We start from the raw sequence: 41,105 nt of genomic DNA, 5'->3' as shown, positions 1-41,105 counted from the left end.
ACCGGCGGGCGCGGACGCCCGGCGGGTCGCACGGCGACGCGGACGCGCGGCGGGCGCGGCCTCCTCCACGGCGGCCGGAGCCTCGGCGATCTCCGCCTCGGCGGCCACCTTCTCCTCGACCTCGTCGACGTCGGCGGCCGGTACGGCCGGCGCGGTGACCTCGGCCGGGGTGTCGGCCCCGGCGGGCGGACCCGCGGGGCGGGAAGCGGCACGGCGCCGACGGCGCGGCGGCAGGGTGTCGCTGGGGCTGTTGAGTTCGGAACCCTCGGTGGGTTCGGTCGGTTCGAGCATGCGGGCGTTTCTCCCGTCAGGCCCCCGGGCGCCGCGCCTGGTCCGGCGTCGATCTCGTCGACCGCCGTTGACGTCCGCGGCTCGCGCGGTGCGCGGTGCCGCCGTCCGCGGCACGGTCGCCGCACGGGAGCTCTCTGTGTCCTGTCTCGCCGGTTCCGTATGCCTTGTCGCGTACGGCCTGGCGAAAGTCTTCTGTGTCGGTGCGCTGCCCGACCCAGGTGGCTCCCGAGTACGAGGGCTGCGCTACGACGTCCGTCCCTACGCGGGACCTTCCGTCACCGGCGCTGTCGCGGCGGCAGCGGGAACGGCCGTTGTGAGGGCCTCCGCCGCCTCGCGGTCGGGCGCGAGCGGGTCGGTCACCGTGCCGGTCTCTTCATCGAGCAGCCCCTGCGCCAGCCTGGTCACCGCTGCGGGGACCGGCGGCGCCAGGTCGGCCACGGCGCGGAGACCGGACAGGACGTCGTCGGGTCGTACGGCAGGCGTCACGTGCCGAACAACCAGCCGCAGTATCGCACAGGGCTGGTCGCTCGGCCTATCGGCCTGCTGACTCTGTGTTGTCGCTCTCTCCAGGCTCTCCAGGTTCACGACCGCGGGTCGAGCGTCGAAGGTGCGGACGCCGTTCTTGGTCATGCGCTGGACCTCGACGGCACCGGCCCCGTTGAAGGCCGCCACCGCCCGCCCGGCTTCGGCCGGGTCGACGCCGTCCAGCCTGAGCTCCCACACGGAAGCCGTCAGCCGGTCGGCGAGTCCCGACGTCCGCGCCTCGACCGCGTCGACGATGTCGAGCCCGAGGGGCAGCGACTCGTCGAGGAGGACGCGCAGCGTCTTTGGATCGCGGTGCTCGACGAGAGCGATCTCCAGGTACTCCGCCTCACTGCCCGTGCCGGTGGGTGCGGCATTGGCGTACGACACCTTCGGGTGCGGCGTGAACCCGGCCGAGTACGCCATCGGCACCTCGGCACGGCGCAACGCACGCTCGAAGGCGCGCTGGAAGTCACGGTGGCTGGTGAACCGGAGGCGGCCGCGCTTGGTGTAGCGCAGTCGGATGCGCTGCACCGCGGGTGCGGGCGGCGGGCCTTCGGGCTGTCGCTTGCCCAGTGTCCTAGTCCTTCGTGAGAGCGGTGGTACTGCCACCAAGAGTACGTGCCGCGGGCGCCGTGGGTTCCCGCCGGTCCCCCGGCCCGGGTCGCCGGGGTTCACCGAAGAGCATCCGGCGGACGTCGGCACGCGCCTGCCGGACGGTCTCCCGGGCGGTGTCCAGCGTCTGCCGGACGGCCCGTCCCGCGGCCCGCGCGGCCTCGGCGGCGGGCCGCAGCAGCAGGTCCCGCACGACGTGCCCGACCGGAGTGAGGACGGTCCGGTACACCCGTCGCGCCGGTTCCACGAGGATCCACCGCAACAGCGTCCCCAGGCCCCGCCCGACGGCGCGCGAGACATGCCCCGCGACCCGCCAGGCGTGCCCGAGCGCGGCCCCGGCCTCCCGTCCGACGACGGCGAGGACCCGGCCGGCCGGCACGAGCACCCGGCGCCACAGGGCGAGCGCGGGCAGGACCAGCAGGACCCGGGCGGTCCAGTACAGGACGGTGCCGACACCGGCGGCGAGCAGGCCCAGCACCCGCACGACGGGCCTGAGCACCCACAGCACGGCGTGCCCGGCCGGCGTGAGCACGCGCGCGTACACCCACGCCAGGGCGTGTCCGAGAGGCGTGAGGAGGTACCGGTACAGCCGGCCCAGCGGGACCACGACCAGCGCGTACAGCAGCCGTCCGGCCGCCCTGCCGACCGGCGCCAGGCCGTACCGCCACAGGAACCGTCCGGCCGCCGCCAGCGCGTCCCAGGCCATCCGCACCGGTACGACGAGTACGAGCGCGACGATCCGCAGCGGGATCCGCACGGCGATCACGAGGCAGCCCTCGGCACGTTCGGGCGGGGGCTGCGGCGCGCGCGGGTCCGTGCCCGTGCCACCGGCCATCAGCCGACGACCTGGACGGCCGTTCCCGTCGTGGCGAAGTCCCACATCGCCTTGCCGTCCGTCGCACGCTCCCGGACGGCGCCGGTCCGCAGGCCGGGGGCGGGCGACGGCGAGGAGCCGTCCACGGCGTTGGAGAAGGCGTTGGCGGTGCCGAAGTACACGGCGTTCTCTATCCGCACGCCGTCGCTGCCGACCCCGGTCTCACGGCGGAACGTCACACGGAAGGCACCCTTGGCCGGCGCCACCGTCCCCGGCCAGACGCCGAACGTCCGCTGGACCTTCCCGTCGGCCCCGACCAGCCACACCCGCTGCTGCCCCAGCGAGTACACCACGCGGCGTCCCGTTCCGGAGTCGGCGGGCACCTTGTACTGCGGGGGCTTGGGCGCGGCGGAGCGGGACGCCTTCACACTCGGCTCCGGAGAGGCGCCGCCGGCCAGTCCCCCGTCCGGAATCCCGTTCCGCGCTTGCTGGGACAGCGCGAACACCACGGCGAGCGCCGTGACCAACAGCCCGGTTATCCAGGCACCCGCGGGCACCTTACGCCTCGACACTGGACCAGTCTCCCCACACGCCCCATACGGACCTCCCCGACGTCGGCCCTCCGTGTCGGTAGATTATCCGCGCGATTGGGGTGGGAGACGAACCGCCGGCCGCCGTCGACGTCGTACGTGCTACATCGCCCGCCTTGCCCCCGCCGGGCGGGCAGCGTGGCGCGCGGTTTCCTCCCCCGATCGTCACGCCCTGGGCGGTTCGCCGCTTCTCCCGGCCGCCGACGGCCTCACCCGTGCCGGGTGAGGCGCCCCCGTGCTTGACGTGCGCAAGCTGATCCGAGCAGCGGTGACAAGGAGAGAGACCATGGCCGCGACACACCACGCACGCCCGATATCGGCCAAGCAGCACTGGGCAGCCGGTCTGATGATGTTCGGCGCCGTCATGCTGGCGATCGTCGGGGTGCTCGACATCTTCCGGGGCATCATGGGCATCGCCCAGGACAGAGTCTTCATCACGACGTCCGGATACGTCTTCCAGTACAACCTCACCGGCTGGGGCTGGGTCCACCTCGTTCTCGGGGTGGTGGCCTTCGTGGTCAGCCTGGGCCTGTTCCAGGCGGCGACCTGGGCGCGGATCGCCGGCGTGGTGATCGCCGGGTTCCTCATCATCGCCAACTTCCTCTCCCTGCCCTACTACCCGGTGTGGTCCACCCTGGCGATCGCCATCTCGGGACTCGTCATCTGGGCGCTGTGCGTAGTGCGGCCCGAGAAGCCCCAGGCCGCGTGACAGGAGCCGGCTCGAGGGTCACGGGCCGTCCGTCGGCAGCAGGTCCTGCTCGGACTTGCTTGCAACGCCGGGACGCTCACCTCCGCAACAGCGCGGGATCCGCTCGTGGCACGAACCGCTCCGGGCCGCGCGGCCGCCGCGCCCGGCGGGCTCTCGAAACCGTCGGCGCCGTCGCACCGGCCGGTCAGGCCCGGGAGGCCGGATCGCGCGGCGCGCGAAGGGCGAGCACCGCCATGTCGTCGTGCCCGTCACTGGGGTGCTCGTCGATCAGCGCGTCGACGAGGTCGGCCAGCGGCAGGTCCGCGCGGGCCGCGGCGATGGCGGCCAGGCGCCGCAGGCCCTCTTCCAGCGAGTGGTCGCGGTGTTCGACGAGCCCGTCGGTGAACAGGACCAGCGTGGCCTTCTCCGGCAGGGGATGGGTGTGGTTGTGACGCCGGGGGGTGCTGTCGACGCCGAGGGGAAGGTCGGGTGCGGCGGGCAGGAAGCGGGCCCGGTGGTCGGGGGTGATCACCAGAGGCGGGGGGTGGCCCGCGGTGCTCCAGCGCAGCATCCAGCCGGCCGACGGCGCGGGTTCGATGCGGGCGAGGCACGCGGTGGTCACGGGGTACTCCGTGATGGCCTGAAGGGTCCGGTCGAGGTGCGTGAGGACGGCGCCGGGAGAGGTACGGCGGTCGTACAGCAGGGCGCGCAGCATGTTGCGGGTCTCGGCCATGGCGGCGGCCGCGTGGAGGTCGTGTCCCACGACATCGCCGATGACGGCGGCACAGGCCCGGTCGGGAACCAGCAGGGCGTCGTACCAGTCCCCGCCGACATGATCGGGCGTGACGGCGGCCCGGTAGCCCGCCGCGGCGCCGAAGGGCTCCAGGTGGGAGGGCAGGCGCGGCAGCAGGAGCCGCTGGAAGCGCTCCGCGTCCCGCCGGAGCTGCTCGAACAGGCGAGCGTCGTCGATGGCCAGGGCCGCCGCACCGGCCAGTGCGACGAGCAGGCTCTCGTCGCGGGCGTCGAAGGGGCGCCCGTCACGCCGCTCGGAAAGGTACAGGTCCCCGTAGATCCTCCCCCGGATGATGATCGGGGCGCCCAGCAGGGTGCGCATGGGCGGATGACCGGGCGGGAGGCCCGCCGAGTCCGGGTGGTCGGCGATGCCGTCGACGCGCAGCGGCGCCGGATGGGTGATCAGATGCCCGAGCAGACCGCGGCCGCGGGGAAGCTCCACCCCGGCCAGGTCGGCCCTCTCCCGCTCCGACAGGCCCGCGGGGAGGAACAGATCGAGGTTCCGCCCCGTCTCGTCCAGTACGCCGAGCGCGCCGTAACGGGCACCGACCAGTTCCATGGCGGTGGAAGTGATCAGCTCCAGCAGGTCGGACAGCCCCACCTCGCGGCTCAGGACGGCCTCGTACAGGTCGTGCAACTCGTCCTGGGCCCGGGCCAGCGCCCTGAGCTGCTCGGCGATCCGTTCCAGCTCGACACCCAGGCGGAGCCGAGGCGCGGACGGCGGCTCGGGTTCTCGACTGTGCTCGCTCATGGTGGCCGCCCGATGCTAGGCCGTGCGCCTCAGACGCCCATTCTCCTCCACCGCCCCGCCGAGCGCCTCACCCGCCTCCGTGCGCGTGACCGCTCGAAGCGGGTGCCGGCGCGGCGTTCTTCACCGTCAGGGGCAGCAGCTTCTTGCCGGTGGGGCCGATTTGTATGGTTGTGTCCATGGCAGGGCACACCCCGCAGTCGAAGCAAGGCGTCCAGCGGCAGTCCTCGACCTCCGTCTCGTCGAGGGCGTCCTGCCAGTCCTCCCAGAGCCAGTCCTTGTCGAGGCCGGAGTCGAGGTGGTCCCAGGGGAGGACCTCCTCGTAGGCGCGCTCGCGGGTGGTGTACCAGTCGACGTCGACGCCGTGCGGGGCGAGGGCCTTGTCGGCGCAGGCCATCCAGCGGTCGTAGGAGAAGTGCTCGCGCCAGCCGTCGAAGCGGCCGCCGTCCTCGTAGACGGCGCGGATGACGCCGCCGATGCGGCGGTCGCCGCGGGACAGGAGGCCCTCGACGATGCCGGGCTTGCCGTCGTGGTAGCGGAAGCCGATCGAGCGGCCGTACTTCTTGTCGCCGCGGATCTTGTCGCGGAGCTTCTCCAGGCGGGCGTCCGTCTCCTCCGCGGAGAGCTGCGGGGCCCACTGGAACGGCGTGTGGGGCTTGGGGACGAAGCCGCCGATCGAGACCGTGCAGCGGATGTCGTTGGAGCGGGAGACCTCGCGGCCCTTGGCGATCACGTTCATCGCCATGTCGGCGATCTGCAGGACGTCCTCGTCGGTCTCCGTGGGCAGGCCGCACATGAAGTACAGCTTCACCTGGCGCCAGCCGTTGCCGTAGGCGGTGGCGACGGTCCGGATCAGGTCCTCTTCCGAGACCATCTTGTTGATGACCTTGCGCATGCGCTCCGAGCCGCCCTCGGGGGCGAAGGTGAGGCCCGAGCGGCGGCCGTTGCGCGTCAGCTCGTTCGCCAGGTCCACGTTGAAGGCGTCCACGCGGGTGGAAGGGAGCGAGAGGCCGATCTTGTCCTCCTCGTAGCGGTCCGCCAGGCCCCTGGCGATGTCGCCGATCTCCGAGTGGTCCGCGGAGGAGAGGGAGAGGAGGCCGACCTCTTCGAAGCCGGTCGCCTTCAGGCCCTTGTCGACCATGTCGCCGATGCCGGTGATCGAGCGCTCGCGGACCGGGCGGGTGATCATGCCCGCCTGGCAGAAGCGGCAGCCGCGCGTGCAGCCGCGGAAGATCTCCACCGACATGCGCTCGTGGACGGTCTCCGCGAGGGGGACCAGCGGCTGCTTGGGGTAGGGCCACTCGTCCAGGTCCATGACCGTGTGCTTGGACACACGCCACGGCACGCCCGACGTGTTGGGGACGACGCGGGCGATGCGGCCGTCGGGGAGGTACTCGACGTCGTAGAAGGCCGGGATGTACACCCCGCCGGTCTTCGCCAGGCGGAAGAGGACCTCCTCGCGGCCGCCGGGGCGGCCCTCCGCCTTCCACTCCTTGATGATCCGCGTCATGTCGAGCACGGCCTGCTCGCCGTCGCCGATGACCGCCGCGTCGATGAAGTCGGCGATCGGCTCCGGGTTGAAGGCCGCGTGGCCGCCGGCCAGGACGATCGGGTCGTCGACCGTGCGGTACTTGGACTCCAGCGGGATGCCGGCGAGGTCGAGGGCCGTGAGCATGTTCGTGTAGCCCAGCTCGGTGGAGAAGCTGAGGCCGAAGACGTCGAAGGCCTTCACCGGGCGGTGGCTGTCCACCGTGAACTGGGGGACGCCGTGCTCCCGCATCAGCGCCTCCAGGTCCGGCCACACGCTGTACGTGCGCTCGGCGAGGACGCCCTCCTGCTCGTTGAGGACCTCGTAGAGGATCATGACGCCCTGGTTGGGCAGGCCGACCTCGTACGCGTCCGGGTACATGAGCGCCCAGCGGACGTCACAGCTGTCCCAGGGCTTGACGGTCGAGTTGAGCTCACCGCCTACGTACTGGATCGGCTTCTGCACATGCGGGAGCAGGGCCTCGAGCTGTGGGAAGACCGACTCGACAGACATCGCGGGGGTTACCTTCGTGAGCTGACTGGGGGCACCCCCGGCCCGGAGGCTGGGGTGACCATCTAGCCTAACGCGGCCGGAGACCTCCCCCGTACGCCCGGAGAGACGGCCGGAGAGACAGCCGGGAAGACGGCCAGGGAAGCCGCCGGACGAAGCGGTCGGCGCGGCTCAGACGGACGCCCGCGACCGCGCCTTCTTCCAGACCTGCGGCAGCTCCTCCTCCACCGCCGCCGCACGGCGCTCCTCGTGCCCGTAGAGCAGTCCGTAGGTGAACGTGTTCTCCCCCGCCGCGTGCGCCACGGCGGACAGCTCGCGCAGGGCCAGGCGGGCCATGACGCTGTCCTGGTGGTCGCCGAGCAGCTGGGTCAGGGACTTCATGGACGTGGCCAGGGCGGCGGCCGGGTGGCCGAGGGCCGGGGTGGCCGCCTCCGCCGCGTAGCGGGTGCGCTTGGCCTTCTTGCGGGCCTCGTGCAGGGCGACGTCGCGGTCGTGGCCGGGCGGCGTGTCGATCGCCTGCTCGACGAGGCCGGAGACGCGGCGGTATTCCTCGCGGACGGCCTTGGCGAGCGCCTTGGACGGCTTCCTCCCGGCCGCCTTCCGCAGCGGCGGGTCGGTGAACAGGGCGTCCAGGGCGTCGAGCAGGCCGAGGTAGCGCAGGGAGTCCAGGACACCGGTCAGATGCGGGCGGGATCCGCCGCGCCGTCCCTCCGCCCGTGCGTGCAGCCGGCCGGCGACGGGGCCGTCGACCAGCGTGTCCGGCAGCGCGTCGAGGTCCGCCGTCAGGCGCTCGGCCAGCACCTCCCGGTCGCGGTCCACGCCCAGCTCGCCCGCCAGCCATTTCAGCTCCGCGCCGATCGGCTCGGTGACGGCCCGGTCGAACAGGGCGCGGTAGGCGCGCAGCGCGCTGCGGGCCCGGCGGGTGGCGACCCGCATCTGGTGGACGGAGTCCTCGACGCCCCTGCGTACGGCCGGGTCGAGTGCGACGATCGTGTCGCGCTGGGTGCGGACGTAGGCGAGGACGTGGTCGCCCGCGGTGACGGGCTGGGCGCCCTCCCGCCGGCCATCGCCTCTACGGCCCTTCTTTCCCTTCGGGGCGGTCTCCGTCAGCGCCCGGGCCAGTTTCGACGGCGACGCGGACGGTCGTACGCCGGCCTTGCGCAGCCGCTTGTCCACCAGGTCGAGGAAGGCCGGGTCCCCGCCGTCGGCGAGCTCCACCTCGATCTCGGTCCACTGGGCCAGGCCGCCCTTGCCGGTGAGCCGCTCGGCGGTCACGGCGTCCACGCTGGCCTCGGCGAGCAGCCGGCCGTCGGCGTCGAGGAGGTGGCGTACGTCGCGTACGGAACGCAGCCGGACCACGGGGCGCAGCTCGGCGTCGCGGACGCGGGAGCGGAGCAGGGCGGTGAGGTCGTCCGGGGCCGTGTCGGACAGGGGTGCCCGGATCTCGTCGCGCACTCCCGGGGCCACCGGGAGCTTGAGGTGCCAGCCCGCGTCGGATCCGCCGGTGCGGCGGCGCAGGGTGACACCAGTGGCGGCGAGGCGTTCGTCGGGTGTGTCGTAGTAGGTGGCGTCCAGTTCCACGACGCCCTTGTCGAGGACGGCCGTCACCGCGCCGACGCCGGTCAGGTCGGGCAGCCCACTGTCGTCGGACTCGTACTTGCGTTCTATCTCCCGCTTCGTATCCGCCATGGACCGAATCTAGCCCCGATACGCCCGGGTACGCCCTCCTGCCGGGACATCCGTCGTGCGGGCATCGGTCGTACGGGCACCGGTCACGCGGGCACCGGTCACGCGGACATCGGTCGTACGGGCACCGGTCACGCGGACATCGGCCGTTGCACCCGGATCGACTGCAGGAGCCCCACCGCCAGCCACACCGCGAACATCGACGTTCCGCCGTAGGAGACGAACGGCAGCGGCAGGCCGGTGACCGGCATGATGCCCAGGGTCATGCCGATGTTCTCGAAGGCCTGGAAGGCGAACCAGGCCACGATCCCGGCGGCCACGATCGTGCCGTACAGCTCGGTCGAGTCCCGGGCGATGCGGCAGGCACGCCAGAGGACGACGCCCAGCAGCAGGATGATCAGGCCCGCGCCGAGGAAGCCGAGTTCCTCGCCCGCGACGGTGAAGACGAAGTCGGTCTGCTGCTCGGGCACGAACTGGCCGGTGGTCTGCGAGCCGTGGAAGAGGCCCGCGCCGGTCAGGCCGCCGGAGCCGATCGCGATGCGGGCCTGGTTGGTGTTGTAGCCGACCCCGGCCGGGTCGAGGTCGGGGTTGGCGAAGGCGGCGAAGCGGTTGATCTGGTACTCGTCCAGGATGTGCAGCTGCCAGACCGCGATGGCGCCCAGCGCGCCCGCGCCGAGCAGGCCGAACACCCATCGGTTGGAGGCGCCGGAGGCGAGCAGCACACCCAGGACGATCACTACCATGACCATGACGGATCCGAGGTCGGGCATGAGCAGCACGATCAGGATCGGTACGGCGGCCAGGCCGAGGGACTGCACGACCGTGCGGTGGTCGGGGTACTTCTTGTCGCCGGCGTCGACGCGGGCCGCGAGCAGCATCGCCATGCCGAGGATGATCGTGATCTTCACGAACTCCGAGGGCTGGAGCGAGAAGCCGCCGCCGAACACGATCCAGGAGTGGGCGCCGTTGACGGTCGAGCCGAGCGGGGTGAGCACCAGCAGGATGCCGAGGAGGGAGAGGCCGTAGAGGATCGGCACGACGTTGCGCAGGGTGCGGTGACCGAGCCAGATCGTGGCGATCATCAGGGCGAGCCCGATGCCGGTGTTCATCAGGTGCCGGATCAGGAAGTAGTAGGGGTCGCCCTGGTTGATCTCGGTGCGGTTGCGGGTCGCGGAGTAGACCAGCAGCGAGCCGATCATCGACAGGGCGAGGCCCGCGAGCAGTATCGGCCAGTCGAGCCGCCGGGTCATCGAGTCACGGGCGAGGAGCCGGGTCCAGCCGGCCCGTCGGGGGCCGTACCCGGAGACGGAGAAGCTGTTGGCGCCGGTCATGCGGGCATCCTCCGGCTTCCCCGCTTGCGCGGTCGCCTGCGTGTGTTGCGGTTGCCGGTCCCGGGCGAGGCGGTGGTCGCCGCGGGCTGGGACTCGTCGGGGGCGGGCGAGCCGGACGGGGTGGCCTGGACGTCCTTGGCGGGGTCACCGGAGATCTTCGGGGCGGCGATCGTGCCGTCCGTGCGGACCTTCGGCAGGCTCTTCTGCGGGGTGGGCAGCAGCGCCTTGTTCTTGTCGACCGAGCCGTCGGCCTGGACGCCGTAGAGCGCGCTGTAGATGTTGCGCACGGCCTCACCGGAGGCGCCGGAACCCGTACCGGCCTGGGCGATGGTCATGATGACCGTGTAGTCCTTGGAGTACGTGGCCAGCCAGGACGTGGTCTGCTTGCCGTAGACCTCGGCGGTACCGGTCTTCGCGTGCAGGGCGATCTTGTCCTGGGGCCAGCCGCCGAACTTCCAGGCGGCGGTACCGCGGGTGATGACGCCCGCGAAGGCCTCGTTCATGCCCTTGAGGGTGGCCTGGCTGACCGGCAGCTTGCCGGTCTTCCTGGGCTTGATCTCCTGGACGCTCTTGCCGTCGGGGCTGATGACCGCCTTGCCGATGGTCGGCTGGTACATGGTGCCACCGTTGGCCACGGCGCCGTAGATGACGGCCTCCTGGATCGGGGTGACGAGTGTGTCGCCCTGGCCGATGGAGTAGTTGATCTCGTCACCCTCGCGCATCTTGTTGCCCTCGAGGCAGTTCTCGTACGCGATCTTCTCCACGTACGAGCCGTCCTTCTTGCCGGTCTTGCACCAGGCGTCCTTGTTGGCCTTCCAGTAGTCCTGCTTCCACTGGCGGTCGGGGACACGGCCGGTGACCTCGTTGGGCAGGTCGATGCCGGTCTCCTTACCGAGGCCGAACTGGTGGGCGGTCTTGAAGAAGTAGTCCTTGGGCTGGCCCTTCTTGGGGTTGATGCCGCCGTCCTTCTTCCACTCCCGGTCGGCGAGGCCGTAGAAGACGGTGTCGCAGGAGACCTCGAGGGCGCGGCCGAGCGAGATGTCGCCGAAGTTCTCGCCCTCGAAGTTCTTGAAGACCTGGCCGCCCACCGAGTACGAGCTGGTGCACGGGTAGCCGCCGTCCCACGGGTAGCCGGCCTGGACCGCGGCGGCCGTGGAGACCACCTTGAAGGTCGAGCCGGGTGCGGCCTGACCCTGTATGGCCCTGTTGAGCAGCGGGTAGTCGGAGTTCTTGCCGGTGAGGGCCTTGTAGTCCTTGGCGGAGATGCCGCCGACCCAGACGTTGGGGTCGTAGGTCGGGGCGGACGCCATGGCGACGATCCGGCCGGTCTTGGCCTCCATCACGACGACGGCGCCGGAGTCGGCCTTGTAGTTCTCGCCGGTGATCTTGTCGAACTGCTGGCGGGCGACCTTCATGGCCGTGTCCAGCTCGTACTCGGCGACCCGCTGGACCCGGGAGTCGATGCTGGTGACGAGGTTGGCGCCGGGCTCGGCGGCGTCGGACTCGGCCTTGCCGATGACGCGGCCGAGGTTGTCGACCTCGTAGCGGGTGACGCCGGCCTTGCCGCGCAGCTCCTTGTCGTACTGGCGTTCCAGGCCGCTGCGGCCGACCATGTCCGAGCGGAGGAAGGGCGAGTCGGTGTCCTTGGCCTGCTGGATCTCGTCGTCGGTGACCGGCGAGAGGTAGCCGAGGACCTGCGCGGTGTTGGCCTTGCCGGGGGCGGCGTAGCGGCGCACGGCCTCGGGCTCGGCGGTGATGCCGGGGAAGTCCTCGGCGCGCTCGCGGATCTGCAGGGCCTGTTTGGCGGTGGCCTCGTCGGTGATCGGGATCGGCTGGTACGGGGAGCCGTTCCAGCAGGGCTGCGGGGTCTTGGCGTCGCACAGCCGAACCTTCTGCATGACCTCCTCGGGGTCGATGCCGAGGACCCCGGCCAGCTTGGTGAGGACCGCCTTGCCGTCGTCCTTCTGCTTCAGCAGGTCGGTGCGGGAGGCGGAGACCACGAGCCGGGTCTCGTTGTCGGCCAGCGCCACGCCCCGCGCGTCCAGGATCGAGCCGCGCACGGCGGGCTGGACGACCTGCTGGACGTGGTTGCCGGAAGCTTCCTTCTGGTACTCGGCGCCCTCCCGGATCTGGAGGTACCACAGGCGGCCGCCGAGGGTGCCGAGCAGGGAGAGGACGAGGATCTGGATGACGACGAGCCGGATCTGGACCCGTGGGGTCCGTCCGGTCTCGGGAATATTGGTCACTGCGGCTGCCTCCCCCTCTCAGTGTGTGGATGTGTCATATACGACGAAGCTGTGCGCGTCCGGGCGTGGTGCCCGGGTCCGGACGGCCGTCAGCTGTGCCGCGGTCACCTGTGCCGCGGTCACCTGTTGTGTCATCACAGCCGCTTGACCCCCTTGATGCGGCTCACGCGCGCGGCGCGGGTGCGGGTCCTGGCCTTCAGGCCGCCGAGACCGCCGCGCTGGCCGCCGATGCGCAGTCCGGTGCCGGAGGAGAGCCAGCCGGAGGAGATGTCGGTGGCCCTGGCCGCGGAACCGGCCTCCGCGAGCGGGTCGTTGTCGGCGCGGCGGGCCAGGGCGATGATGCCGGGGACCACGAACGGCGCGAGGAGCAGGTCGTACACGGCGGCGGTGGTCAGCAGGCCGGCGAGGCCGACGTGACGGGCGGCGGTGTCGCCGACGAGGGCGCCGACCCCGGCGTACAGCAGCGTCGAGCCGATCGCGGCGGCGACCACGACGACCATCGGGCCGGTGGCCGACTTCAGGCGGCCGTTCTCGGGCTTGATGAGCCCGGCGAAGTAGCCGATGACGCACAGCACCAGCGCGTAGCGGCCGGCGGCGTGGTCGGCGGGCGGGGCGAGGTCGGCGAGGAGTCCCGCGCCGAAGCCGACGAGGGCGCCGCCGACGTGGCCGTAGACGATCGCCAGGCCCAGCACGGTGAGCAGCAGCAGGTCGGGCACCGCGCCCGGGAGGTGGAGGCGGGCGAGGACACTGACCTGGACGACCAGGGCGACGACGACCAGCGCGGTGGAGAGCAGGATCCGGTTGAGGCGCATGGGACTTCGAGCTCCTACTGCTGCTGCTGGTCGTTGGCGGTCGCGTCGGAGGACGGGGTGACCGTCACGGTCACCGTCGGTGTCGGGGTCGGCTTGGGCTTGGGCGGCAGCACCTCGTCACGCGGGTCCTTCTTCGGGGCCTCGACGACGACACCCACGATGTCCAGCTTGCTGAAGCCGACGAACGGGGTGACGGAGAGGGTGCGGGTCAGGCCGCCGCCGGAGGGGTCGACGCGGGAGACGATGCCCACCGGGACACCGGGCACGAACGGCTTGTCCGCCTGGGAGCCGAAGGTGACGAGCCGGTCGCCCTTCTTCACCTCCGCCTTGCCGTTGAGGAGTTCGACGCGCAGCGGGCGGTCGCCCTGCCCGGAGGCGAAGCCGAGTTCGTCGCTGCCCTCCATCCGGGTGCCGACGGTGAAGTCGGGGTCGTTGGCGAGCAGCACGGTGGAGGTGTTCGGGCCGACGGTGGTGACGCGGCCGACCAGGCCGTCCCCGTTGAGCACGGTCATGTCCCGCTTGATGCCGTCGTCGGCGCCGACGTCGATGGTGACGGTCCAGGAGAAGCCCTGGGCCGAGCCTATGGCGATGACCTCGGCACCCTTGATGCCGTACTGCCCCTCGCCGGCGATCTTCAGCATCTTGTCGAGCTGCCCCAGGCGGCTGCGGTTGCGGTCGCTGCTGCCGAGCTTCGCCTTGAGGGCCGCGTTCTCCTTCTCCAGCCGGGCGAGGCGGTCGTGCCGTTCACCGGAGTCACGGACGGCGGTGACGGCGTTGCCGACCGGGTCCACCACCGACGACACCCCGTTCTCGATCGGGCCGAAGGCCGCGGCCGCGGCCTGCCGGGCGCCGTCGACCGGGGAGTTCTGGCCGCCGCGGATGTCCACCGTGATCAGTGCGAACGCGATGGCGATCAGCAGCACCAGGAGCAGCCGGCTCTCTTTCGTGTCCCTCACGTGCGGCGGCCGTGCCCTTCGTCGTAGGAATGTCTGGGAGCTTGGGAGTACATGCCTCTATATCAACGATCCGCCGCACGAGAGGAGATCATCTCGTACGGCGGAATCGAAGAGTTGCGTCATCTGCGCGGCTGGGCGTCCAGCACCTGCTGGAGCGCCTCGAACTCCTCGACGCACTTGCCCGAGCCGAGCGCCACGCTGTCCAGCGGGTCCTCCGCGATGTGGATGGGCATGCCGGTCTCGCGGCGCAGCCGCTCGTCGAGGCCGCGCAGCAGGGCGCCGCCGCCGGTGAGCACGATCCCCCGGTCCATGATGTCGCCGGACAGCTCCGGCGGGCACTTGTCCAGGGTCGTCTTCACGGCGTCGACGATCGCGTTGACGGGCTCCTCGATCGCCTTGCGCACTTCGGCGGCGGAGATGACGACGGTCTTGGGCAGCCCGGAGACGAGGTCCCGGCCGCGGATCTCGGTGTGCTCGTCGGTGTCGAGTTCGTACGCCGAACCGATCGTGATCTTGATCTGCTCGGCCGTCCGCTCACCCAGCAGGAGGCTGTACTCCTTCTTGATGTGCTGGATGATCGCGTTGTCCAGTTCGTCGCCCGCGACGCGGATGGACTGGGCGGTGACGATGCCGCCGAGCGAGATGACCGCGACCTCGGTGGTGCCGCCGCCGATGTCCACCACCATGTTGCCGGTCGCCTCGTGCACCGGCAGGCCGGAGCCGATGGCAGCCGCCATGGGCTCCTCGATGATGTGCACCTGGCGGGCGCCCGCCTGGGACGACGCCTCGATGACGGCGCGGCGCTCGACCCCGGTGATGCCGGACGGCACGCAGACGACCACGCGCGGCCTCGCGAGGTACCTCCGCTTGTGGATCTTCAGGATGAAGTAGCGGAGCATGCGCTCGGTGATCTCGAAGTCGGCGATGACGCCGTCCTTCAGCGGACGCACGGCGACGATGTTGCCCGGGGTCCGACCGATCATCTTCTTCGCTTCGGCCCCGACCGCGAGGATGCCGCCGGTGTTCGTGTTGATCGCGACGACGGACGGCTCGTTGAGTACGATCCCGCGACCCCTGACGTACACCAGCGTGTTGGCGGTCCCGAGGTCGACAGCCATGTCACGGCCGATGAACGACATTGAGTTCCCCATCAGGATTCGTCTGGCCTTCCCACGAGCTTTTGAGGGCTTTTCAGGACGGCGAGGTGGGTGCTGTGACGTGAAGGCTTCCATCGTAAACGCGCCTGCACGAACACTGCGCGAGGGTCTTCGCCATTGTCAGCAGATGGGCGAGCGCCTCGCTTGTGGAGACGGCCCAACGGGGGCACGCGTTCCCCCGATCGGCACGCATATGCCGAGCGACGGCAGAAAAGGTACTGGCGTCGCAGCTCAGCGGGCGGATCGAGATGACGAACCCTCAGAAAAATCCTTGGAAACTTCGCTTCGGGGAGGACGGCTCACCGACGAGCCACCCCTGCGCAACCGGACGGCACCCGACATCACCCGAATGCCTCAACCGACAACGCGACGGCTCTGCGGGACCCGGCCGAACCGGGCGCGCACGGTGAGAGTCACGCCGCACGAGCGGGCCTGCCGGGACAGGACGCGGGTTGGGTCCGCCCCCGTTGGCCACCGCGCCCCGCGGAACCCCCGTCAAGGCCCAGGCAGGGATCAGGCAGGGATCAGGTCGGCTTCGGGACCGAAATTCCCGGACGCGGAGCACACCGGGAGCGGGGGCCCGGCCCAGGCACTGCGCCCCGGAACGGGCCGGAACGGGTCGGCGATGGGCGAGGCACGGCCCGGGCAGTCCGAGCCCGGCCCCGACCGAACGCCGGGCCCGGCCGGCCCCCGGCGGGATTCAGGCAGGCGCCGGGCGACCTCGGGCTTCCCGGACGCGGAGCGGCCCGGACGCCGGGACGCGAGGGGCCGGGCCAGGCGTTCCACCCCGGCCCCGGCGAACACCGCACCCCGCCCGGCCCCCGGCAGGGGTCACGCGTGGGCCGGGAAGAAGATCTTCATCTCGCGGTTCGCCGACTCCTCGGAGTCGGAGGCGTGGATCAGGTTCTCGCGCACGATGACGCCGTAGTCACCGCGGATCGAGCCGGGCGCCGCGGCGATCGGGTCGGTGGGGCCGGCCAGGGCGCGCACGCCCTCGATGACCCGCTCACCCTCGACGATCATGGCCACGACCGGGCCGGAGGCCATGAACTCCACCAGCGGCTCGTAGAAGGGCTTGCCCTGGTGCTCGCCGTAGTGCTGCTCCAGGGTGTCCTGGTCCAGCGTGCGCAGCTCCAGCGCGGTGATCTGCCAGCCGGCCTTGCGCTCGATACGGCTGATGATCTCGCCGGTCAGGCCGCGACGGACGGCGTCGGGCTTGAGCAGGACGAGGGTGCGCTGGGTCACGGGAGGGCTCCTTCTGACTGACGTGTGCGGTGGGACGAGGTTACAAGGTCGCGCCCTGCGGTCGTTACGCAGCGTCAGCTGTGGTCGGGCTCTCCGCCTGCCCCGCGAATCTCGCCTTCGCCTCGTCCACCTTCCGCCCGAAATGCACCGACGCCCACCACAGCGCCGCGAACACCACACCCAGGACGAACATCATCGGGACGAAGAACCCGGAGGCGACCAGCGCGATCTGCAGGGCCCAGCCGAGGACCACGCCCCCGGGCCGGTTCACCGTGCCGCACAGCGCCACGCTCAGCACCATGGCGAGGCCGCACACGATCCACACGGTCGACGTGGACAGGCTCTGGTCCTTCATCGCCACCAGCCCCGCGAAGCCGATGATGAAGAACTCCCCGATCAAGGTCGAAGAACAGAGCGTACGCATGGGAGCCCTCAGCCCCTTCCCAGCAGCAGCCGGGCCTCGCCGACCGTGATGACGGAACCCGTGACGAGCACACCGCCGCCGGCGAACTCGCCCTCCTCCTCGGCCAGCGTGATCGCCGCCTCCAGCGCGTCCGGCAGCCGCGGCTCGACCTGCACCCGCTCGTCGCCGAAGACCTCGACGGCGATCGCGGCCAGCTCGTCGGCGTCCATCGCCCGGTGGCTGGAGTTCCGCGTGACGACGATCTCCGCGAAGACCGGCTCGAACGCCTCGAGCAGACCGCGCACGTTCTTGTCCGCGCTCGCCCCGACCACGCCGATCAGCCGGCTGAAGTCGAACGCCTCCCCGACCGCCTCCGCGGTCGCCCGCGCGCCCGCCGGGTTGTGCGCCGCGTCCAGGACGACGGTGGGCGACCGCCGGACGACCTCCAGCCGGCCAGGCGAGGAGACCGCCGCGAAGGCCTTGCGGACGGTGTCGATGTCGAGCGGGTCCGACCGCTGCGCGCCGACCCCGAAGAACGCCTCGACGGCGGCCAGCGCGACGGCCGCGTTGTGCGCCTGGTGGGCGCCGTACAGCGGGAGGTAGACCTCCTGGTACTCGCCGCCGAGCCCGCGCAGCGTCAGCAGCTGCCCGCCGACCGCGACCTGCCGCGCCACCACGCCGAACTCCAGCCCTTCCCGGGCCACGGTCGCGTCGACCTCCACCGCCTTCTTCAGCAGCACCTGTGCCGCGTCCACCGGCTGCTGGGCCAGGATCACGGTCGCGTCCTGCTTGATGATCCCGGCCTTCTCGCCGGCGATCTCGGCGTGCGTCTCCCCCAGCCGGTCGGTGTGGTCGAGGTCGATGGGGGTGACCACGGCGACGTCACCGTCGATGACGTTGGTGGCGTCCCAGGAGCCGCCCATGCCCACCTCGACGACGGCCACATCCACGGGCGCGTCCGCGAAGGCCGCGTACGCCATGCCGGTGAGCACCTCGAAGAAGGAGAGCCGGAACTCCTGCCGCGCGTCGACCATGTCCACGTACGGCTTGATGTCCTGGTATGTCTCGATGAACCGCTCGGCGCCGATCGGGGCGCCGTCCAGGCTGATCCGCTCGGTGATCGACTGCACGTGCGGTGAGGTGTAGCGGCCGGTGCGCAACTCGAAGGCGCCGAGCAGCGCCTCGATCATGCGGGCCGTGGAGGTCTTGCCGTTGGTCCCCGTGATGTGGATCGAGGGGTACGAGCGCTGGGGCTCGCCCAGGACGTCCATCAGCGCGGAGATCCGGGCGACGGAGGGCTCCAGCTTGGTCTCGCCCCAGCGGGTCGCCAGCTCCGTCTCGACCTCGCGCAGCGCCTTGTCAACCTCGGGGTCCTCGGGCCGCGCCGGGACGTCCGCCTGCTGCGGTCCGCCCTGCGTGCGCAGGGTACGGCTGCCGGCCTCGATCACCGCGAGGTCGGGGTCGCGGTCTGTCTCGGCGGCGACGATCTCGTCGAAGGAGTCGAGGGGATCGGGCCGGCCGCTGTCGTCGTGCGGGGGGAGGTCGCTCACGGGGCCAGTCTACGTAAGCCCCGGTGGCCAAGACGGGCGAAGGCCCCCGGAACCTGACAGTCCCGGGGGCCTCCGTCGGCGTATCGCGGTCACGCCTGCGGCAGCCGCTCCAGCTGCGCGGTGATCCGCGTGATGTCCTCGTCGGCCTTCGCCAGCCGCGTGCGGATCTTCTCCACCACGTTCTCCGGGGCCTTCGCCAGGAACGCCTCGTTGCCGAGCTTCGCCGTGGCCTGGGCCTTCTCCTTCTCCGCGGCCGCCAGGTCCTTGGCCAGGCGCTTGCGCTCCGCCACCACGTCGATCGTGCCGGAGAGGTCGAGGGCCACCTCGGCCCCCGCCACCGGCAGGGTCGCCGTCGCGGTGAAGGAGTCACCCTCCGGCTGGAGGCGCAGCAGCTGGCGGATGGCCGCCTCGTGCGGCGCCAGGGCGGTCCCGTCGAGGGTCAGGCGGGCGGGGACCCGCTGGCCCGGCTGGAGGCCCTGGTCGGCACGGAAGCGGCGGACCTCGGTGATGACGGACTGGAGGGTCTCGATCTCCTTCTCCGCCGCCGCGTCCCGGAAGCCACTGTCGGTGGGCCACTCGGCGACGACGACCGACTCACCGCCGGTGAGGGTGGTCCACAGGGTCTCCGTGACGAACGGGACCACCGGGTGCAGCAGCTTCAGCGTGACGTCGAGGACCTCGCCCAGGACCCGCTTGCTGACCTCGGCCGCCTCGCCGCCCGCCTGGAAGGTGGTCTTGGACAGCTCGACGTACCAGTCGAAGACCTCGTCCCAGGCGAAGTGGAAGAGGGCGTCGGAGAGCTTGGCGAACTGGAAGTCGTCGTAGTGGGCGTCGACTTCGGCGACGACGGAGTTGAGCCTGGACAGGATCCAGCGGTCCGTCGCCGACATCGCGGACGGGTCCGGCAGGGGCCCGTCCACCGTCGCGCCGTTCATCAGCGCGAAGCGGGTGGCGTTCCAGATCTTGTTGGCGAAGTTGCGCGAGCCCTGGACCCAGTCCTCGCCGATCGGCACGTCGACGCCGGGGTTGGCGCCACGGGCGAGGGTGAAGCGCAGGGCGTCGGAGCCGTACTTGTCCATCCAGTCCAGCGGGTTGACCGCGTTGCCGAAGGACTTCGACATCTTCTTGCCGAACTGGTCGCGGACCATGCCGTGCAGGGCGATGGTGTGGAACGGCGGGGTGCCGTCCATCGCGTACAGGCCGAACATCATCATCCGGGCGACCCAGAAGAAGAGGATGTCGTAGCCGGTGACCAGGACGGAGTTCGGGTAGAACTTCGCGAGCGACTCGGTCTGTTCGGGCCAGCCGAGGGTGGAGAACGGCCACAGGCCGGAGGAGAACCAGGTGTCGAGGACATCGGTGTCCTGCTTCCAGCCCTCCGCCTCGGTGCCGGGCGGCTCCTCGTCCGGGCCGACACAGACGACCTCGCCGTCCGGGCCGTACCAGACGGGGATCCGGTGACCCCACCACAACTGGCGCGAGATGCACCAGTCGTGGAGGTTGTCGACCCAGTCGAAGTACCGCTTCTCCATCTCCTGCGGATGGATCTTGACCTTGCCCTCGCGGACGGCGTCACCGGCCGCCTCGGCCAGCGGGCCGACCTTGACCCACCACTGCATGGACAGCCGCGGCTCGATGGTGGTCTTGCAGCGCGAGCAGTGGCCGACGCTGTGGACGTACGGCCGCTTCTCGGCGACGATCCGGCCCTCGGCGCGCAGCGCGGCGACGATCGCCGAGCGGGCCTCGAGCCGGTCCAGGCCCTGGAACGGGCCGTGGGCGGTGATGACGGCGTGCTCGTCCATGATCGTGATGGACGGCAGGTCGTGGCGCTGGCCGATCTCGAAGTCGTTCGGGTCGTGGGCCGGGGTGACCTTGACCGCGCCGGTGCCGAACTCGGGGTCGACGTGCTCGTCCGCGACGACCGGGATGGAGCGGTCGGTCAGCGGCAGCCTGATGAGCTTGCCGACCAGGTGCCTGTACCGCTCGTCCGCGGGGTGGACGGCGACGGCGGTGTCACCGAGCATGGTCTCGGCACGGGTGGTGGCGACGACGATGGAGTCGTCCCCGTCGCCGTAGTTCATCGAGACGAGCTCGCCGTCGTCGTCCTGGTACTCGACCTCGATGTCCGAGATGGCCGTCAGGCACCGGGGGCACCAGTTGATGATGCGCTCGGCGCGGTAGATCAGCTCGTCGTCGTAGAGCCGCTTGAAGATGGTCTGGACGGCCTGGGACAGCCCCTCGTCCATGGTGAAGCGCTCACGGGACCAGGCGACGCCGTCGCCGAGGCGCCGCATCTGCCCGCTGATCTGCCCGCCGGACTCGGCCTTCCACTGCCAGACCCGCTCGACGAAGGCTTCCCGGCCCAGGTCGTGACGGGACTTGCCCTCCTTGCCGAGCTCCCGCTCCACGACGTTCTGCGTGGCGATGCCGGCGTGGTCCATGCCCGGCTGCCAGAGCGTCTCGTAGCCCTGCATCCGCTTGCGGCGGGTCAGGGCGTCGATGAGCGTGTGCTCGAAGGCGTGCCCGAGGTGCAGGCTGCCGGTGACGTTCGGCGGCGGGATGACGATCGTGTACGGGGGCTTGTCGCTCTTCGCGTCGGCCTCGAAGTAGCCCCGCTCCACCCAGCGCTCGTACAGCGGCCCCTCTACATCGGCCGGCGCGTACTGGGTCGGCAGTTCGGTGTCGGGCGCTGGTGGCTGCTGCTGAGCGTTCTCGGTCACGGGGTCAGTTTAGAGGTGTCACGGGGTGGTCCCGAAACGCGTTTGTTCTGTAACGGTGGGACCCCCGATGCCGTGCGGTCCCCGTGGCTGGGTCAGGATGTCAGGAACACATAAGCATCTGGAGGGGAACCCAGTAATGAGTCACAACCAGCCGGGCCCGTACGGCGGGCAGCCCCAGCAGCCCGGTCCGTACGGCCAGCCGGGGCCGTACGGCCAGCAGCCGCCGCAGGCTCCGCAGCCCGGCTACGGCTACCCCCAGCAGGCCCCTCCGGCCCAGCCGCAGCCGGGTTACGGCTACCCGCAGCAGGGCGTTGCGCCGCAGCAGAACCCGTACGGCCAGCAGCCGCCGTACGGCCAGCAGCCCTACCCCACCGTCCCGCAGCCGCCCGCGCCCGAGGGGGGCAAGAAGAAGACGGGCCTGATCATCGGCGCGGTGGCCGTGGTGGCGGCGGTCGCGGTGGGCGTCTACTTCGTGATCGGCGGCGGCAGCGCAAGCGGCGGCGGCTCGGTCGCCGACGACGGGCCGCACAAGCTGACGACGCCGGCGACGGTGATCAACGGGACGTACAAGAAGTCGGACGGGAGCTCGCCCGGCGGCGGCATGAGCGACAAGGACCTCAAGGACACCGAGTCGTGGGGCGTTCAGAACCCCAAGGATGTGAGCGCGGGTTATGCGACGGCGTCGTCGAAGAGCCTCGGCTTCGCCGGCGTGTACGGCACCATCGACGACCCCGAGAAGGTGGTCGACGCAATGTTCGCCCAGATGAAGAAGGAGTCCGAGAAGGACTCGTCGTCCTCCGAGGGCAAGCTCGTCGGCAGCCCGCGCAAGGTCACTCCCGCCGGCTTCTCGAACGGCGTCATGAAGTGCCAGAACATCGAGAGTTCGGAGTCGGGCAAGACCTTCACGATGCCCGTCTGCATCTGGGGTGACCACAGCACCCTTGCTTACGTTCTGTCGTTCGACTTCGCCGGTCTCACGTCGGGCAAGAGCACGTCGATCGACGACGCGGCCGAGCTGGCCGCGAAGCTACGCAATGACGTGCGCGTCAAGAAGTAGACGGCGTTCTGGGGCCGGAAGCGTCGGCGAAGTTCGATGACGCTTCCGGCCCTTGCCCGCTCCGCAGGCCCGTTCGCGCCTTCGAAGCATCGGCATGCGCGCCGTGCCGTGAACGCCACACATGTTCGGCCCACTCATGGCATTCTTGACAGGTTCAGGTAAATCTAGCCACGGGCGCGAACGTGCGTCGTCGAGTCACTGTCACTCCGGCCACCGCAGTGGCCGCGCCGGCGATCCCACTGTCAGGGCTTCTGGCCACGGCGACATCACATGGAACAGCAAGTACTCGATCAGCTGGGTCGATCTCACGGTCAAGGACACCTACGCCGACGGTCATTCGGTGGGGATCCGTCTGCGCACGCAGAGATTCGACGACACGGCGCACAACTGGTCATGGCACAAGAACTACGATGGCCACGGTCAGACCGTCACCCTCGGCAGTCACGCGACTGACGACGCCGGTATCGCTGCCGCCGCAGTCGAGGTCGGCGTCTCTTCGAGGGCGACGACCTGTTGGCTTATCGCCACACCACCGCGGTGGACAACCCGTACGCCTGAATCGTTCGGGAGGACGACTCTCCCGGTCGAAGAAGACGCCCGGTCTCTTGTGAGAGACCGGGCGTCTTCCTGTGACCGGGTGAAGTGCTCAGGCCGTCTTCTGCTCGCCCGAGCCCCGCCCGCGGGCGTCCCGGGGGATCAGCGTCGGGTTGACGTTGGAGTGGACGACGTCCGCGGTGATGACGACGCGGGCCACGTCCTTGCGGGACGGGACCTCGTACATCACCGACATCAGGACCTCCTCCATGATGGCGCGCAGGCCGCGGGCGCCGGTCTGGCGGAGGATCGCCTGGTCGGCGATGGCCTCGAGGGCCTCGCGTTCGAAGTCCAGTTCCACGCCGTCGAGTTCGAAGAGGCGCTGGTACTGCTTGACCAGGGCGTTGCGGGGCTCGACCAGGATCTGGAGCAGGGCCTCGCGGTCCAGGTTGTGGACGCTCGTGATCACCGGGAGGCGGCCGATGAACTCGGGGATCATGCCGAACTTGACCAGGTCCTCCGGCATGATGTCCTCGAAGACGTCCTTGGCCTCGAGTTCCCGCTTGGAGCGGATCGTGGCGCCGAAGCCGATGCCCTTGGCACCCGCCCGGGACTCGATGATCTTGTCCAGGCCCGCGAAGGCACCGCCCACGATGAACAGGACGTTCGTCGTGTCGATCTGGATGAACTCCTGGTGGGGGTGTTTGCGGCCGCCCTGCGGCGGGACCGAGGCGGTGGTGCCCTCGAGGATCTTCAGCAGGGCCTGCTGCACGCCCTCGCCCGAGACGTCCCGGGTGATCGACGGGTTTTCGCTCTTCCGGGCCACCTTGTCGATCTCGTCGATGTAGATGATCCCGGTCTCGGCCTTCTTGACGTCGTAGTCCGCCGCCTGGATCAGCTTCAGCAGGATGTTCTCGACGTCCTCGCCGACGTACCCCGCCTCGGTGAGCGCCGTCGCGTCGGCGATCGCGAACGGGACGTTGAGCATCCGTGCCAGGGTCTGGGCGAGGAGTGTCTTGCCGGAGCCCGTGGGGCCCAGCAGGAGGATGTTCGACTTCGCCAGCTCGATGGCGTCGTCCCGGCTCTGGGCTCCGCCGTTCTCGCCGGCCTGGACCCGCTTGTAGTGGTTGTACACCGCGACTGAGAGCGCCTTCTTGGCGGCCTCTTGCCCGACTACATACCCCTCGAGGAACTCGTAGATCTCGCGGGGCTTGGGGAGTTCCTCCCAGCGCACCTCGCTCGTCTCGGCGAGCTCCTCCTCGATGATCTCGTTGCAGAGATCGATGCACTCGTCGCAGATGTACACACCGGGCCCTGCGATGAGCTTCTTGACCTGCTTCTGGCTCTTGCCGCAGAACGAGCACTTGAGCAGATCGCCGCCGTCACCGATGCGTGCCACGGTGTGCTTCCCCTTCGCCTGGGAGACGCCCGGACGCTTTCGAGTCCAGCGGCTCCTGGTGCTGCCTTATGTCCGACGGTACCTTGCCGGGCCCCCCGTTCGGGCCCCCCTTGGCACGGTTCACTTTGACGTGCACCTTTCCGCGCACACGGTCAAATCGTGCCAAGGGTGGCAGACGACAACATCGTCCGCGTCAGCGGACCGCTTCGTTGTTCATCTTCCGGGTCGAGACGATCTGGTCGACGATGCCGTAGTCGAGCGCTTCCTCGGCCGTGAGGATCTTGTCGCGCTCGATGTCCTCGCGGACCTGCTCGAGCGGCCGGTTGGAGTGCTTGGCCAGCATGTTCTCCAGCTGCTCACGCATCCGCGTGAACTCGTTGGCGATGATCTCCAGGTCGGAGAGCTGACCGCGGCCGGTGGAGCCGGCCGGCTGGTGGATCAGCACACGGGAGTTCGGCAGCGCCATGCGCTTGCCCGGCGTACCCGCGGCGAGCAGGATGGCCGCGGCGGAGGCCGCCTGGCCCATGCAGACCGTCTGGATGTCGGGCTTCACGAACTGCATCGTGTCGTAGATCGCCGTGAGGGCGGTCATGTCGCCACCGGGGCTGTTGATGTAGATCGAGATGTCCCGGTCGGGGTCCATCGACTCCAGGCACAGCAGCTGAGCCATGACGTCGTTGGCGGAGGCGTCGTCGATCTGGACGCCGAGGAAGATCACGCGCTCCTCGAAGAGCTTCGCGTACGGGTCGTACTCGCGGATGCCCTGGGAGGTGCGCTCGACGAAGCGCGGGATGACGTAGCGGCTGTCGGGCCGGGGCCCGTCGTACTGGCCGCTCGCGGCGCCGGGGAAGTTGCTCATGAGGGTGTTCACCGTCCTGGTGGCGTTCTGGGGGCTGGAGTCTCGGCGGTGCACGGCGAAGCCGGGCCGGTCAGGCACCGGTGCCGCCGCCTCCCGGAACACCGGAGGCATGCGTGATGATCTCGTCGATGAGACCGTACTCCTTGGCCTCTTCCGGGGTGAACCAGCGGTCGCGGTCGCCGTCGCGGATGATCGTCTCCACCGTCTGGCCGGAGTGCAGAGCGGTCAGCTCGGACATGCGCTTCTTGGTGCGCATCAGGTACTCGGCCTGGATCTTGATGTCGGAGACGGTGCCGCCGAGGCCCGCGGAGCCCTGGTGCATCATGATGTCGGCGTGGGGCAGCGCGAAGCGCTTGCCGGCCGAGCCGCCGGTGAGGAGGAACTGCCCCATCGAGGCTGCCATGCCCATGGCGATGGTGACCACGTCGTTCGGGATGTACTGCATGGTGTCGTAGATCGCCATGCCGGCCGTCACCGAACCGCCGGGGCTGTTGATGTAGAGGTAGATGTCCTTGTCCGGATCGGCGGCAAGGAGCAGCAGCTGTGCGGTGATCTTGTTGGCGATGTCGTCGTCAACCTGCTGGCCGAGGAAGATGATCCGCTCGTTGAGCAGCCGGTTGTAGACCTGGTCGCCGAGGCCGCCACCGATGGAAGGCTCGCCGGCGGCGGAGGGCATCAGATTCGTCACGTATCCACCTGCTCGTCTTACGACGGCGCCGGGCCGTCTCACGTGTTCCCTGCCAGGGGCTGGGGCGGGTTCGGGGACTCCCCTGCCCCCGTATTCATGGACCCTAACGCGCGGCTCCCTTCGGGGAATCCCGTGGAAGGGGGTGTTCGCCGGGGGCGTAGCGGTGACCTCCGGTGGTTCGGCGGACGCGGTTCGTGCCGGGCCCCTGGGCCGCCGCTTCTGAGCCGCCGCTCCGGGGCCGTACGGCGACGGGCCCCGGGGAGAACGTCCCCAGGGCCCGTCGTACGTGCGTCAGAGGCGCCGCAGGGCTTTCTCAGCCCTCGGTCTTCTCCTCGGCGGCCTCGGCGGCCTCCGCGGCCTCGGCGGCCTCCGCGGCCTCCGCGGCCGGAGCCTCGGCCTCGGCGGCCTCGGTCTCGTCCTCGTCGTCCAGGTCGACGATCTCGCCGTTGGTGTCCTTCACCGTGGCGGCCTCGACCACGACGGCCAGGGCCTTGCCGCGGGCGACCTCGCCGACGAGGAGGGGCACCTGGCCGCCCTCGACGACGGCCTGGGCGAACTGGTCGGGGGACATGCCGGAGGAGGCGGCACGCCGCATGAGGTGCTCGGTGAGCTCCTCCTGGTTGACGTTGAGCTTCTCCAGATTGACCAGCTCGTCGAGGACGAACTGGGTCTTGATGCCCTTGACCGCGGCCTCGCGGGTCTCGGTCTCGAACTCCTCGGCGGTCTTGCCCTGGAGCTCCAGGTACTTGTCGAGGGTGAGGCCCATCTGACCGAGCTGGTGGTGCTCGAGGTTGTGCTTGCGGGTGTTGATCTCGTCCTCGAGCAGCTTCTCGGGGACGGGCACCTCGACGAGCTCCAGCAGCTTGTCCAGGACGCGCTCCTGGGCCTGCGTGGCCTGGTCGTACTGCTTCATGTTGGCCAGCCGCTTGCGGCTGTCGGCCTTCAGCTCCTCGAGCGTGTCGAACTCGGAGGCGAGCTGCGCGAAGTCGTCGTCCAGCTCGGGCAGTTCGCGGGCGGCGACCTGAGTGACCTTGACGGTGACCTCGGCCTCCTTGCCCGCGGCGGAGCCGCCCTTGAGCTCGGAGGTGAAGGTGGTCTCCTCGCCGGCGGACAGGCCCTTGACGGCGTCGTCGATGCCGTCGAGCAGCTCGCCCGAGCCGATCGTGTAGGAGACGCCCTCGGCGACGCCGTCCTCCAGGACCTCACCGTCGACCTTGGCCTGGAGGTCGATGGTCACGACGTCGCCGTCCTCGGCGGCGCGCTCGACCGGGGAGGTGGAGGCGAAGCGCTCGCGCAGCTGCTCGACCGACTTCGCCACGTCCTCGTCGTCGACCTCGACGGCGTCGACCTCGACCTCGATGCCGGAGTAGTCCGGGATCTCGATGGCCGGGCGGACGTCCACCTCGGCGGTGAAGTTCAGCGTCTCGCCGTCCTTCAGCTCGGTGATGTCGACCTCGGGCTGGCCCAGCGGGCTGAGCTCGGCCTCGTTGACCGCCTCGGTGTAGAACTTCGGCAGCGCGTCGTTGACGGCCTCCTCCAGCACCGCACCGCGGCCGAACCGCTGGTCGATGACACGGGCGGGGATCTTGCCCTTGCGGAAGCCCTTCACCGTGACCTGCTCGTTGATCTTCTTGTACGCCGCGTCGAGGCTGTCCTTGAGCTCCTCGAAGGGCACCTCGACAGTGAGCCGAACCCGGGTCGGGTTCAGGGTCTCCACGGCGCTCTTCACGGTTCGGTCTCCTTGTGGCTGACTTCTTGGTTTCTGCCGGAGCCAGACAGGTCCGGCGGATTCGCCGCCCGGAGGAGTTCGTAGGCCGAGTGGGCCGGGACACACGGGCGCGCAGCTTGCATAGTAACCGCAGCCGGTCGGCGCCCCAAAAGGCGATCATCATGGTGCCGTGGGCCGGTGGTCGGGGTGGCGGGATTTGAACCCACGGCCTTCCGCTCCCAAAGCGGACGCGCTACCAAGCTGCGCCACACCCCGTGCTGGTGCGACACGTAGGGTACATGCCCGGGCCGGATACGTCGGCCGCTTTCCCGCACGACCACCCACGCGGCATCCCCGCAGACCAACACGTTGGCCTGCGCGGCGTGCGACCCGCTAGGATGCCTCCTGTGCCGCGGTCCCCGGACCTGCGGCGCACCCGTGCGGGCGTAGCTCAATGGTAGAGCCCTAGTCTTCCAAACTAGCTACGCGGGTTCGATTCCCGTCGCCCGCTCTGTACGACTCAGGGCCAGGTCAGAGGACGATTCCTCCGCCTGGCCCTGAGTGTTTCGCGCCGGGGTCCAGTAGGGAGTACGTCCTGCCGTCCCGGCCGGCCAGAGGCGCGGGGCGTCGGGGTCGGCGTCCCGGGCCGGGAGGACCACGGCCATGCGCCGCTGCCGAGGCGGTCCCCGCAGGTTCGCTGTGGGCCGGGTGCCGCCGGCCGCGGGTCAGAAGCTGATGGAGTTGATCGATTGCGCCAGCGAGTCCAGGAAGCGCTGGATGGACGGAGCCATCCCGGTCGAGGCCAGGAAGAAGCCGAAGAGCACCGCGACTATGGCGGGGCCGGCCTTGATGTTCCCCCCTCTGATCAGCACTACAAGGATGATCGCCAACAGCAGCACCACTGACAGTGAAATGGCCACAACTGATCACGTCCTCGGTCGGTCCGCACTCCCGGAACCATCGTGCCACCAACCGGGCCTTCCTATGCGGCACGTGACACAACGTCGCCCGCGTCCACCTCAAGTCCGCCGCACCGCACAGCAATTCGAGGCTCCACTCGCGCGGGCACGCACCCGGCACCCACCGGGAATTGCGCGGCTTCGTTTCGCTGTCCACACATCCCGTGCGCGGGTCATTCGAATGGTTGGCGCAGAGACGACGTTATGCGCCAATTAGTCGGGATGAATCGGGACATCAGGGTCGATCGGCTCCCCCTCGCGCCCCCTTCCCACCCGTCGCCGTGCCCGCCATCACGCGGCCGGACATGTCAACTCCGGTAAATCCTGGGGTACCCGCACCCCGATAACCAGGAATGAGACACGGGGTTTCACGAAATCCCACAGCCGACGCTAGGGTGCCTGAGATGTTTGACGCCGCCTCGTCCCCCGGCCAGAACCGAAGGCCACTCCCCCCGGCACAGCCGCCGGCGGACGGAGTGCCCAGTCCGTGTACCCAGACGGGCACGCAGCAGTCGGAGCAGCGTCCGACACGGGCGGACAGACCGGGCAAACAGCGCGACGCGTTCTTCGACAACGCCAAGTACCTGGCGATCGTGCTGGTCGCCATGGGGCACTCGTGGGAGCCCCTCAAGGGCGACAGCCGCTTCCTCGAGGCCCTGTACACGGTCGTGTACAGCTTCCACATGCCGGCGTTCATCATCATCTCCGGCTTCTTCTCACGCAGTTTCGACATGCGCCCCGACCGGCTGAAGCGGCTGATCACCGGCGTCGCCGTGCCGTACGTCGTGTTCGAGACCGCCTACCCGCTCTTCAAGCGGTTCGTCGACCACTCCCCCGGCCAGGAGATCAGCCTCCTCGACCCGTGGTACCTGACCTGGTTCCTGTGCGCGCTGTTCGTCTGGCGGCTGACCACGCCCATCTGGAAGCTGATCCGCCGGCCGCTCCCGGTCGCGCTCGGCATCGCCATGCTGGCCTCGGTCGCCCCGAGCATCGGTGACGACCTGGACCTGCAGCGCGTGCTGCAGTTCCTGCCGTACTTCGTGCTGGGCCTGTGCATGAAGCCCGAGCACTTCCAGCTGGTGCGCCGCCGCTGGGTGCGGTTCGCCGCCGTGCCGGTGTTCGCGGCCGCGCTGGCGGTGGGCTGGTGGGCGGTGCCCCGCATGAACACCGCCTGGTTCTACCACCGGGACTCGGCCCAGGAGCTGGGCGGGCCGTGGTGGTCGGGTCCGGTCATGGTGGTCGCGATGTTCGGCTGCTCGCTGCTGCTGACCGCCTGCTTCTTCGCCTGGGTGCCACGCCGGAAGATGTGGTTCACCGCGCTGGGCGCGGGCACGCTGTACGGCTACCTGCTGCACGGCTTCCTGGTGAAGTTCGCCGACTACCGGGGCTGGTTCGACCAGGCGGCCCTGCACCGCCCGCTCGGCGAGATCCTGGTGACCGTCCTCGCGGCCGCCGTCGTCACGCTCCTGTGCACCGGCCCCGTACGGCGGGTGTTCCGCTTCGCCATGGAGCCGGAGATGAACTGGGCGTTCAAGCAGGACGCGGCGGAACTCGCCCGCGAGCGCCGCCAGAAGGAACCCGAACGCGAGAAGGTCAGCGCCTAGCGTCCGTCATTCCCGAGGCGCTCCGAGGCCGAGAAGTGCGCGCATCCGCGTGTACTTCTCGGCCAGTCGTTTCCGGGTCGCCTCGTCCAGCACGGCCAGCCGGTCCGGGTCCGCGTTGTGGGCGAGGTCGGCCTCCTTCACCAGCAGCGCGCCGGGCGTGGCGAGAATGCGCCGCGCGTACGCCTCCGCCTCCTCCCCCGCCCGCTTGGTGACGGCCAGCACGATGTCCTTCGTACGGCGGCTCAGCGCGGCCTCCGCCAGCCACCGCGCGGAGAGGGCGTGGTCCTCGACCGCGTCGTGCAGCCAGCCCGCCGCGATCTGCGCCTCGTCGCCGCCCCGGGCGCGTACGCCTTCCGCCACGGCCCGCAGGTGCTCGGCGTACGGCCGCCCCGCCTTGTCGGTCTGCCCCGCGTGGGCGGCGCACGCCAGGGCCTCCACCTGGGCCGGCGTCAGCTGGGGTCGCATCTCGGTCATGCCCCCAGTGTCTCCCGGAGCGGAGAGCGTCCGCCGGAGGGGTCGCCACGGCCCGCACGTGTCAGCCGGCCTGTTGGGCGGACGGGCCTTCCCGGCAGATCAGCAGCAGCGCCCGGTCGTCGTTGACATCCTTCGCCACGGCCTCGATGAGATGCCAGGCCGCTCCGTGGAAGCCGCCCGCGACATAGCGGTCGGCCTCGCCGGTGAGGCGGTCGATGCCCTCGACGATGTCGCGGTCCGAGGTCTCCACCAGACCGTCCGTGAACAGCATCAACACGTCTCCGGGGCGCAGCGAGCCCTTCACGGGGTCGAACTGGGCGCCGTCGTACACACCGAGGAGCGGGCCCTCCGCGGCCTTCTCCTCCCAGCGCCCGCTGCCCGCGCTCAGTTGCAGCCCCGGCGGATGCCCCGCCGAGTACAACTCGTAGTCCCCGGAGTCGAGATCCAGCACCAGATGGATCGAAGTGGCGAACCCCTCGTCCCAGTCCTGGCGCAGCAGGTAGCCGTTGGCCGCCGGAAGGAAGGCATGCGGCGGCAGCGAGCCCAGCAGCCCCCCGAACGCGCCCGACAGCAGCAGCGCCCGCGACCCGGCGTCCATGCCCTTGCCGGACACGTCCGTGAGCACGACCTCCAGCGTGCGCCCGCCGTTGGTGCGGGCCGCCACCACGAAGTCACCGGAGAAGGACTGACCGCCCGCGGGCCGCAGCGCCATCTCCCGGTGCCAGCCCTGCGGCAGCTTCGGCAGCTTGCTCTGCACCCGGATCCGCTCGCGCAGGTCGAACAGCATGGTGCCGCCGCGCCGCCACGGCACGCCGACCCGGCTGCGGAACTGCGCGGTGAGCAGCCCGAAGAACCCGCAGGCGGCGACGACGAGCACCACACCCGGCGTGACCCGGGAGGGCCCCTCGGTGTACGGGCCCAGTTGCACCGACTCCACGATCAGCGCCGTGGCCGCCGCCGCGTACAGGCCGAGCAGGCTCGCGGGCCGCAGCAGCAGGCCGCCCACGACGATCGGCAGCACCAGCGTGGCGGGCGAGCACCACACCGAGTTGGCGAGGCTCATCGTCGCGAGCACCGGAATGGTCAGCAGCAGCCCGACGAGTGCGATCCAGTCGGAGCCGTCGCCGCGGAAGTAGTCCACCGCGCTTCTGCGCATGCCGACGCGGGCCCGGTGCCACTGCATCTTCCACCGGGCCGTGAACGTCTCGGCCTTCGCGCGCCGCTCTCGTCCTGCTGCCATTAGTTCGGGACCCTATCCATCGGACCAGCCGCTTGGCACGGGAGGTCCGACTTATCCCCCGTCCGAGGCGCGACATCACAGTGAACTTCACAGAGCGACGCCCCGCCGCGACCCGGCGGAAATCGGTTCGCCCGCCCCGCGATGCGCTGGTACGCATGGTCCATGGGAACAGACCATGTGAGTAGTCCCGCGACCGATCTGAGGGTGCTCCGTCCGGAGGACCGGGACCAGTGGTACGACAGTCTGATCCGGGCCTTCGGCGGGGTTCCGGAGGCGCCGGAGGAGCGGGAGCTGTGGGAGTCGCTGACCGAGGCCGAGCGTTCGGTCGGGGCGTGGGACGGTGACGCGGTCGTCGGTACGGCGGGGGCCTTCGCCTTCCGGCTGACGGTGCCTGGCGGGGCGTCGGTGCCGGCCGCGGGAGTGACCATGGTCAGTGTGGCCGCCACGCACCGGCGGCGCGGTGTGCTGACCTCGATGATGCGGCGGCAGTTGGACGACGTGCGGTCCTGGGGATGGCCGCTGGCCGTGCTGACGGCGTCCGAACCGGCCATCTACGGGCGGTTCGGGTACGGCGTGGCGACGTACAACGTCAACGTGCGGATCGACACCACCCGGGTACGGCTGACGGTGCCGCCCGGCACGGACGGCGTACGCCTGCGGTACGCCGCGCCGGCCGATGTCCTCGACGACTGCGAGGCGCTGTACTCCCGGCGGGTGCCGCTGCGGCCGGGGATGCTGGCGCGGATACCGGGCTGGGAGCGGCTGATGCTGCTCGATCCGGTGGACGACCGGGACGGGGCGTCGCCGTTGCAGTGCGTGGTCGCCGAGCGGGACGGGGAGTTGGTGGGGTACGCCCGCTTCCGGGTCAAGCCGGCGTGGGAGCCGGCCGGCCCCAGGGGAACGGTGGTGCTGGAGAACATGGAGGCGCTCGACGCGGCGGCGCACGCCGCGGTGTGGCGGTTCCTGTTCGACATCGACCTGACGTCGGCGATCGACGCCCGTCGGCGACCGGTGGACGAGCCGTGGCAGTACCTGGTGTCGGACCTCCGGCGGTGCGAGCTGCTGGTACGGGACTCGCTGCACGTGCGGCTGGTGGACGTGGGCGCTGCGCTCGAGGCGCGCACCTATCGGACGCCGGTGGACCTCGTGTTCGAGGTCGAGGACTCCTTCTGTCCCTGGAACGCGGGTCGTTGGCGGCTGACCGGCGACGCGAAGGGCACGTCGTGCGAGCGGACCGCGGACGCGGCCGATCTGGCGCTCGGCGTCCGGGAGCTGGGGGCGGCGTACCTGGGCGGCGTCCCGCTCGCCTCCCTCGCCGCGGCCGGTCTGGTACGGGAACTGCGGGAGGGGGCGCTGGCTCAGGCGTCGGTGGGGTTCGGGTCGCTGGTGGCGCCCTGGCTGCCGCACGGGTTCTAGCGCACGGGTCGCGGACGGTGCCGTGATCCTGGGGGGCGGCTGCGGTGCTGTGCTCAGGGCCGCTGGCAGGTGGGGCACCAGAAGAGGTTGCGGGCCGCGAGGTCGGCGGTGCGGATGCCGGTGGCACAGATGTGGCAGGGGAGAGCGGCCCTGCGGTAGACGTACACCTCGCCGCCGTGGTCGTCGACGCGCGGCGGGCGGCCCATCGCCTCGGGGGTGTGCTCCGGGCGGACGGTGTCGATGCGGTTGTTGCGGACGCCCTCGCGCATGAGCTCGACGAGGTCGGCCCAGATCGCGTCCCACTCGGCGGGGGTGATGTCGCGGCCCGCGCGGTACGGGTCGATGCGGTGCCGGAAGAGGACCTCGGCGCGGTAGACGTTGCCGACGCCCGCGATGACCTTCTGGTCCATGAGCAGCGCGGCGATCGTCGTACGGCTGCGGGAGACGCGCCGGTACGCGGCCTGCGGGTCGGCGTCCGTGCGGAGCGGGTCGGGGCCGAGGCGGTCGTGTATCGCCTGCTTCTCGGTGTCCGTGATCAGGGCGCAGGTGGTGGGGCCGCGCAGGTCGACGTACGAGGTGGCGTTCGCCAGGCGGAGGCGGACGGTGTCGGTGGGCGGGGGTGCGGGGGCGTCGCCGAAGGTGACCTTGCCGAAGAGGCCGAGGTGGATGTGGATCCAGTCGGCGTCGCGGAAGCGGAGGAAGAGGTGCTTGCCGTGGGCTTCGGTTCGGGTGAGCTCTCCTCCGGTGAGGAGTTCGGCGGCGTCGGAGAACTTGCCCTGGGGGCTGGTGACCCGGGGGGTCGTGCCGGTGAAGCGGGCGGCGTAGTCGTGCGCCAGGCGGTGGATCGTGTGCCCTTCCGGCAAGGTGGCCGTTCCTTTCCCCGGGGCTCCGCCCCGGACCCCGCCGTCGGGGCTCCGCCCCCGGAACCCGGGGGTTTCCCACCCACCACCCGTGCGGGCCGGCTGGGACGTGGACCCATCCCGGGGCTCCGCCCCAGACCCCGGCGGGGACCGCGTCCCCTGCACCCCTCGTGGGGTCCGGGGACGGCAGCCCCCGGGTGTTCAGTCCTGCTGGGGGTGGTGGGGCGGGACGGGGGGCAGGTCGCCGGTCGTCTCGTAGGCCGCCAGCATGTCGATGCGGCGGATGTGACGTTCGTCGCCGGAGAACGGCGTGCCCAGGAAGGTCTCGACGAACGTGGTCGCCTCCTCCTGGGTGTGCATGCGCGCGCCCACCGCCACGACGTTGGCGTTGTTGTGCTGGCGGCCGAGGGAGGCCGTCTCCTCGCTCCAGGCGAGGGCCGCCCGGACGCCCTTGACCTTGTTCGCGGCGATCTGCTCGCCGTTGCCGGAGCCGCCGATCACGATGCCGAGGGAGTCGGGGTCCGCGGCCGTGCGCTCCGCGGCGCGGAGGCAGAAGGGCGGGTAGTCGTCCTGGGCGTCGTAGATGTGCGGGCCGCAGTCGACGGGGTCGTGACCCGCTGCCTTGAGCCATTCGACGAGGTGGTTCTTGAGTTCGAAGCCCGCATGGTCGGAGCCGAGATACACGCGCATGGGATGAGTGTGTCACGGGGGTTCGGGGGCAGCAGCTTCGGGTGGCGCGACAACGGAGTGTGAGTCACGCCATAGAACCTCAAGGGAACCTCGAGTAACAATCCGGATTCACAGGTTCCCGTATTCGTACACCTCGGATTCACTGGACCGGCTCGTACAAGGCCGCACAACGGCGTCCCCCCGCGTACGGGAAACCGCTCCAACCGGCGCAAAGGAAATCCGTCCATGACCCCTGGTTCCGGACTTCAGGCAGGACTCAAGAACCGGCATCTGTCCATGATCGCCATCGGCGGTGTGATCGGTGCCGGACTGTTCGTCGGCTCCAGCTCCGGTATCGCCACCGCAGGACCCGGCATCCTCCTCTCCTACGCCCTCGTCGGCACGCTCGTGGTGCTGGTGATGCGGATGCTGGGCGAGATGTCGGCCGCCAATCCGACCTCCGGCTCCTTCTCCGCGCACGCCGACCGTGCGCTCGGACGCTGGGCCGGGTTCTCCATCGGCTGGCTGTACTGGTTCTTCTGGGTGGTGGTGCTGGCCGTGGAGGCCACCGCCGGCGCCAAGATCCTCGAGGGCTGGATCCCCGCCGTCCCGCAGTGGGGCTGGGCCCTGCTCGTGATGGTCGTGCTCACCGCCACCAACCTGGTCTCCGTCGGCTCCTACGGCGAGTTCGAGTTCTGGTTCGCCGGCATCAAGGTCGTGGCGATCGCCGCCTTCATCGTCATCGGCGGGCTCGCGGTCTTCGGCGTGCTGCCCGGCGCGCACAGCGACAAGGCCGGCCTCGGCAACCTCACCGGGCACGGCGGCTTCCTGCCGAACGGGTCCGGCGCCATCCTCACCGGCGTGCTGCTCGTCGTCTTCTCCTTCATGGGCAGCGAGATCGCGACGCTGGCGGCCGGCGAGTCGGAGAACCCGCAGAAGGCCGTGACCAAGTCCACCAACAGCATCATCTGGCGGATCGGCGTCTTCTACCTCGGCTCGATCCTGGTGGTCGTCTCCCTGCTGCCGTGGAACGACCCGTCCATCAAGACGGAGGGCAGTTACGTCGCCGCGCTGGACTCCCTCGGCATCGCACACGCCGGCCAGATCATGAACGTCATCGTGCTGACCTCGGTGCTGTCCTGCCTCAACTCCGGCCTCTACACCGCCTCCCGGATGGCGTTCTCGCTCGGCGAGCGCGGTGACGCGCCGCAGGCGTTCGCCCGGACCACCTCACGCGGTGTGCCGCTGACGGCGATCGTCGCCTCCGTCGTGTTCGGCTTCGTCGCGGTCTTCTTCAACTACAAGTACCCGGACACGATCTTCAACTTCCTGGTCAACTCCAGCGGCGCGGTCGCCCTGTTCGTCTGGCTGGTCATCTGCTTCTCGCAGCTGCGCATGCGGAAGATCATCCAGGCCGAGGCGCCGGAGAAGCTGGTCGTGAAGATGTGGCTGTACCCGTATCTGACGTGGGCCACGGCCGGGCTGATCGTGTTCGTCCTCGGCTACATGCTGACCGACACCGACGGCCCGAACAGCGGGCGGACGACCGTGCTGCTGTCGCTGCTGGTCGCGGCGCTGGTGATCGTGGTCGCCGTGGTGAAGGAGAAGGTGTTCGCGCACCGCGGGCCGGTGCCGGCCGCCGTCGGGACGGACACCGACAGGGTGTCCGTCTGACCTCCGCCGTCCGGAGGGCGAGAGGACTGCCGGCACACCGAGGCCGCAGGCCCCGCGCCGGCCGCGGGTCCGAACAGGAAAGCCGCGCGGGGCAGCGCCCCGCGCGGCTTTCACCTCGGTCGCGGTCTCAGCGCTTGACGAGCTTCCAGGCGGTGGGCAGCAGGCCCATCGCCAGGACCGCCTTCAGCGCGTCGCCGATCAGGAACGGGGTGAGGCCGGCGGCGATCGCGGCGGACGCCGACATGCCGGCGGCGTAGGCCAGATAGGGCACGCCGACGGCGTAGATGACGGCCTCGCCCAGGATCATCGTGCCGGCCATGCGCCAGGCGTCGCGGTCGGCGCCGCGGCGGGCCAGCGCGCCGACGAGCGCGGAGGCGAGCAGCATGCCGAGGACGTAGCCGAAGGACACCGCGCCGGAGCCGGAGGTCCCGTCCGCGAACCAGGGCACGCCGGCCACGCCCGCGAGCGCGTACAGCGCGAGGGAGAGGAAGCCGCGGCGCGCGCCGAGGGTGGTGCCGACCAGCAGGGCGGCGAAGGTCTGACCGGTCACCGGCACCGGGGAACCGGGCACCGGGACGGACAGCTGGGCCGCGAGGCCGGTGAGCGCGGCGCCACCCAGCACGAGCGCGGCGTCGCGGACCCGCGAGGCGGGCAGGAGGTCGGCGAGGACTGCACCGGGGCGGGCGGTGGCGGTGGCGGTGCTCATGGGGACTCCGCGAGGGTGTGTGGGCAGATGGGGACACCGTGACGCTATACCGGTGTCCTCGAGCCGATCACCGTCAGTGCTCGACAAAGGGTGGAACGCGGGCTTGGTGGGCTCCTGACAAAAGGTGCCGGTTACACCGGGTGCGGCGTGACAACGGTCACTGAGGCGGGGATGTTTCGGTCACCTCACGGGTCGTCACGGGGACTGTGGGGTTTCACCAAACGAATCCCCGTGGTCTGGTCGGATTCACCGTTCCTGCCCTACCCTTCCCACCATGGTTGCCCAGGCCCGGTACTTCACGTCGCGTCGCTATGTCGACCTGCGGCGCCAGGGCACGGCCACCTGTCGCCGTCCGGTGTGAGGCGGGCGGAGCGGACTCGGCGCGCCTCGATCCCGAGACGTGTCGGCCCCGTTCCCGAGGACGGTTTCCCATGCCCCGTACCGCGGCATCCACCCTTGTCTCCCCCATCCCCCGCGCCGCCGACAGCGACCGCCGGCGCACCAGTGCCAGCGTCGTGCTGCGGTCCGTGCTGGAGCACGGGCCGGTGGCCCGCAGCACCATCGCCCGGCTGACCGGGCTGTCCCCCGCGTCCGTGACCGACTACTGCGCCCGCTTCACCGAGCTCGGGCTGATCCGCGAGGCCGCCGCGCCCCGGCGGTCGAACGGGGTGGGGCGGCCCCATGTGCCCGTCGACCTGGACGACTCGCGGTTCGTGGTCGGCGGGGTGCACATCGCGGTCCCGTACACCACGGTCGCCCTGCTGGACCTGCGCGGGCGGGTGCTGGCCCGCCGGGAGCTGAAGCACGAACGCGCCGACCCCGGCCGGGTGCTGGCGCGGGCCGCCGACGGGCTGGCGGCGCTGCTCGCCGGGACGCCGGGCGCCAGGGCCCTGGGGGTCGGGGTGGCCGCCGGGGGCTGGGTGGACCGGGACTCCGGGACCGTCGTGGAGCACCCGCTGCTGGGCTGGCGCGACGTGCCGGTGCGGGAGGTGCTCGGCGCGCGCACCGGACTGCCCGTCCACGTGGACGGGCACGCGCGGGCGCTGGTCAACGGGGAGCGGCTGTTCGGGCGGGCACGGGGCAGCGGGAGCGTGCTGCACCTGTTCGTCGGCAACGTGGTCGACGCGGCCTTCGCCACCCATGACGCGGTGCACTACGGGCCGCGTTCGCAGGCGGGCGCGATCGCCCATCTGCCGGTGCCGGGCGGCACCGAGCCCTGCGCGTGCGGGCACACCGGCTGCCTCCAGGCAGAGCTGAGCGAGCGGACGCTGTGCCGGCGGGCCCGGGAGGCCGGGGTCGTCGACGGGGTGAACCCGATGCACGTGGTCGGCGCGGCGGCCGCCGGGGACCCGGTGGCCGTGCGGCTGCTCGTGGAGCGGGCCACGCTGACCGGGCGTGCGGTGCGGCTGCTGCTGGACGTGCTCAACCCGGAGACGGTGGTCGTGACCGAGGTGGGTGTCATGCACCGCGAGGACTGCCTGAACGCTGTGCGCGAGGCGGTCGGGGCGGAGCGCGCCGGCCATGTTTTCGCGACGAGTTTTCCCGGCACCGTGCTCGCCGTGGCGGGCGGATCCGTGATTCTCGACGCGCTCTATCGGGACCCGCTGGCCGCGTCACCTGAAGCTATTTAATTCAGAAACTCCGAATGTTGACAGGGGGCGCTCATGGCCGGGAACATCCTGGTCATGACCTGTCGCACCCTTTGTTGCTGACGTGTTGACGCGCCGTGAAGCGCGTATCTCCGCTGCGTGAATTCCCCTTCCCCGGCTTTCTGCTGCCCGGAATTCCGTCTGCTTTCTTGTTTTCCCTTCCGCCTGCGCACAACAACTCAGGGAGCACTCCCATGTCTTCTCCGCCCCTTTCCGGCTTCGACCGCCGTCTCTTTCTCACCTCCCTGCTGGGCGCCACCGCGGCGGCCGCCGGTCTGAGCGGCTGCGCGGGCGGCAGTGCCGCGGCCGACACCGAGGGTGCCGCCACCGAGCCGCTCGCCGGCGAGGTGCCGGCCGGCACCAGCCTGAAGATCTCCTCGTACCAGAACGTCCAGCAGCTGCAGTTCAAGCTGGCGAAGGTGCCCGCGCTGCCGTTCAAGGTGTCGAGCTGGGTGAACATCGGGGCCGGCCCGGACGTCATCAACGCCTTCCGCGCCAACTCCCTCGACCTGGCCAACAACGCGGGCATCCCGCCGATCCAGGCGCACTACCAGGGCTTCGACGCGAAGATCGTGGCGATCAACCTCACCCGCAAGCCCAACTACCTGTTCGCCACCAAGCCCGGCAGCGACATCCGCGCGGTCGAGGACTTCCGCGGCAGGAAGCTCGCCTTCTCCCAGGGCCAGGCCCAGGGGGTCGTGCTGCTGCGGGCGCTGAAGAAGGCGGGCCTGAAGTACGACGAGGTGAAGCTGGTCCCGCTGACCAGCAACCAGTTCCTCACCGCCCTGCAGTCCGGGCAGGTGGACATCGCCCCGCTCGCCAACAGCCAGGTCCCCGCCTACCTCAAGCAGTACGGGGGCAAGGGCGCCCGCGTCGTCCGGACCGACGTCGTCGACCTGCTCAACCTGCTGTGGGCGCCGCAGTCCGTGCTGAACGACTCCGCGAAGGCAGCCGCGATCGCCGCGTACATCCCGCGGTGGGCCAAGGGCCAGGTGTGGCAGTACGAGCACCCGGACGTCTGGAACGAGGAGTTCTACGTCAAGACGCAGAACCTGACCCCCGACCAGGCGAAGTCGATCAGCGATCTCGCCAACAAGCCGCTGTTCCCGCCGAGCTGGGACGAGGCGATCAGATGGGAGCAGGAGACCGCGGACCTGCTCGCCGAGGGCGGCTTCGTGAAGAAGTTCGACGTCTCCACGCTCTTCGACCACCGCTTCGAGTCCATCGCCGCCGAGGCCGTACCGGCGGAGTACCGGAGGTGACCGCCGTGACCACCACCGTGAGCACGACCGCGGTCGTCGCCGGGGACGAGGGCCACCGGGTCCGTCGGCGCCGGCGCCTCGCCCCCGGCGCCCGCCTCCCCGCCGCCCGCCTGGCCGGTCCCGTCGTCCTCGTCGTCCTCTGGGCGGTCGCCTCCGCCGCCGGAGCCCTCGACCCGGGCGCGATCCCGGCCCCCTGGACGGTCGCGCGGACCGCCGGTCACCTGTGGACCGAGGGGACGCTGCCCACCGACGTGCTGACCTCCCTCAGGCGGGCCGCGTACGGCTTCGCCATCGGCCTGACCGCGGGGGTCGTCCTCGCGCTCGTGTCGGGGCTCAGCCGGGTGGGCGAGGCGCTGATCGACGGAACGGTGCAGCTCAACCGGGCGATACCGACGCTCGGACTGATCCCGCTGTTCATCCTCTGGCTGGGCATCGGCGAGACCTTCAAGATCGCCATCATCGCGATCGTCGTCTACATACCGATCTACCTCAACACGCACGCCGCGCTCTCCGGCATCGACAGCCGGTACGTCGAACTCGCCGAGGTCCAGGACCTGTCGAGGCTCGCGTTCATCCGGAGCATCGTCATCCCCGGGGCGCTGCCCGGATTCTTCGTGGGACTCCGGCTCGGCGTCACCGGGTCCTGGCTCGGGCTGGTGGTGCTGGAGCAGATCAACGCCACCAGCGGCCTGGGCTACCTGATGTTCCAGGCCCAGAACTACGGCCAGACCGACGTCATCCTCGTCGGCCTGCTGATCTACGGCGTCTTCGGCCTGGTCTCCGACAGCGTGGTCCGCCTCGTCGAACGGAGGGTGCTGTCATGGCGACGCACACTGAGCAGCTGACCCGCCCCGCCGTCCGGCTGCGGGGTCTGACCCGGTCCTTCGCGGGCCGTAGCGTCCTGGACGGCATCGACCTCGACCTGCCCGCCGGGCAGTTCACCGCCCTGCTCGGGCACAGCGGTTCGGGCAAGTCGACGCTGCTGCGGGCGATCGCGGGTCTCGACCACGGCGTCGAGGGCGGCGGGCGGCTCACCGCGCCCGAGCGGGTGTCCGTGGTCTTCCAGGACGCGCGGCTGCTGCCGTGGCGCCGGGTCCTGGACAACGTACTCCTCGGCACCGAGGGCAAGGAGGCCGCGGAACG

Annotated in this window: 35 protein-coding genes and 2 tRNA genes; 10 read left to right on the top strand and 27 right to left on the bottom strand. The window is 70.4% G+C overall.

The window, feature by feature from the left end; genetic code table 11:
• From ABZX30_RS28355 to ABZX30_RS28340, 4 genes are all read right to left on the bottom strand, one after another.
• Positions 1 to 291: hypothetical protein (locus ABZX30_RS28355; protein WP_355938323.1), on the bottom strand; the 291-nt coding region annotated here is incomplete at its 3' end.
• Positions 292 to 549: 258 nt separating this feature from the next.
• Positions 550 to 1,347 carry a TIGR03936 family radical SAM-associated protein gene (locus ABZX30_RS28350; RefSeq protein WP_355938321.1) on the bottom strand — a complete coding sequence of 266 codons (798 nt, stop codon included), beginning with the start codon at positions 1,345 to 1,347 and terminating at the stop codon, positions 550 to 552.
• Positions 1,348 to 1,393: 46 nt separating this feature from the next.
• On the bottom strand, positions 1,394 to 2,263 hold the full coding sequence (locus tag ABZX30_RS28345) for a hypothetical protein (RefSeq protein ID WP_355938319.1): 870 nt from the start codon (positions 2,261 to 2,263) through the stop codon (positions 1,394 to 1,396).
• The gene (locus ABZX30_RS28340; RefSeq protein ID WP_355938317.1) at positions 2,263 to 2,814 is read right to left on the bottom strand and encodes a hypothetical protein; all 552 of its coding nucleotides are present in this window, start codon (positions 2,812 to 2,814) and stop codon (positions 2,263 to 2,265) included. Before ABZX30_RS28340 ends, ABZX30_RS28345 begins: the two co-directional genes overlap by 1 nt.
• 304 nt (positions 2,815 to 3,118) lie before the next feature.
• Here ABZX30_RS28340 and ABZX30_RS28335 point away from each other — a divergent pair, with 304 nt between their 5' ends.
• On the top strand, positions 3,119 to 3,541 hold the full coding sequence (locus ABZX30_RS28335) for a hypothetical protein (protein WP_355938315.1): 423 nt from the start codon (positions 3,119 to 3,121) through the stop codon (positions 3,539 to 3,541).
• 184 nt (positions 3,542 to 3,725) lie between these two features.
• On the opposite strand, the gene ABZX30_RS28330 is transcribed toward ABZX30_RS28335, so the two are convergent.
• From ABZX30_RS28330 to ABZX30_RS28275, 12 genes are all read right to left on the bottom strand, one after another.
• Positions 3,726 to 5,063: a GAF domain-containing SpoIIE family protein phosphatase gene (locus ABZX30_RS28330; protein ID WP_355938313.1), complete on the bottom strand. Its 1,338-nt coding sequence runs from the start codon at positions 5,061 to 5,063 to the stop codon at positions 3,726 to 3,728.
• 67 nt (positions 5,064 to 5,130) lie between these two features.
• Complete coding sequence (locus ABZX30_RS28325; RefSeq protein WP_355938312.1) at positions 5,131 to 7,101, bottom strand: TIGR03960 family B12-binding radical SAM protein; 1,971 nt, start codon at positions 7,099 to 7,101, stop codon at positions 5,131 to 5,133.
• Positions 7,102 to 7,269: 168 nt separating this feature from the next.
• Positions 7,270 to 8,787, bottom strand: coding sequence for a CYTH and CHAD domain-containing protein (locus tag ABZX30_RS28320; RefSeq protein ID WP_355938310.1), 1,518 nt, complete (start codon positions 8,785 to 8,787; stop codon positions 7,270 to 7,272).
• 128 nt (positions 8,788 to 8,915) lie between these two features.
• Complete coding sequence (gene rodA / locus ABZX30_RS28315) at positions 8,916 to 10,115, bottom strand: rod shape-determining protein RodA (RefSeq protein WP_355938308.1); 1,200 nt, start codon at positions 10,113 to 10,115, stop codon at positions 8,916 to 8,918.
• On the bottom strand, positions 10,112 to 12,361 hold the full coding sequence (gene mrdA / locus ABZX30_RS28310; RefSeq protein WP_355938306.1) for a penicillin-binding protein 2: 2,250 nt from the start codon (positions 12,359 to 12,361) through the stop codon (positions 10,112 to 10,114). The genes rodA and mrdA overlap by 4 nt, the downstream gene beginning before the upstream one ends.
• Before the next feature lie 134 nt (positions 12,362 to 12,495).
• Positions 12,496 to 13,173 (bottom strand): rod shape-determining protein MreD, encoded by a 678-nt coding sequence (mreD, locus tag ABZX30_RS28305; RefSeq protein WP_355938304.1) that lies wholly within the window; start codon positions 13,171 to 13,173, stop codon positions 12,496 to 12,498.
• A 14-nt stretch (positions 13,174 to 13,187) separates the two neighbouring features.
• The gene (mreC, locus tag ABZX30_RS28300) at positions 13,188 to 14,129 is read right to left on the bottom strand and encodes a rod shape-determining protein MreC (protein WP_355938302.1); all 942 of its coding nucleotides are present in this window, start codon (positions 14,127 to 14,129) and stop codon (positions 13,188 to 13,190) included.
• Between the two features lie 119 nt (positions 14,130 to 14,248).
• Positions 14,249 to 15,268, bottom strand: a complete 1,020-nt coding sequence (locus ABZX30_RS28295; protein ID WP_132851700.1) for a rod shape-determining protein — start codon at positions 15,266 to 15,268, stop codon at positions 14,249 to 14,251.
• Positions 15,269 to 16,117: 849 nt separating this feature from the next.
• A complete protein-coding gene (ndk, locus tag ABZX30_RS28290) occupies positions 16,118 to 16,531 on the bottom strand; it encodes a nucleoside-diphosphate kinase (RefSeq protein ID WP_355938300.1) in 414 nt (137 codons plus the stop codon).
• A gap of 64 nt (positions 16,532 to 16,595) precedes the next feature.
• Positions 16,596 to 16,955 (bottom strand): DUF4233 domain-containing protein, encoded by a 360-nt coding sequence (locus tag ABZX30_RS28285; protein ID WP_355938298.1) that lies wholly within the window; start codon positions 16,953 to 16,955, stop codon positions 16,596 to 16,598.
• A gap of 8 nt (positions 16,956 to 16,963) precedes the next feature.
• Positions 16,964 to 18,484, bottom strand: a complete 1,521-nt coding sequence (locus ABZX30_RS28280) for a folylpolyglutamate synthase/dihydrofolate synthase family protein (RefSeq protein WP_355938296.1) — start codon at positions 18,482 to 18,484, stop codon at positions 16,964 to 16,966.
• Positions 18,485 to 18,573: 89 nt separating this feature from the next.
• Positions 18,574 to 21,204 carry a valine--tRNA ligase gene (locus tag ABZX30_RS28275; RefSeq protein WP_355938294.1) on the bottom strand — a complete coding sequence of 877 codons (2,631 nt, stop codon included), beginning with the start codon at positions 21,202 to 21,204 and terminating at the stop codon, positions 18,574 to 18,576.
• A gap of 136 nt (positions 21,205 to 21,340) precedes the next feature.
• Here ABZX30_RS28275 and ABZX30_RS28270 point away from each other — a divergent pair, with 136 nt between their 5' ends.
• A complete protein-coding gene (locus ABZX30_RS28270) occupies positions 21,341 to 22,261 on the top strand; it encodes a hypothetical protein (protein ID WP_355938292.1) in 921 nt (306 codons plus the stop codon).
• 646 nt (positions 22,262 to 22,907) lie between these two features.
• Here ABZX30_RS28270 and clpX read toward each other — a convergent pair.
• The 5 genes from clpX to ABZX30_RS28245 all read right to left on the bottom strand — a co-directional run bounded on the left by clpX (position 22,908) and on the right by ABZX30_RS28245 (position 27,725).
• Entirely contained in the window at positions 22,908 to 24,194 is a 1,287-nt protein-coding gene (clpX, locus tag ABZX30_RS28265; protein WP_355938290.1) for an ATP-dependent Clp protease ATP-binding subunit ClpX, read from the bottom strand.
• Positions 24,195 to 24,387: 193 nt separating this feature from the next.
• Positions 24,388 to 25,053, bottom strand: a complete 666-nt coding sequence (locus tag ABZX30_RS28260) for an ATP-dependent Clp protease proteolytic subunit (RefSeq protein WP_355938328.1) — start codon at positions 25,051 to 25,053, stop codon at positions 24,388 to 24,390.
• Positions 25,054 to 25,123: 70 nt separating this feature from the next.
• The gene (locus ABZX30_RS28255) at positions 25,124 to 25,729 is read right to left on the bottom strand and encodes an ATP-dependent Clp protease proteolytic subunit (protein WP_355938326.1); all 606 of its coding nucleotides are present in this window, start codon (positions 25,727 to 25,729) and stop codon (positions 25,124 to 25,126) included.
• A gap of 325 nt (positions 25,730 to 26,054) precedes the next feature.
• Complete coding sequence (gene tig, locus ABZX30_RS28250) at positions 26,055 to 27,470, bottom strand: trigger factor (RefSeq protein ID WP_355938288.1); 1,416 nt, start codon at positions 27,468 to 27,470, stop codon at positions 26,055 to 26,057.
• 178 nt (positions 27,471 to 27,648) lie between these two features.
• A tRNA-Pro gene (locus tag ABZX30_RS28245) sits at positions 27,649 to 27,725 on the bottom strand.
• A gap of 164 nt (positions 27,726 to 27,889) precedes the next feature.
• Between ABZX30_RS28245 and ABZX30_RS28240 the strand changes: the two genes are divergently transcribed.
• Positions 27,890 to 27,960, top strand: a tRNA-Gly gene (locus tag ABZX30_RS28240).
• A 214-nt stretch (positions 27,961 to 28,174) separates the two neighbouring features.
• Here ABZX30_RS28240 and ABZX30_RS28235 read toward each other — a convergent pair.
• Positions 28,175 to 28,369 (bottom strand): hypothetical protein, encoded by a 195-nt coding sequence (locus ABZX30_RS28235; protein WP_355938286.1) that lies wholly within the window; start codon positions 28,367 to 28,369, stop codon positions 28,175 to 28,177.
• A 443-nt stretch (positions 28,370 to 28,812) separates the two neighbouring features.
• Between ABZX30_RS28235 and ABZX30_RS28230 the strand changes: the two genes are divergently transcribed.
• Entirely contained in the window at positions 28,813 to 30,012 is a 1,200-nt protein-coding gene (locus tag ABZX30_RS28230; protein ID WP_355938284.1) for an acyltransferase family protein, read from the top strand.
• A gap of 6 nt (positions 30,013 to 30,018) precedes the next feature.
• On the opposite strand, the gene ABZX30_RS28225 is transcribed toward ABZX30_RS28230, so the two are convergent.
• Complete coding sequence (locus ABZX30_RS28225) at positions 30,019 to 30,477, bottom strand: HD domain-containing protein (RefSeq protein ID WP_355938324.1); 459 nt, start codon at positions 30,475 to 30,477, stop codon at positions 30,019 to 30,021.
• A gap of 70 nt (positions 30,478 to 30,547) precedes the next feature.
• Positions 30,548 to 31,726 carry a PP2C family protein-serine/threonine phosphatase gene (locus tag ABZX30_RS28220; RefSeq protein WP_355938282.1) on the bottom strand — a complete coding sequence of 393 codons (1,179 nt, stop codon included), beginning with the start codon at positions 31,724 to 31,726 and terminating at the stop codon, positions 30,548 to 30,550.
• A gap of 162 nt (positions 31,727 to 31,888) precedes the next feature.
• On the opposite strand from ABZX30_RS28220, the gene ABZX30_RS28215 reads away from it, so the two are divergent.
• Complete coding sequence (locus tag ABZX30_RS28215; protein ID WP_355938280.1) at positions 31,889 to 33,142, top strand: GNAT family N-acetyltransferase; 1,254 nt, start codon at positions 31,889 to 31,891, stop codon at positions 33,140 to 33,142.
• Between the two features lie 53 nt (positions 33,143 to 33,195).
• Here the strand turns inward: ABZX30_RS28215 and ABZX30_RS28210 are convergent, their stop codons facing one another.
• Both ABZX30_RS28210 and ABZX30_RS28205 read right to left on the bottom strand, forming a co-directional pair.
• Positions 33,196 to 34,005, bottom strand: a complete 810-nt coding sequence (locus ABZX30_RS28210; RefSeq protein WP_355938278.1) for a DNA-formamidopyrimidine glycosylase family protein — start codon at positions 34,003 to 34,005, stop codon at positions 33,196 to 33,198.
• A gap of 198 nt (positions 34,006 to 34,203) precedes the next feature.
• Complete coding sequence (locus ABZX30_RS28205) at positions 34,204 to 34,692, bottom strand: ribose-5-phosphate isomerase (RefSeq protein WP_355938276.1); 489 nt, start codon at positions 34,690 to 34,692, stop codon at positions 34,204 to 34,206.
• Between the two features lie 225 nt (positions 34,693 to 34,917).
• On the opposite strand from ABZX30_RS28205, the gene ABZX30_RS28200 reads away from it, so the two are divergent.
• The gene (locus ABZX30_RS28200; protein ID WP_355938274.1) at positions 34,918 to 36,345 is read left to right on the top strand and encodes an amino acid permease; all 1,428 of its coding nucleotides are present in this window, start codon (positions 34,918 to 34,920) and stop codon (positions 36,343 to 36,345) included.
• A 127-nt stretch (positions 36,346 to 36,472) separates the two neighbouring features.
• On the opposite strand, the gene ABZX30_RS28195 is transcribed toward ABZX30_RS28200, so the two are convergent.
• Positions 36,473 to 37,051, bottom strand: coding sequence for a biotin transporter BioY (locus ABZX30_RS28195; protein WP_355938272.1), 579 nt, complete (start codon positions 37,049 to 37,051; stop codon positions 36,473 to 36,475).
• A gap of 431 nt (positions 37,052 to 37,482) precedes the next feature.
• On the opposite strand from ABZX30_RS28195, the gene ABZX30_RS28190 reads away from it, so the two are divergent.
• The 4 genes from ABZX30_RS28190 to ABZX30_RS28175 form a co-directional block, all read left to right on the top strand.
• On the top strand, positions 37,483 to 38,682 hold the full coding sequence (locus tag ABZX30_RS28190; protein WP_355938270.1) for an ROK family protein: 1,200 nt from the start codon (positions 37,483 to 37,485) through the stop codon (positions 38,680 to 38,682).
• Positions 38,683 to 38,894: 212 nt separating this feature from the next.
• The gene (locus ABZX30_RS28185; RefSeq protein ID WP_355938268.1) at positions 38,895 to 39,962 is read left to right on the top strand and encodes an ABC transporter substrate-binding protein; all 1,068 of its coding nucleotides are present in this window, start codon (positions 38,895 to 38,897) and stop codon (positions 39,960 to 39,962) included.
• Complete coding sequence (locus tag ABZX30_RS28180; protein ID WP_355938266.1) at positions 39,959 to 40,807, top strand: ABC transporter permease; 849 nt, start codon at positions 39,959 to 39,961, stop codon at positions 40,805 to 40,807. The genes ABZX30_RS28185 and ABZX30_RS28180 overlap by 4 nt, the downstream gene beginning before the upstream one ends.
• Positions 40,783 to 41,105: ATP-binding cassette domain-containing protein (locus ABZX30_RS28175; RefSeq protein ID WP_355938264.1), on the top strand; the 323-nt coding region annotated here is incomplete at its 3' end. The genes ABZX30_RS28180 and ABZX30_RS28175, both read left to right, overlap by 25 nt.

The organism is Streptomyces sp. NPDC004542, from assembly GCF_040610035.1.
Lineage (GTDB): Bacteria > Actinomycetota > Actinomycetes > Streptomycetales > Streptomycetaceae > Streptomyces.
This window is presented reverse-complemented; position numbering and strand designations above follow the sequence as displayed.

Excerpts from the sequence above, each read along its gene's own strand:
- ABZX30_RS28345 (WP_355938319.1), bottom strand. The coding sequence starts at position 2,263 with ATGGCCGGTGGCACGGGCACGGACCCGCGCGCGCCGCAGCCCCCGCCC.
- ABZX30_RS28335 (WP_355938315.1), top strand. The coding sequence starts at position 3,119 with ATGGCCGCGACACACCACGCACGCCCGATATCGGCCAAGCAGCACTGG.
- ABZX30_RS28330 (WP_355938313.1), bottom strand. The coding sequence starts at position 5,063 with ATGAGCGAGCACAGTCGAGAACCCGAGCCGCCGTCCGCGCCTCGGCTC.
- ABZX30_RS28325 (WP_355938312.1), bottom strand. The coding sequence starts at position 7,101 with ATGTCTGTCGAGTCGGTCTTCCCACAGCTCGAGGCCCTGCTCCCGCAT.
- ABZX30_RS28320 (WP_355938310.1), bottom strand. The coding sequence starts at position 8,787 with ATGGCGGATACGAAGCGGGAGATAGAACGCAAGTACGAGTCCGACGAC.
- rodA (WP_355938308.1), bottom strand. The coding sequence starts at position 10,115 with ATGACCGGCGCCAACAGCTTCTCCGTCTCCGGGTACGGCCCCCGACGG.
- mreD (WP_355938304.1), bottom strand. The coding sequence starts at position 13,173 with ATGCGCCTCAACCGGATCCTGCTCTCCACCGCGCTGGTCGTCGTCGCC.
- ABZX30_RS28295 (WP_132851700.1), bottom strand. The coding sequence starts at position 15,268 with ATGTCGTTCATCGGCCGTGACATGGCTGTCGACCTCGGGACCGCCAAC.
- ABZX30_RS28285 (WP_355938298.1), bottom strand. The coding sequence starts at position 16,955 with ATGCGTACGCTCTGTTCTTCGACCTTGATCGGGGAGTTCTTCATCATC.
- ABZX30_RS28270 (WP_355938292.1), top strand. The coding sequence starts at position 21,341 with ATGAGTCACAACCAGCCGGGCCCGTACGGCGGGCAGCCCCAGCAGCCC.
- ABZX30_RS28260 (WP_355938328.1), bottom strand. The coding sequence starts at position 25,053 with ATGAGCAACTTCCCCGGCGCCGCGAGCGGCCAGTACGACGGGCCCCGG.
- ABZX30_RS28255 (WP_355938326.1), bottom strand. The coding sequence starts at position 25,729 with ATGCCCTCCGCCGCCGGCGAGCCTTCCATCGGTGGCGGCCTCGGCGAC.
- ABZX30_RS28230 (WP_355938284.1), top strand. The coding sequence starts at position 28,813 with ATGTTTGACGCCGCCTCGTCCCCCGGCCAGAACCGAAGGCCACTCCCC.
- ABZX30_RS28225 (WP_355938324.1), bottom strand. The coding sequence starts at position 30,477 with ATGCGACCCCAGCTGACGCCGGCCCAGGTGGAGGCCCTGGCGTGCGCC.
- ABZX30_RS28220 (WP_355938282.1), bottom strand. The coding sequence starts at position 31,726 with ATGGCAGCAGGACGAGAGCGGCGCGCGAAGGCCGAGACGTTCACGGCC.
- ABZX30_RS28215 (WP_355938280.1), top strand. The coding sequence starts at position 31,889 with ATGGGAACAGACCATGTGAGTAGTCCCGCGACCGATCTGAGGGTGCTC.
- ABZX30_RS28205 (WP_355938276.1), bottom strand. The coding sequence starts at position 34,692 with ATGCGCGTGTATCTCGGCTCCGACCATGCGGGCTTCGAACTCAAGAAC.
- ABZX30_RS28200 (WP_355938274.1), top strand. The coding sequence starts at position 34,918 with ATGACCCCTGGTTCCGGACTTCAGGCAGGACTCAAGAACCGGCATCTG.
- ABZX30_RS28195 (WP_355938272.1), bottom strand. The coding sequence starts at position 37,051 with ATGAGCACCGCCACCGCCACCGCCCGCCCCGGTGCAGTCCTCGCCGAC.
- ABZX30_RS28190 (WP_355938270.1), top strand. The coding sequence starts at position 37,483 with ATGCCCCGTACCGCGGCATCCACCCTTGTCTCCCCCATCCCCCGCGCC.
- ABZX30_RS28185 (WP_355938268.1), top strand. The coding sequence starts at position 38,895 with ATGTCTTCTCCGCCCCTTTCCGGCTTCGACCGCCGTCTCTTTCTCACC.